Below are 57671 nucleotides of genomic sequence, written 5' to 3'. Positions count from 1 at the left end.
GCAGTTATCAGGCTGTAAGTTCTTTCGTAGCCTTATCCATTCAACCCGCCTTCTATGTGATTTCCGTTCGTCACAACGAAGTTTCGTTTCGTCTTCCTTCAGATTCCACTTCGCGATGGACACTCTTGCCTCCGACTAGATGTTTACCACTGCATGTCGCATTCGGGACTTGCACTCGTTAGAGTTTGCCCAGGTCGGGCAAACAAAAAAACAAAGAGTGTAGTGAGCCCCTAAATCCGGACATGAATTTAGGGGCTCACTACACTTGAAAGTCTTTTAGTTTTCTTTTAAAAAATAGCTGTTGCAACCTTTAGAATGCTTTCCAAAATAATCACCCTATTTATCGCTGGAAGTATAAAATATCTCACAGTAAATTAAAAAAGACCATAAATAAAATCTTCATGGTCTTAAATAAAAGAGTCACCTAACATTTCTGTTTCTTTTTCCTCAGGAACTTTTTCTAACTCTTTAGTTGCTTCATCGATGATAACTTGAATATTTTCTTCATAATCTTTAACATCAGCTTCAGTCAATGCATTATTTTTTTGTTTAATCAATTGCATCACGACGAATATTACTCAAGATAATTTTAGCATTTTCTTGTTCTTTACCTACTTGTTTGACTAATTCTTGGCGACGCTCCTGAGTTAATGAAGGAATCACTAAACGAATGACGCTACCATCATTTAAAGGGGTAATACCCACATCAGATTGTAACATCGCTTTTTCAATCTAGGTTAAAGATGATTTATCATAAGGTGAGAGTAATAACATTCTCGCTTCTGAAACGGTAATACTTGTTGATTGATTTCGATAAGCATCAATTGCTTTACTCATTTGTTGTTTTGTTTCCTTTAAAATGCCGGCTGCCATAAAGACTCCACCTATATTGACTCTTTTTTTATTGTTATAGAAAACTTTTTCATGAATTCCTATTCTAAGCAAAGTGTTAATGAAATAGTTTTGTGAAAATAAGGAGTAAATACTCGCCTCACTCAAGCATCCGAGCCTTTATTAACGCTATCTTAACGCAAGATTTCAACCACATTTTTTCTAGCAGCCGCTCTAGCCGGAAAGACACTGAAACTGATGCCTATTAGAACAGAAATCAAGACACTGACTAAGGCTGTCGGTACATCTATTAAGGCTTCAAATGGCAAGAAATTGCCCGCTACAATCGCAATTCCAACCCCAAAGAGATAACCAATTAGACCACCTAAAGTCGTGATTGAGATACCTTCCAATAAAAACTGCCATTGAATACTATTTTGCGTAGCACCCAATGAACGACGTATCCCAATTTCTTTAGTTCGTTCAGAGACAGAAATATACATCATATTCATTACACCGACCCCGGCAATAAATAATGAAATTCCCGCCACAGCACCAATAAAGTATGTAACCATTGAAACTTGTTGACCAATCGATTCCATCATTTCAGACATATCAAAGTATTCATAAGTTCCGTTATCTTTCTCAGAGCCATTTTCTTTTAAATAATCTGCGATTTTACGACTAATACCACTGACATTGGAATCGGGTACGTAAAATGCCGTAATACTAAAGTCCACATTCGCATTGGGATTTATTAATTTATTTGTTCCTCTAGGAATAATTACTTGCGGTGAATTAGAACCTCCAAAACCGTAATTTTGCATGTCTTCGAATTCTTGTTCAGTCAACTCCGATACATAAACTCCCACAATCGTATAACTGGTACCATCAATCTTAATGGATTGATGAATGGCTTTTTCTGGATTCTCAAAAATGTCGGTTGCAACGATGTCGTCAATAATGACATTACGTTTAGCTCCTCTGGAATCATAGTCATATAAATTTCGTCCATATAATATTTGTTGATTGGTCATATCGAAATATTTTGTCGCATGAGTCTTTGATTCTTTATTGGCAAAATCCAAGGTCGAATAATCAATAGAGTCCTCATCATCAGAAGATGGGGCGACTTCATCAACCCCAGGAATTTGACGGATGTCGTCTAAAGTATTAGCATCAAATGGATCTAATTTTGACCAGTCTGAGTCTATATTTGATGCATTAAAATAAAACATTTGACTAGGACGTCCTTTGGCATCCTGGGCTAGTTCATCCAAAGTTTTCTTACGAAAACCATTCCCTAGACTTAATATCGTAATAACCGCTGCAATCCCAATTATAATACCAATCATCGTTAAAAACGTTCGTCGACCATTCATTTTCAAGGTTGATAACGACGATTTAAAAATTTCATTCATCCTCATTCTTTAACACCTCATCAAAAACTAATGGTTTTTTACTTAATTCATAAGTGGATTCACTCACTTCATTGGAATGGATTTGCCCATCGACAATACGTACTTTTCTAGTCGCATAAGCTTGTAAATTAGGATCGTGGGTTACCAATACTACTGTTACCCCTTTTTCACGATGTAAACGAGCTAAGATATCCATAATCACTTTTGATGTTTTAGTATCCAATGCGCCCGTCGGTTCATCAGCGATAATAAAACGTGGTTGGTTAATTAACGCCCTTGCTATTGCAATCCGTTGCTTTTGACCCCCGGATAATTCATGTGGACGACTATTAAACTTACTAACTAAACCGACACCCTCTAGAGCTTGTTGCACTTTTTCTTTGGTTTTTCTAGCTGGCATGCCTTTATACAGCAATGGTAAACGAATATTTTCATTGACCGTCATGCTTGGAATTAAATTAAAATCTTGAAAAACGAAACCAACCATTTCATTACGTAAAACAGAAATTTGTTTATCCGTTCTTGCTTCTACCGATTCGCCACCAAAATTATAATGGCCTTCAAACTTATTATCTAAAAAACCTAAAACATTAATTAAAGTGGATTTCCCAGACCCTGATGGTCCCATAATGGTCACGAACTCATTGTGATAAATTGATAAATCAATATCGCGCAACACTTGTAATCGATGCTCACCCACTTGATAATATTTATTTATTTTTTTCATTTCAATGAGTGGTTGTTGTTGCATTTCGCTTGTCATATTATTGCACATCCCCATCTATTAGGTCTTCTGATGGAGGCATCGCCATCGGATCAACAACCGATACTTCTTGACCATCTGTTAAGTCATAAGGATACATGATTAATTGATCACCCTCATTCAATCCTTTTAAGACTACTTTTTGTAGACCTTGAGTTATCAATTCAATTTTTGTTTTTACCGCTTTACCATCTAAATATAAAAATACATAATTGTCTTCTTCATCAACAATCGCATCAGAAGGTACAGCAAAACCAGGTAACGTTATATTCACAATTGCAGAAAAACCGGCTTGTAAGGGGGCATCTGGTTGTACAACAAAATTAAAATGGCTCGCGTTGCTTCCACCGCTTGTATTTGAAGCAGATAGACCATCGGTTGAATCATTTTGGCCATTGGTTCCGCTATAAGAAGGTATCTTATCATAGTCAACAATTTTACCGGTTACGGTACGATCCTCTGCTGGAATATAAATATTTACGGCGCGATCTTCTGCTAAAGCATAAAAATCGTATTCGGAAACACTACCCACAACTGAACTTTCTTCAGAAACAATACGCACTACGGGGACATTGGGATTATCTATGGCATCTGGATTGACCATCGCAATCCCATCTGTCTTGGCTATTACTTTATTATTTTGTTGTTCCTGTTGGCGAATTAATTTAATTTCTAATTCTTCAATTTGGTCATTCACTTGACGGATTTGCTCTTTAATGCCCTCAGTAGGATCTGATGCCGACTCCATTGCTGGCGTTCCCATGCCTCCGGTATCAAACGCACCTTCGGGACCATCTTGAGAGAGTGAACTGTCGGTGTTGGTATTAGCCGGATCGCTCATTGAAGGCAAGGTTGATTTACCAATTTCTTCGACTATATAATAGCCTTGTTTGCCTTCATTTCCCCAATAATACGCAATTTGGTCTCCTTGATAGTTAAATTCTCCGCCTGTATATTCACTTAATTGTTTAATTAATGCTTGGCGGGTATTATATAATTTAGTTTGTTCGCGATATAAATCCTCAAGTGCATATTGGTTTTCTTTTGAGGCTTGCTTGTAATTATATAAGGTAGTTCCTTTAGTTACTTTTTGCCCGTCTTTAACTAAAAGTGCTTCAATTTGTCCTAAATCCGCTTGATAAAAATACGCGGTATCGGTCTTTAATTTAACACTCGCATCCACAGTAACGGGATCTTGTCTGAATAAATTATATAAATTATAGGCCATCTCCCCTTCAACCGCCATGCCATTTGGTCCCATCTCCATATTTGCGCTACCCATCATCTCATCTTGATGCGTTGGGAAAATCAGATTTTTCGCAAAGAAAAAAATTCCAATTAAAGCAACGAGACCACTAATAATTCCTAAAATTAATTTACGTTTTATATCCATATGCCACATCCTACTATTATTTTTGTACTTTATATTTTCGTTATTATAACATTTTTAAAGTAAGAAAAAACAGAACCTCTAACTTTTTTTTTAATATCATCTATTAATCAGTAAATCAAATGTTTTTCTATGTGGAAAATTGTGAGATTAACTTCGAAAAAAATATAAAAACTCATACCAGTTTCGTGTAAAATGTTAATATCGACAAAAACACTAGCACGGAGGACTGTTATGAGCTATACACTTTTTACCATAGAAGAACGATCAAAAAATAGAGGTACCTTTATCTAGAAGGATATAAACCCTCTATAATCGCAAATACTGCTAAAAGCCATCGTCAAAATAAGGGAAGAAAACTAAAGTATACGTCAGATTTAATTGATGATATTAAGAAAAAACTAGAGGAAACTTGGTCCCATGAACTAATTGGTGGACGTGACATTAAAGGGAAATTATCTCTTAAAACCATCTATCATTGGATTTGCAAGGGGATTATCAACGTTTCTTTAAAAGTACTTTGTTAAAAAGGTAAGCGTCGCTTGCCAAAAGAAACACGTGGCAAATTTTACATTGGGACTTCTATTTCCCTATGACCTAAATCAGTTAAACTCCGGTAAGTGTTTGACCATTGGAAATTAGATACCTTCGTTTCCTCTAGAAATAAAAGCAAAGGTTGTCTCGCTACTTTTACAGAAAAAAAAAGCCGAATTTATGTCGCCTGATTAATGCCTGATCGTTCAAAAGAAGCAATGAAGATGGAGATATAATAACTCACCAACACTTTACCGCAAGCTGCTTTCAAAACCTTTCAGATAGAGGTAAAGAATTCGCTTGCTATGATGATGTTGAAGACCAAAGCATCGATTTTTTATTTCGCAGATGCCTATAGCGCTCGGCCAGAGGCTTTTTTCGCTAACCCTATTGGCAATCCAATAACGAATAATAGCTCGATCTGATTAAAAACTGTCCAACCGCCCGATTCAATAATCGACCAAATATTTCGCCATAATGTTCCTTCTGCTGCTAGAGAACCAATAATCATTTCATTTTGAAATAAAATAGCCAACGAAAGAATAATTCCGGCGAATGAAAATATTAATACAGGAACGAACATCGCTCCACCGAATCGCTGTACCTTTTACATCAACTTTACTCACTCCTCTTTAATAATTTATATTAATAGTACGAGAGAATTAACTTATTAGCAACCGTTTACAACAACCTTGGGACGAGTTCCTGATAGAGTTTATAGTTCCAGTGTGTGGAAATTGTTGCAGGGTCAGTATGAAAAAAGACAATTAATTTCACTCACTTCTTTAGCAATTTTTGTATATTTCTTTTATCTTTACAACGAATCACTTAGAATTTTGATTATACTATGCCACTTTGCAATTGCTTCGTGCTATTATATGAGGATCTTTTTGTAACGCGATTTGACTACTAATAAAAGTTTGCAAATATTATCGATGAATAACAAAAATGCCATATCTACACTGGTGATAAAGTGAAGATATGACATTTTAATTATCTTGCTTATATTTTCTATACAGATTTTTTATGCGCTTCAGCTTCTTCTCCCGGAACCTTTAAAATAGCTCCCGTTGCACTTCGTTTAAAGAGGTATATGTTTTAAACTTTCCTTCTATCCCATCTAGGCTTGTCTCTCCCTCCGGCACAAAACAAACCGTTAGTCCGGCTGCTAAAGCTGACTGTAAGCCCGAAGAAGAATCTTCAACAGCCATACTTCTATTGACACTTACACCAGCTTGTTCTAATACTTTTTTATAAATTTCTGGATGAGGTTTAGCATGATTTACTTCATCTCCAAACACCATATAGTCAAAATATTTTGCTAAGTCAAAACGCTTCAATGTTGCCAGACCGCGCTTTTTATATGACGAGGTAGCTACACCTATCTTTAAGCCGTTGTGATAAGCGGCAAGAATCATCTCACGCGCTCCGTTTTTAGGGCGACTGTATCTTTTTCTAAAGCATCATAGTAATATGCTTCACGTAAATCTCTAGCTTCTTGCACTAATTGATCGCTGCCTAAGTAATTTTTTATAATCTGATTATTATGTTTAGTGCTTTGTCCACGCATCACTTCAAAAACAGATTCATCCACCTCATGTCCGTAACCTTTAAGGACTTCAACCCAACCTCGACGATAGACTTGTTCACTATCAACTAAGGTTCCATCTAAATCAAATATAATTAATTCTAGCTGCTTGATATTCATCTTAATCCCACCACAGCTTAACAATTGCTTGTGTTCCTTCATCTGCATGACCTATTTCTGCTAATTGTGTATACAATTTATGTGCCAATTGTGTCATCGGCAAGTCTAAAGACATCTTCTCTGCTTCATCGCCAAATACTTGATAGGTGAAATACTTTAAAAGACCGAATTGATCTAAGGTCGCCTTTCCTCTATCTCGATAAGAAGACGTTGCGACGGCTAAGGTAATCCCTTGTACAAGCGCTTCCTCGATTAATTCTAAGGCCCCTGGCATAAGCTGAACCTCGTTGTTGTTTAAAGCGTTGAAGTAATATTCTTCACGTAAGTTTCTTGCTTCTTGGACGAGGATATCGGTCCCTAAGTAAGATTTGATATATTGATTATTATGGTGTCTACCTTTACCGCGCATGAGTTCAAAATCTGCTACTTCTACGTTATGTCCAAAATCTTTAAGAACCGTCGCCCAACCCATTTGGTACACGGATTCACTATCAACTAAAGTTCCATCCAAATCAAATATAATTAACTCTGTCTTAGCCATTGAATTCTCCGTCCCACCATAACTTCACAATGGCTTGAGTTCCTTCATCTGAATGACCTGCCTCAGCAAGTTGCGTATATAATTTATGCGCTAATTCAGTCATCGGTAACTCCAGTTCCATTTTCTTAGATTCATCTAAAGCGATTTTTAGATCTTTAACAAAATGTTTGACGAAAAAGCCGGGTGTGTAGTCATCTTGAATAATTCTTGGCCCATAGTTATCTAAAGAACGGTTACTTGCCGCACCAGAACCAATGGTTTTCACTATTTTATCTAGTGGTAATTCGGCTGTTTTTGCGTAAGTCATCATCTCTGCTAGACCTAACATCGTTCCCGCAACCATAATTTGATTGACCGCTTTCGCGTGTTGGCCCGCTCCATGCTCACCAAAATGCGTCACATTCGTAGCAAAGGTATCAATCACTGTTTTTGCTTTTTCAAGGTCTGCTTCATGACCACCAACTAATACAGCTAGACGACCTTCGCGGGCCCCAACATCTCCACCTGTCACAGGTGCATCTAAGACACCAACATTCAACTCTTTCCCTTTGTCTGCCAATTGAACAGCGAGAGATGGTGTACTTGTTGTCATATCAATGAATAAACTCCCTGAATGTGCTCCCGCAAACAACCCAGTCTCACCATAATAAACTTCTTCAATGTCTTTTGGATAACCAACAATTGTAATAACAAGCTCAGCAGCTTCCGCTACTTCTTTTGGTGTGTCTAACCATGTTGCTCCTTGTTCAACTAAATTATTGGCTTTTGACTTTGTTCGATTAAAGACAAATAATTCATGACCTGCTTCTAGAATATGTCCAGCCATACTTTGCCCCATGACACCTAAACCGATAAATCCAACTTTCATGTTATGCCTCCTTGTGATGTATAAAGCGTCCTGAGATTATTATAACATTGGGGGTGAAGAAAGATAAATTATAGGTATTACTGATCTCTAAGTTCTGATAAGTATCAATGTATATTTTATAACTTCTTCTTGTATTTGTTGATTAAATAAGCTAAATTTGATACATCACAATAATGGAGGCGCTTACTGAATATGGATTATACTATTAAAAAATATGGATCATACAACGGCAAAGAGTATGATTTAATTCAAATTACAAACAATGATGTTATTATTACTTTCACCAATCTAGGAGCTCGAATCAACCAATGGAAGATTGGCTCAGATAACTTAATACTGGGTTTTGATAACCCTCAAGAAGCCGAAAAAGGAAAAGGCTATTATTACGGAGCAACAATCGGCCGAATTGCGGGAAGAATAAGCAAGGGACAATTTTCAAATGATGGAAACGACTATCAACTCCCTCTAAATGAGGGTGATAACCACTTACACGGTGGACCTAATGGCTTTGATTTGAGGTATTGGGAATACGACATTATACAAACAGACTCAGAAATTAGTATTACATTCTCCTTGACTGATCAAGATGGTGAGAATGGATTCCCCGGCACATTAGAAGCTCAAGTTATCCATACTTATACGGTCGATAATGAATGGAAAATCACTTATAAAGCTACTTCGGATGCAGACACACTATTCAACCCGACCAATCATGTCTACTTTAACTTAAATGGAACACATACAGTGCCTATTCTTAATCACCAACTAAAGATCGAAGCGGATAAGTATGTACCCGTTAAAGCAGAAGGAACACCCGTTGGTGAATTATCAAGCGTAGAGGGTACAGCTTTTGACGTACGTGAAGGTAAACAGATTGGAGATCAGTTCAAATTAAATGACGCTCAAGTTGAGTTGAAAAATGGATTTGACCACCCCTTTGTTATACAAGCAGATGCTTCAGATACTCCTATTGTCTTATCGGTCCCTGTCTTGAATCGTTCCATCGAAGTATCTACAGACTGTGAATCAGTTGTCGTTTACACACATAGTGTCGTAGATCCTCCAATGGAAATTTGGGGTGAGGAACTACATCAATACGCTGGAGTTACACTTGAGACTCAGACAATACCTGATGCGGTTAATCATGGTGCTTTTGGGAATGATATCTTACGAAAAGGAACACAGTTCGAAAGTGCAACAACATATAAATTAGTTTATTAACTCAAAAAAACCTTGTAGCTAGTGTAGCCACAAGGTTTTTGATATTTTAATTAGCATACCCCTCAGGATTAGCTTCATGCCAGTTCCAAGCAGTCTGAATAATACCCTCAATCGTTTCATAGGCCGGCTTCCATCCTAATATCTCACGCGCTTTTTCGCTCGCGGCTACTAATTTTGCTGGATCTCCAGCTCGTCGTTCACCGATTTTTACTGGGATTTCTTTTCCAGTTACTTTACGTGACGCTTCAACAATTTCTTTCACTGAATAGCCAGTACTACTACCCAAGTTAAATATCTGACTTTCAGTGTTCGTATTTAAACCTAAATTTCAAGTTTAAGTTAGCCACTTAAAAATATTTATTTATGTGAATTTCACAAAGTTATATTGAACGCTATCTTACAGCTTTTTTCTTGGTATAGGGATGGCCCAAAACCAAGCGAAAGATTAAGTCGCAAGATCTAAATCTAGTTTCCTTAATTCTTGAACAAAGGTCTGATGCGGCGTTTTATAGTCAAGAATTCTTCTTGGATAATCGTTCATCCATTGTTGAATCCGTTGGATTTGATTCTCTTTCACTTCTTTAAGCGAATGGTGCTTCGGTAAAAAACGGCGGATAATTTTATGTTGATTCTCACTCGTTCCACGTTCAAATGACGCATAGGGATGGCAAAAGTAGACCTCTGTTTCCTCTGACAAGTTGGATAGGTTTGCGAACTCACTCCCATTATCTGAGGTGACAGATTTAAAGATTTCTGCTTCTAATCCATTCAGTGACTCAATGAATATTTTAAGGGTTTGATCAACATCGTCCGCTCTTTGACCCGCAATTTTGAAGATTTTTTCAAAGCGTGTCTTTCGCTCTACAAGCGTTAATAAGACAGGTTCAGCGGCATTGATATTGCCGACAACCGTATCGATTTCCCAATGACCAAACTCTTGGCGTTCCTCAACAGACTCCGGTCGTTCTTCGATTGAGGTCCCCAGGATCTTTACATTACGACGCGCTTTATTTTTAGTTGTGCGTTGTTTGCGACCAACCTTCTCAAGTAAATCGATATTCTTCGTACGCATAATCCCACTATCAATCCAATTGTAGAGTGTGGAAGTACTTGGAATAATCGAATCATGGAATAACTCTTTGGCTTTTTGAACGACAATGTCTGGAGACCACTTGTCTTCAAGCATTTTCTGGTCTGCCCATTCAATGAATTCATCTGTCTCTACCCATTTAGGACGTCGTCCACACTGTGAACGATTTTTCAGATACGTTTCAAAATGCGTATCCGCTGAATAGATTTCGTAGTATTGAACGTAGACTTTACCATTCTGTTTCTGTTGACGTCTTTGTTTGGTCGTCCCGTTATGGATCGCATTGTTGATGGTTTGTGGACTTTTTTCAAGTTGTTTTGCGATTTTACGATTAGAAAGGTCAAGTTTCTTATACGCTTCAATCTGCTTCATATCACCATATGTCAGGTGTTTGCCTTTGCGTGATTCTGTGTTACTATTTACTTGGGTCATGTGAATTCTCCTTATATTGGTTGGTGGTACATTCAATATAACATGAAATTCACATGGCTTTTTTTATTTTAAGTGGCTAAGTTGATTATAAAATCTTCCGTTCGTATTTAAATACTCTAGAGCCAGAATATGTGCGTCAATCAAGTCTTCAACGTGCACATAATCTCGGATACATGTTCCGTCTGGCGTATTATAATCATCACCAAAGATCGTCATTGCATCACGTTGACCTAAAGCCGTTTGTAATACGATTGGGATTAAATGCGTTTCTGGGTCATGATCTTCACCAATTTCACCCGTACTTAATGCGCCAGCGACGTTAAAGTAACGCAATGATACAAACTTAATCCCGTGTGCTAAATCACACCACTTAATCATATTCTCCATCATCAACTTGCTTTCACCATACGGACTCGTTGGAGCTTTGGGCTCATCTTCTGTGATTAATGATGCTTGGACATCCCCATACACTGCAGCAGTTGATGAGAAGATAATTTTCTTCACATTATTTTCTTGCATGGCTTCGAGTAGTACTTCCATCCCAACAACGTTATTATTGAAGTATTTCAACGGTTTCTCAACCGATTCGCCCACTAATGAACTGGCTGCAAAATGAAAGATAGCCTCAATTTGTTCCTCTTGAATAATTTGATTCAACATCGCCTTGTCTCTAATATCACCCAAATAAAAAGTAGCCGCTTCATCTACCGCACCGCGGTGACCCGTCACTAAATTATCTAAGACGCTAACGTTGTAGTCTTTTTTTATCAACTTATTAACAGCATGTGAGCCAACATAGCCGGCTCCACCTATAACTAATACATTCATCTATTCACATCCTTTACACTTGATTCAATGCATCGATAAAGCGAATAAACCCTGCTCTACCTTCATCTGTCTGCTTAAATACACCAGCATCTTCCAAGACGCGAGCAAATTTTAATGACATATTCTCTTCAATCACTGATTGGATTGTCGCTTCAGTAATTGCTTCCGTATTGCTTGCCATCTCCACAGCCCATTCTTGATGAACAGGTGTCACTTCTTCTATAGTTCCTTTTCCTAATAGATACGCTTTAACCGTCTCTAATTCAGTCACTAATCTTGGTGGCAATACCGCTAAGCCCATCACTTCAATGAGACCGATATTTTCTTTCTTAATATGATGCACATCTTGATGCGGATGGAAGATTCCATCCGGATATTCTTCACTCGCTCGGTTGTTACGCAGAACTAAGTCCATCTCAAACTTACCATCTTTAAACCGAGCAATAGGCGTAATGGTATTATGGCGCTCTTCATTGGTATAAGCGATAATGTCTAGGTCCTCATCTGAATATGCCATCCATTGATCCAAGATAAACGTTGATGCTTCAACTAAATCTTCTGCTTTATTACTTCTTAAACGAATCACAGACATCGGCCAATAAACTAATTCAGCTTCAACCTGATCAAATTTATTTAATTGTACCGTCTTAAAGCCTTTAGCTTTTTCCATCGGAAATACGTGACGCCCACCTTGATAGTGGTCATGTGCTAGGATTGACCCACCTACACGTGGTAAATCAGCATTTGAACCCACAAAGTAATGTGGTAATACTTTCACAATTTCTAAGATATTATTAAAACATTTACGGTCAACCGCCATTGGCATATGGGTTTCATTTAAAAAAATTGAATGCTCGTTATAGTAAACATACGGTGAATATTGGAAACCATACGTTTCTTCAGGTAAGTCAATACGAATAATCCGGTGGTTTTGACGCGCAGCATGATTCGCATGCCCTTCATACCCTTCATTCTCCATACAAAGCACACACTTAGGATAGTCCACACTTTCTTGAGTTAATGCTTTCGTGATTTCCTTCGGATCTTTTTCCGGTTTTGACAAATTGATTGTCACTTCCAAATCCCCATACTCACTTTGTCCTGTAAAGATAATATTTTTCGCAATATTACGTGTTTTAATATAATCATTTTGTTGTGATAATTCGTAAAAATAGTCCGTCGCTTGTTCTGGATTCGCTTGATATTTGTCCCAAAACTTCTGATTCAAGCTCGATGGGAGTGGTGTTATTAAATCCATGATTCTCGCTTCCAGCATCTCAGTCTCTGATTGCGTCACATCAATAATTCGCTTGTCTTTTGCATATTGAACTAACTTGTCCATGTATTCCAATAAACTAACATCTGTTTGAGCCGCTTCAGGTAAACCTGCTTCTTTGAGATTTAAAATAGCCAGCAAGCGATTGACTGTATAATGACGGTCTAACGGATCCAGTACTTTTAATTGGACCGCTTTGTCCACGAACTGATGAATTGTTTTTTGAATGTTTAAACTCACAAAATTCCTCCTATCAATAGTCAGCTTTATAATTTCTTCGCGCCGTCGCCAACTTCAGCGACATAAAAACTCGCATCATAACCGATTTGGTCTTTGTATCGTTGTCCTATTTGATTAATTGCTTCTTCCACTGCTTCTTTGTTTACTAAGGCAATAGCACAACCACCCATACCGGCACCCGTCATACGTGCACCAAGAACGCCTTTTTGATCCCAAGCTGCTTCAACTAAAGCATCTAATTCAGCACCAGTCACTTCATAATCATCTCGAAGACTAATATGTGATTGATTCAACAGCTGGCCAAACTCTTCAAGTTGATTTGCTTTCAATAATTCAACTGCTTCTTGTGTTCGAGTATTTTCGTATACTGCATGTCGAGAACGCTTTAAATAAGTTTCATTACTAAGCAGTCCAGTATTAGCATCAAATGCTTCGTTCGATAAATCGCCTAAAGTCTGAATATTTAATTCTGTTTGAAGCTCCTCTAGCGCTGCCTCACACTCAGAACGTCTTTGGTTATACTTAGAATCAGCCAACTCGCGGCGTTTATTTGTATTCATAATCAAGATGACGTTATCACCAAATTCTGCCGGCACTAACGTATAATCAAGCGTATTTACATCTAGATAGATGGCATGATCTTTTTTCCCCATACCAATGGCGAATTGATCCATTATACCCGTGTTTAAACCAATAAAATCATTCTCAACTCTTTGCCCAATTTTCACTAAATCTAATCGCTCTAAGTCTAAATTAAACTCTGATTCTAATATGACTCCGATTAATAATTCTAAAGATGCAGATGACGAAAGCCCCGCTCCGTTAGGGATGTCTCCATAAATGAGTAAGTCAAACCCCTGGTCCACTGTGTGCCCCGCTTCTCGAACAAACTTAATCATTCCTTTAACATAATTCGTCCAATTATCTTGTTTATCAAAGATCAACTCTTGGTCTAAATCAAACGAAATAACACCCAATTCATCAAAGTTATCTGATATACAATTGACCGTCATATCATCACGCAACCTCACTAGCCCCATTGTTCCCTGGGTAATGGCGCAAGGAAGTACGTGACCTCCATTGTAATCAACATGTTCCCCGATGAGGTTTACACGTCCTGGTGAGAAGTATTGGGTTGTTGAGGAGCTTTGAAATACCTCTTTAAACCGTGCTTCTAAATTATTTATCATTTTTTCTTTCATAACATACCTCCGTAATAAAATGGCATCATTTTTTTATTTGATGAATTGTAAAATTAAGTGCGACAAATAAAGAAACCCATAACAGGTTCGTGTAAAATGTTAGTAACGACAAAAACATACACACGGAGGTCTGTTATGAGCTACACACATCTTACCATAGAGGAACGTTCAAAAATAGAAATACTCTATCAAGAAGGTTATAAAATTAATCGCATTGCCCAATTAATCGGGCGCCATCGGTCAACGATTTATAGAGAACTTAAACGATGCCCTTCAGATCAATACCAAGCTCAGGATACCCATGAAGGTGCCAATCAACGTGCACGTCTTAAGGGTAGAAATCCTAAGTACACGGTCGAGCTACTTAAAGACATTCAAGATAAATTAGAACGTACATGGTCACCGGAACAAATTGTTGGACGAGATTATCAGGGAAAACTTTCCTTTAAATCCATCTATAACTGGATTTACCAAGATATCTTAAAGGTACCCCTAACTGTCTTAAGACACAAAGGGAAAAGTCGAGAGCCTCAAGAAACGCGAGGAAAGTTTAATATCGGCACTCCCATCTCAAAACGCCCCAAATCTGTGAAGAATCGAAAAGAGTTCGGGCATTGGGAACTCGACACAGTTGTTTCTTCTCGAGGTAAGAGTAAAGGTTGTTTTGCGAGCTTTGCAGAACGAAAAAGCCGTATATATATTGCTTTACCCATGCCAAATCGCTCTAAAGTTGCTATGCAAACTGCGATTGAAGATTTGAGAGAAAACTTACCTAAGGAAGCTTTAAAGTCCTTTACCTCAGATCGAGGAAAAGAATTTGCTTGTTATCCTGAGGTCGAAGCAGCAGGGATTGATTTTTATTTTGCCGATGCTTATAGTGCCTGGCAAAGAGGAACCAATGAGAACTCTAACGGTTTACTGCGTGAGTTTTTTCCTAAGAAAACAGACCTCGCTAGAGTGATTTCCCAAGAACTCAACCAAGCTTTGTGGTTAATGAATAATCGTCCTAGGAAATGCTTAGATTACCAAACACCTTTGGAAGTATTTTTACACGAACTCTTATTAATTGAGTAAATAAAAAATTGTCGCAATAATTATTGCAATTCAACAAATAAAAAAGTGTTGGCAATTATCATAACCAACACTTCATTTAATTTATTAATCATTTAATAACGATGATGTTTCTTTACGAGATAAATATTTTGTTCGTTTAGGAATAATTAGTTTTGGATTACTACGAGCCATAATTAAGATCACTAAGCCAATAATTAACCAAACCACAACTAAACTTAACCAAAATTCCCAACCATTAATTTGTAGTAAACTAATCTCATCTAAGGCTAAAGGTGTTAACCAGAATTTGATAAACATATAACTCGCTGTCGAAAGTAAGGCACCGGTAAATATGTTTAAGTAAGTAGATGAGTATCGACGGTTATTAAGGGTTTTTTGTGTATATTTTGCGAATAATCCAGCAAAACCAACAGATAACAATGGTAAGACTTCTTCAAGGAGGATTGATAACCAATCCGTAAATCCTTGTCGTGTAAAGCCAACAATTAATCCTGTCAGTAAAGCAGAAATTATAGCAAGTGGTGAACCATAACGGAGCGCTAACCATATTAATGGAAGCATCGCTAAACCTGAATAATCACCTGGTATGAATGAGCTAACATATTGTGCAGCAACGGCTAAAATTAAGCCCAGAACAATCGCATATAAACTATCCAATAGCATACTTCTTGTACGTTGATTCATTCTATACCTCCCCTATTTTTCTTCTTTATTAGGTTGATAATTTGAAGCTTCCATAATAATTGGTAAGACGACCGGACGACGTTGAGTCTCTTTATAAAGGTATTTACCAATTTTCTCACGAAGATCCCCTTTTAGTTCACTCCAGTCAAAATTATCACCATTTAAATGTTCATCTAAAATATCTAAGGTCATATCTGAACAAGCTTCAATTAAATCAATACTTGTCTTCATATACACGAAACCTCTAGAAGTAATTTGTGGTCCGACTAGAACGCGACCTAAACGGCGCGAAATCGTAGCGACAACTACAAAGATTCCATCTTCACTTAAGATACGGCGATCACGTAGAACGACGTTACCGATATCCCCGACCCCAATACCATCAATAAGGACATTTCCAGCAAGTACTTGGGCTGTCATCGTCATCTTACCTTTATTGTACTCGATAACATCTCCGATGTAAGGAAGGAAAATTTGATTATCTTCATAGCCTACTTCATTAGCTAAACGCGCATGCGCGGCTAACATTCTTGATTCCCCATTAACAGGGATAACATATTTAGGTTTGATAAAGTTCATCATTAATTTTAAATCTGACTGATTCGCGTGACCAGATGTTTTAAAGTTATCTGTTACAGACTTAACTGTTCCGCCAGCTTTGTGAATCATATCCTTTGTTTTGGCAATGACTGTTTCCATCGCAATTGAAGGTGTTGTAGCTAAATAAACCAAATCACCATCTTTAATATTGATTAATGAATGACGATTTGTCGCCATTAATTGAACATTCTTAATTGGTTCGCCAACGTCACCTGTTTCTAACACAATGACTTCGTTATCAGGCGTGTTATTTAGATCTTTCACTTGTCCGATGATGTCTTTACTTGGAATTTTAATCTGATTTAATTGAATCGCAATATCGACAATTTTGTATAATTGGTCATCTGCTAAGAAAATTGTTCTACCTGAATTTTTAGCAGCATAAAATAATTGCTGAATACGTGAGATATTACTTCCAATTGAAGCAACGATGACACGTCCGTCTTCATTCCGGAAGACTTCAGTCATGTCTTCAGTAATCTTCATATCGCTCACAGAGGGATTCGCATTCTCCGCATCGGCAGAATCACATAGTAAAGCTAAAACGCCTGCTTCACCGATATCAGTTAAACGACCATAATTTGTACTGTATTGTTCAGACGCGCTTGGATCAAATTTAAAGTCTCCTGTATAAACGATTGACCCCTCATCCGTTGAGACAACAATACCAACGGAACCTGGAATTGTATGTGTTGTTCTGAAGAAACTCACAGTCGCATCTTCAAATTCAATCTCAACATCTTCATCAATCTTGAAGAAGTTCTCTATATGTTGATGCAATCCTTGTGATTTAGCTGAAATCGTTGCTAATTCAATTGTTAATTCAGTTCCGAATACTGGTGCATCAATCTTTTCTAATAGATATGGCAATGCACCCATCGCATCATCATGACCATGTGTCAGGAATATCCCAACGATTTGATCTTTCTTTTCAACTAAGTATGTAAAATCTGGGATGACTGCATCGATACCAAGTAATTCTTCTTCTGGAAAGACTAGTCCGCAATCCAAAACAAAGATTGACTCATTCACTTCTACCACGTAAAGATTTTTACCTTCTTCACGCACCCCACCTAACGGGATTATTTTTATTTTACTCATTTGACACCTCTTTATTTAGTTAGTTTCATTTTGATAATATACTTATCACATTATAGCACAGTTAGGAATAAAATAAAAAATTGCTTCTCCAATATTTCAAATTGATTCGTTATCATAAATCAATACCGCAGTTATTTAGAAAAACAAAAAAGACAAGTTCCCTTTTGTGAAACTTGCCTCTTAATAGTATGTGTTATTCTTTGTCGATTAAAGCTTTACGAGATAGGTTAATCCGTCCTTTATCGTCAATTTCTTGAACGCGAACTTTAACTTTATCATTCAATGCTATAACATCTTCAACTTTCCCTACACGGTGATGCTCTAATTCAGATATATGAACTAAACCATCTTTACCTGGTAAAATCTCAACAAAAGCACCGAATTTCTCAATTCGTTTAACGGTACCTTCGTAAATTTCTCCCGCTTTAACTTCATGTGTTAATTGTTCGATAATTTCTTTAGCACGGTTAATCATTGCTTGATCAGTAGAGGCAATACTTACATTACCTTCATCATCAATATCAATTTTAACGCCTGTTTCATCAATAATCTTATTGATTGTATCTCCACCACGACCGATAACAACTTTAATCTTATCTGGTTTGATTTGAATCATTTCAATCTTAGGAGCGTAAGGGCTTAACTCTGTTCTTGGTTCAGAAATTGTCGAAGTTAATTCTTCTAGAATTGCTAATCGAGCTTGACGTGCTTGAACTAACGCTTCATTTAAAATTTGCTCTGTAATTCCTTCGATTTTAATATCCATTTGTAAAGCAGTGATTCCTTTTTCAGTTCCCGCTACTTTGAAGTCCATATCTCCTAGAGCATCTTCTAGACCTTGGATATCAGTTAGAATTGTATAGTTGTCGCCATCCATAACTAATCCCATTGCGATACCTGCGACTGGTGCTTTAATAGGTACACCTGCGTCCATTAATGCTAATGTTCCAGCACAAATACTTGCTTGTGAAGATGAACCGTTAGATTCTAATACTTCTGATACTAAACGAATCGTATATGGGAATACATCTTCATCTGGAATAATTTGTGCAAGCGCACGTTCACCTAAGGCACCGTGTCCTACTTCACGACGTCCCGCGCTACCCATACGTCCAGTTTCACCTACTGAATATGGTGGGAAGTTATAGTGGTGAATAAAGCGTTTAGACTCTTCAATACCTAAGCCATCAATAATTTGATGCTCTCCTAGAGGTGCTAATGTCGCTACTGTTAATGCTTGAGTTTGTCCACGTGTGAATAAACCAGATCCGTGAGTACGTGGTAATAAGCCTACACGAGAAGCTAATGGACGAATTTGGTCCACTTTACGGCCATCAGGACGGATACGATCCGCTGTAATTAAATGACGCACAACTTCTTTTTCTAGGGCTTGTAATGCAGCGTTAACAGCTGAAAGAACTTCATCTTTTTCTGGGTTTTCAGCATGTAATTCTTCATAATATGTTACAGCACCTTGCATAACTAAAGCAATCGCATCTTCACGCGCTTTTTTCTCCTCTGTTTTAATTGCTTCAATCATGGCTTCACGATAACGTCCAGAAATTTCTTCCATGATTTCTTCATCATTTTGTACAATTGTTAATTCGAATTTCTCTTTACCGATTTGTTCAATAATATTCGCTTGGAATTCGTTAATTTCTTTAATTGCACGGTGACCGAATAATAATGCTTCAAGCATCTCATCTTCTGGTACTTCTTCCGCACTTGACTCAACCATGTTAATTGCTTGACTAGTACCTGCAACTGTTAAGTGGATATCAGACAGGGTGCTTTGTTCAGTCGTTGGGTTAATTACTAGTTCTCCCTCTACACGACCAACATTAACACCTGCAATAGGTCCGTTAAACGGAATATCTGATACACCTAGGGCTAATGATGAACCTAACATTGCTGACATTTCTGGTGAGCAATCTTGGTCTACAGATAATACAGTATTGACGATTTGAATTTCGTTTCGTACCCCATCTGGGAACATTGGACGAATTGGGCGGTCAATTAGACGTGCAGTTAATGTCGCATTCTCTGACGGGCGACCTTCACGTTTAATAAATCCACCGGGGATTTTACCTACTGAATATTTTTTCTCTTCGTAGTTCACAGTTAACGGGAAGAAGTTTCCGTCTACAGGTCTACTTGAAGCTACTGCTGTAGATAATACAACGGTATCTCCGTATCTTACTAGGACTGCTCCATTCGCTTGTCGAGCAAATTCGCCAATTTCAACTGACAGTGGGCGTCCACCAATAGTTGTTTCAAAAACATGTTTTTCGAACATGGTATCTCTCCTTTGATTAATAAATTGTGTGTTTTGGAGAACTACTAAACAAATATCAACTCATGACGCGTCTCGTCACAAACTCATACTTGTATAGTAGATCTACCAATATTGATAATTACCAAAACACACACTAATTAGTTTAGCATATTCTCTATATAATTGCGCTCATAAAAGGCAATATATTATAATTATCTACAAAAAAACTTCCATTTCATCACTGAAACGGAAGTTAATATCATATTAACGACGTAATCCTAAACGTTGGATTAATTCGCGGTAACGTGCTACGTCTTTGTTACGTAGGTACGCTAATAAGTTACGACGGTGACCAATTTTTTTCATTAGTCCACGGTATGAATGGAAATCTTTTTTATGCTCGCGGATATGCTCGTTTAATGAGTTAATATCTGCAGTTAACACAGCGATTTGTACTTCTGGAGAACCAGTGTCCCCTTCGTGAGTAGCAAATTCTGTCATGATTTCTGTTTTACGTTCTTTTGTTAAAGCCATCTCATTTCACCTCTTTCTTTTTTTATCCCTGATGCCAAGAAAAGCGTTGGTGATTCGCTGAACTGAGCATAGGTACTATATAGTATTCCATGCACTTTTACAATGCTAGATTACCACTTGATATAATTTACACTATATGTCATGTAAATGCAAGAATTTTTATTCAATTTCCTCAATTGTTTCCTCTGGTAAATGTTCAAACATCGTTTGAGTGACAATCACAGCAAAGTGTTCCATTCCTTTTGGTGTGTGATGGACTTCATCTTCTGTATACCAGTCAGGATTCCCTTGTTGATAGCTATACCAATCAACTTCATAGGCATTTGGATATTTCTCAGCTGTGTCTTTAATTGTGTCATTCACGTTTTGAATGTGCATCACTCGTGAGTTTGTATTTACAAAGAATACATTACGCTTTTCTCCCGCAATGGACATCAATTCATCCATTCCTTCTTGATCCAATCCTGCGTTCGTTCCTAGGACAACTACTAAATTCTCTTGAACTTCGCCATCACGAACCATGTCACGTAAGTTGTCATTTGCATCCCACAATTGCAAGCTTCCTTGACCATAGATATTTCCATTCCAGAAAATTTCGTCTACTTTCGGTGTAAAGTGTAAAGCGATGGAATCTCCAAAGAAAGTTACTGGCACTTCAGTGGCAAATAATAATTCTTGTGGCGTCAACTCATCGAATACAATTGGATTTAAATCTTCAAATTCATCAAACACTTCTTGGTTCTCAGCAATGAGTTCTTGAAGTTCCGCTGACAATGTTTCTTGTTCAAAATAAATATTTTGTAATGTTTCTACAGGATCTTCAACTTCCAACTCGTTAACGAAGACCGTCTCAAATGTATCATCCACTTGGTCTAAATCTTCATCAACTTGGATAATTGGCTGACTTAATGGATACGCCGTATTCAATAAGTTTGGTTTTGTCTGAAAAGCTTGATATTCTAATTCGAATAAAGACACACGTTTATTATCAGCTGAATAGATAAGTCCTCGAACAAATAAAACCATCAAGGCGACGTAAGCAATAAAGATAAATAACTTAGGCTGGAGGAATTTTCTCTGATCAATCATATGACCGATATCTTCCGCATCTTCTTTAAAGTGGAGTGAAGAACCAAACCAAATTCTAACGCCCCCGCTTTCAATAATACGGTAAAAAATCTCCCCAACAATTGCTAATGTAATAATTGATAGAACATTGTCAACAGTGATATTCTCTCCTAGTTCACGGTAAAATGCTAAGTAAAAGACAATAATTGGGTAATACCAAAGATAATAAGAGTATGATCTTTTACCAATAAGATGTAATGGCTTTAAGCTTAGCCAACTTGTTACCGTCGGTGCTCCTACAGTAATTGAAAATACGAGTAACATACTCAACACATTAAATACTGACATCCACAGTAGATACGTCGCTTCGTTTTGATCCGATTGAGTGAACACAATCCAAATCATTCCCCCTGCAGACAATATTGCTATTAAATTGTATACAAACAGTTTGATTCTAGATTTATAAAATAAATTTAAAATGGTTGGTGTGATGTAAGCTGCAGCTACACCAATTGCAAATGATGCAAAGCGGGTTTCAATACCATAATAAACACGCGTTGGATCCTCGCCTGGTGTATATAAGAATAAGATGGCTACATGACTGAGTAATACAATAAAAAGCCAAATAATTCCTTTAGAAGGAATCGATAGTTTTAATCTTTGTAATAGTAAGATGATACCGGTTGCGATTAGAACTGATTGTAAGTGAATCGCATTATACCAAAGATGAGTAAAAGGCGATGCATCTGACATTTGTACAAAATAAGATTGATCCGTCACTATTTGATAAATATTATTTACAAAAAACAACCCAGAAAATATATCACTCTGAATATGTCGTAATTCTGTTGGATAGATCAAATATAAGCCGACAACGATAATTATTAAGAGCCACAAGAGTGGTATAAAGAGCCTCTCTATCGTATGTAGTAGATACTTTCCGATCGCTTTCCATTGAATTGATGCTTTAACCGGCTGAACTTTCTCAATATTTCTTGCAAAAAAGAACCCTCCAATAACAAGAAATGTATTCACCATGAAAAAACCGCCTGGTATTATGGAAGGGAATAAATGATAAGCAACGACGGCCATAATCGCTAAACCTTTTAAGCCATCAAAACTTTGCACTCTCTTCTGTTGTCGCATTATATTACCTCCTGATTAAGAATGACCTCAATAAATTATTATATAGGAAGCATTATTATTATAAAAGGCTAAATCTACTTTTATCTTAATTAATTCAAATTTTATCTAATGAGTAAATTTGAATTAAAAAGTTTCAAAATATAAAAAAGAACAAAACACTTCAAACTATTAAGTAGTCAAAAGTATTTTGTCCTAAATTTAATTATTTTCTTTTAAAGAAAGTCGCTTTAAGTTCCATAACTATATCTCTTAAATCAGCTGCCGCTTCAAAGTTTAAATCTTTAGCGTATTGACGCATCTCCATCTCAAGTCGCTCAAGCTCTTCTTCACGTTGAAGACGAGACAATTGTTTGAATTGAGCTAAGATATTCTCTTCTTGTTCTTCACCTTCAACTTCATGCGTAATTCGAATAAGGTCACGAACTTCTTTCTTAATCGTTTTGGGTGTAATGCCATGTTCTTTATTATAAGCGATTTGAATCTCACGACGACGCTCAGTTTCTTCAATAGCTTTTGTCATTGAGTCCGTCATTTTATCTGCATACATAATAACATGCCCATTCTCGTTACGAGCCGCACGCCCAATCGTTTGGATTAATGCACGCTCACCTCGTAAGAACCCTTCCTTATCCGCATCTAAGATGGCGACTAATGACACTTCTGGTACGTCAATCCCCTCTCTTAGTAAGTTAATACCAATAAGGACATCAAAGATCCCTAACCTTAAATCACGAATAATCTCCGTTCTTTCTAAAGTTTTAATATCACTATGTAAGTATTTGACTTTAATATCGACTTCTTTAAGATAGTCCGTTAAGTCTTCAGACATTTTTTTCGTCAAGGTCGTAATAAACACACGTTCATCACGCTCAGTTCGTTTCGTAATTTCTTGAATTAAATCATCAATCTGACCCTTAATTGGTCGGACTTCAACAACTGGATCTAATAAACCAGTTGGACGTATAATTTGCTCAACATATTCGTCATCAGTATGTTCTAATTCATATGGACCTGGTGTAGCTGAAATATAGATGATTTGGTTGACATGCTTTTCAAACTCTTCTAACCTAAGTGGTCTATTGTCTAAAGCACTTGGTAATCTGAAGCCATAATCAATTAATTGTTGCTTCCGAGCTCTGTCCCCATTATACATCCCTCGAATTTGTGGCATCGTCATATGTGACTCATCCACTACAATCAAGAAATCATCTGGGAAGAAGTCAATTAACGTATAAGGTTGCTCTCCAGGCGCACGCCCGTCCATATGTCTTGAATAGTTCTCAATCCCATTACAATACCCCATCTCAAGGAGCATTTCTAAATCATAGGTCGTCCGTTGCTCTAAACGTTGTGCTTCTAAGAGTTTATTCTCAGAACGCAATTCTTCTAATCTCTCTTCTAACTCCGCTTTAATCGTAGTAACAGCTTGTAATGTTTGATCTTGGTCAGCCACGAAGTGAGTTGCGGGATAGATAGGATAATGATCGACGTCATTTTTAATCTCGCCTGTCATTACATCTACTTCGCGAATTCTATCAATTTCGTCACCGAAAAATTCAATTCGAATCACTTCACTATCACGCGAAGCTAAGAACACTTCAACCACATCTCCACGGACTCTAAAAGTTCCCCGCTGAAAGTCAATGTCATTTCTAACAAACTGCATGTCAATTAGCTGACGCAATACTTCTTCGCGCGATACTTCTTGCCCTTTTCTAATTGATAAAACTTGATTACGATACATCTCTGGATCCACTAACCCGTAAATACAAGAAACTGATGCGACAACAATAACATCTCGCCGCTCCAATAATGCGGATGAAGCGGAATGTCGTAGCTTATCAATTTCATCATTGACCATTGCTTCTTTTTCAATATATGAATCCGATGATGGAACATAAGCCTCAGGTTGATAGTAATCATAGTAAGACACAAAGTATTCGATTGAATTCTCTGGGAAAAACTCTAATAATTCACTATACAGTTGACCTGCTAAAGTTTTATTATGAGCTAAAACTAAAGTAGGTTTATTTACTTCTTTAATTACATTGGCAATCGTAAACGTCTTTCCTGTACCAGTTGCACCTAATAGCACTTGTTCTTTTTCACCATTATTTAATCCATTAACTAACTCTTTAATTGCTTGAGGTTGATCACCGTTTGGCTCATACTGAGATATTAATTTAAATTTATCCATTTACTGCCTCCTCATTAACCGAACATTTATTCGCTTAAACCATAATACTCTATAATGATATAAAATTCTACTTCTTTGTTTCAATATGTTTATATAAGTGTTTAAGCAATCTTCTCTTATAATTTCAGTTTAAAACAAACAAAAAAAGATTGCATCACTCTTCTATTTTATTGTATAATAATTTTTGTTGACTAAGTTAGCAAATGCTTATATACTAGACAAATGAAATCAGTAAGAAAGAGGTGACACCAATGGCAAACTCTAAATCAGCTATTAAACGTGCTCGTCAATCAAGTGTAAAAGAACAACGTAATACTGCACAAGTTTCGAAAATGCGTTCATTAATCAAAGATTTTCGTAATGCAGTAGAAACTGGTGAAGGTGACGTGAATGAATTATTCGCTAAAGCTTCTAAACAAATTGACCGTACTGCAGGTAAAGGATTAATCCACGCAAACAAAGCAGCACGTAACAAATCTACATTAGCAAACTTAATGAATAAATAATTAAGATACTTTATCTTGATTACAAAAAAACGAAAATGAACTTTAAAAAGTTCATTTTCGTTTTTTTTTATAAAGAAGTTAACTTTGATAATAAGATATAAAAGTGAGTCTCTTTATCCCCGACACCTGTCTTCATTCTAAAATCTACTTCTGCCATCTCAACATAAAAATTAAGTAATTCTGATAATTGCAAGGATCTTCCTGATGTTAGTGCAAGCTTCACTCGATATGGATGAATGCCTAACTGTTTCGCAATGTCGGCTTGATTCATTCCTTGTCTACCCAAAATCATTGACTGGACAATCACTCTAAATTGAGAAACCATTAATGCGTGTAAAGCAATTGGTTCATGACGCATTAATAATAAGTCTTGGTAAATTTGAATGGCTTGTATAATATTTTTATTCGCTACGGCATTGGTTAATTGGAATACGTCTGATTCAAGCGTACGTGGAACAAGTGATTGGACAGAATCGAGTGTGATTCTACCTTCAGTTTGTCCAAATATTTCCAGTTTATTCACTTCTGTCATTGCATTAGTTAGTTGATAGTTTACCCTAATTAACAATTCCTCAACAGCCTCACGTGTAAATGAAATATCTAAATTATTAATATAAGATTGAACATACCGCCCTACTTGACCTTCATCGAGCTCTGATATATCGACCATTTTCGTTTGTTTATTAAAACTTTTAGTCAGTTTCTTTCGCTTATCTAAGGATGGATTTTCAACATTAAAGATTAAAATAGTTGCTTGGTTCGGATTTTCTAAATAACCCAGTAATCGTTTTTGTTCAGAATCACTTAATTTATTCTTACTTTGTGAATTTAAAAACGTTGCATTCGACACAACGAGCACTCGATAATCAGAGAAAAAAGAAAACATCTCTGCTTCATCCAAAACGTCATTCATCGTCACTTCTTGTAAGTCAATTCGTGAGATATCTAAAACATCGATCCCGCCTAATTGTTGAAATAAGCCTTCCATAAACTGGTTTTTGAGGTAATTCTCAGATCCGACAACCGTATAGATTGGATCAATTTGTTTCTTATTGATTTGTTGCATGACTTGTTGGAACTCCATCTTTTCCCTCCTTCATATAAAATAAAACGAACATCACCAAAGTTTAATACATCAAGGTAATATCCGTTTTATTATCATAATCTTTTACTTTTGAATTTTTACTACCCAGTTATTTGCCGTATCTGAAGAATTAAGTAAAGATGGTGTATCTTCTGCTTTCTCATTACGTTCAATAAGTTTTCCTTGAATAGGTGATGGTATTTCAATCGCAGCTTTAGAAGCTTCAACATTAATAATTGTATCATCAACATCAATGTTTCCTAATGAAGCGATATTTGCATATGAAATATCTCCTGCTTCATCTTGCAATTCAGGCGTTAAACCAATCGTTACAATATTCTCTTCTTCAGTCATCCATAAATTCTTATTTAATAATTCCAATATTAATCACCCTTCTAAATTTAATAACTAAAATCATCTTCCATACCAAACATATAGCTTCGGTGATGATATTTCATTGATAGAACTAAACCAATCCCAATCATGTTTCCTAGTAAAGCCGAACCACCTTGAGAAACAAATGGCAGTGGAACCCCCGTGATTGGTAATAAACCAATCGCCATTCCGATATTCTCTAGAACGTGGAATAAAATCATTGATATAACACCTGCAGCAATATATGAATAAAACTCATTACGTGTTTTAAAGCAGATTTGTACGATTTGATAAATTAAAATGAAATAAACAAAGAGTAAAACTGAGCTTCCTAAGAATCCGAAGTTTTCAGCGATAGTCGTAAAGATAAAGTCAGATTCACGAACCGGTACGGTAACTTGTGAAACCCCAAAGCCTTTACCACTCAATTGACCCGATCCAACAGCTTTAATACTTTGAGCTAACTGATACCCACTCCCTTGTGTGTTTTCAAAGGGTCGTAACCAGTCTAAGATACGGTTAATTTGATATTCTTGAACAAGATTATTATCTATTAGAAATTCCGGGAATTTCTCAACGACAATAATAATTCCTCCCGCAACAACAATAACGGTTGTTGCAATTGGTGCAAGAATTTTCCAGCTGATTCCTGACATGAGAATAATTCCAGCAGTAATCGACATGATAACTAAGTTTGTTCCTAAGTCGTTTTGTAACTGAATTAAAATCATCGGTGGTGCAGCGAACATCAATATTTTTCCTAATTGCATAAAGTCTGATTTTATCGTACGGTTAGGGTATTTATTATTATGCTCAGTGACAACACGTGCCATAAATACTATATAAGCAGGTTTGAAAAGCTCTGAAGGTTGAACCGATAGCGAACCGATTCTTAACCAACTTGTCGCCCCTGTATCGGCTAATTCTCTATCATAGAAGAACAGTACTAATAATAATAGTAGTAAACCGAATCCGTATAAATAATTGGAAAGCTTCCAATATTGTTCACTATCTAATTGCATCGCCGCAATAACAGCAATCGTACCTACCCCATACCATAAGGCGTGGAATAAAGTTGGAACGAGGTCTCCCCCTTCAATGAGTGTTGTTGTTGAGTATACACTTAACAATCCGATGATTGCTAAGACCATAACATTTAAGATAATGCCGTAATCGATGCGGTTCTCATTATCTCGACGTATTTGTCTAATAGATGTCATTCATTTCACCTTTCTTTATTACTTGTTTGTAAAATTCTTATATATCTTATTGGTCAATTCAAACTGATTTGAATTTGCTTGTCTAAAGTTATCACTATATGAGACAAATGATTGGTACTTACTAGTTTCTTCAACCAATTGCCAATAACTTTTCTCTTTAAAATCATGATAAAAGACATTGATGTAAGCTCCTATGGAAATAACCATCGCATTTAAATATAACCAAATGATCGCAACCATGAATACTCCAATCGTGCCCCCACCAACATTACCTCCAGCAAATCTCATATAAACATTGAATAACTGAGATACTAAGATAAAGCCTAGTAAGGCAAATACTGTACCAGGTATTGCATATTTGATCGGCCATTTAACATTTGGCATAAATTGGTAAATTCCAATTAATAGAATAAAAATACCTAGCAAACCTAAAATCCAGCCCTGATTCACAAAAAAATCCAATAAGAAAAATTGAATACCAAATACTTCCTGAATATAGTCAATAATTGTCTCGCCGAATACAAGTGCAAATGTAAACGTAACCAACGCAATGACGATGAGTAAAGTAAATACATATGCAAATAATCGTGCGATAAAAAAGTTTTTTCTAGGTACAGTTTTATATATTGTATTTAGAACACGTTGCATGGTATTAAATACATTCGAAGCTGGCCATAATGAAATGATTAAACTTAGCGAGAACAAACCTGAACTTGTACCTGTTAAGTAAGTCTCCAATAAGGGAATAATCGCTACCTCGACTTCATCTGGTAATGCTAATTGAATTGTGTCAATAATTTGTGCTTCTGAAAAAGGAAGTATAGCAATAATATTTGATAATGCAAGCATTAACGGCACTAACGCCCAAATAACATAAAATGATAATTCAGCAGCATAACTTCCAAAAGCCAACTGTTGATTATTAATTTGGAACGTCTTCATTAGCTTATTAAATACCGAAGGTTGATCCATCTCTATCAGACCTTTCAATTCATTTTTATAACTACATAAGATTATCACATATTATATCATTTTGCACTTTAAGAATCTGTAATAATCTAGACTTTTTATATTTTCCTTTAATTTCTTAGACACACGTGTTTTCTATAGTATAATGGATTCAGAACAATTAGGAGGTAAGGCATGAGTAAAGGAGTAACATTTTATTTTGTACGCCACGGTGAAACATATTTCAATTTCTATGGTCGAATGCAAGGATGGTCTAATGCATTATTAACCGAAGAAGGAATTAAAAATGTTCATCGCAGTGGTAGAGGTCTAGCCGATATTGAATTTGATGCTGTATATACGAGTGATTTAAAACGAACAATTGATACAGCTTCAATTATTTTAGAAGAAAATCATAATAATGAGCACTTAGAAATCGAACAAATGCCAGAATTTCGTGAAGTTCACTTTGGGTCTTTTGAAGGCCTTTCTGCTGCTGAAGTTTGGCCAGAAGTTGAGCAAAGGGTAAACATCAAACACGGGTTGCCTGAAGGAACTGAGAATCAAATTCAAGATATTATGAATATGTTCAAAGAAGCAGATCCATATCACTTTGCAGAAAACTATACTGAATTTTGGAATCGTGTTGAATCTGGTTTACTAAAATTATTAAACCGCCACGCTGGAACGGACCAAAACATTTTAGTTGTGTGTCACGGTATGACAATTCGTAATTTATTGCATGGTTTAGTTGCTGATTTCGATGAAACTGAACCATTACAAAATGCATCCGTATCTATTGTTAAATATCAAAATGGACATTTCGAGATGCTAGCATATAATCAGGTTGACCACTTTAAAGATGTTGCTGATGAAGCAGCAAATGACTAGTCAAACTATTGTAAACAATTAAAAGCGCAGGACTTGGGAGTTGATTCCCTTGTCCTGCGTTATTTTTATGCCATACTTCCTTGCATTTGATACATTTGCGTATATGTGCCTCCCAGATCAAGTAACTCTCTGTGAGTGCCCCTCTCTTGGATATGTCCGTTGTCCATGACGATGATTTGATCTGCATCTTTAATGGTTGAAAGTCGGTGCGCTACAATAAAGGTCGTACGTCCTTCTTTTACAACTTTCATCGCATGTTGAATAATTTCCTCAGTTTCAGTGTCAATATGTGAAGTTGCTTCGTCAAGTATCAATATTTTTGGATTATTGGCTAAGGTACGAGCAAAGGATATCAATTGTCTCTCCCCTGAAGAAAAAGCTTGTCCTTTTTCCACAACTTCCGAATGAATTCCTTTTTCTAATTTATCAATTAATGGTTGTGCTCCAACTTTGATAAGTGCATCGAGGACCATTTCATCGGTTATCTCTGGATTATTCATACTGATATTTGTCGCAATCGTACCAGAAAATAAATACGGTTCTTGCAAGACAATCCCCATTTTTTCTCGAATGCTTTCTCGATTATATTCTTCAATATTTTGACCATCTATGATTACTTGGCCTTCTTGTGGATCGTAAAAGCGAAATAGTAAGTTAATAATCGAACTTTTACCGGACCCTGTGTGTCCGACTAAACCGATGGTCTCACCTGCATTAACATGGAAATTTAATTGATGCAATACATTATTGCCTTCTTTATATGCAAAGGTCACATCATTAAACTCAACATTTCCTTGAGTAACTATTAATTGTTTGTTGGAATCTTTCTCTACCGGAGTATCTATTAACTCGAACACTCGTATTCCTGCGGATAAAGCTTGTTGCAATATTGTAATCAAACGAACAATCATAGTAATAGGATCAAATAATCGTTCAACATAATTGATAACAATATATAAGGTTCCAATCGATATTGATAATATGCCATTTGTGAACTGCGTTCCTATATACAACATCACAAGTAAGGTCACAATACTCTTAAAGAGTCCGGACAAATTCCAAGCAAAAAACGCTTCGTACTTTAAGGATTCTTTTCTAGTATTTAGCCAAGTTTGATTGACTTGCTCAAACTCTTCAGCCATATGCTCTTGTTGATTGAACACTTGAACAATCGACACACCTTGAACAATTTCAGCGATTTTACTATTCAGTTCACTGACCGATTCTCTCCATAAAGTATTGATTGGTTGAATTTTTTTAGAGAAAGCCATTTGCCAAACGACGATTATTGGTATGAGTAGTAATAACCAACTTGCTATCGTCGGGCTGACAGCAAACATACCAATATATACACCTAGAATGGTCATTGTATTAATGAGTATTTGAGTCGTAAAATTTGCAAAAAAGTTCTCTCTTAAAACCTCTGTGTCATTGACGATTCGAGCAGATATCTTTCCAGCTGGAATATCATCAAAATAACTAACCGGTAACTTTTGCATATGCTCGTGAGCTTCATCTCGAATTACTTTACTTAGCCGATTCGATCCATTCGCTAAAAGCAAATATCCCACATAACCAAGAATCGCTGAGATAAATGTAATAATAAGATAAAAGCCAAATTGTTCCGTAATAAAGGTAATATTAACAGTCTCTTCGTTCGCAACGGATAGGGACACATAATCAATCATTTTACTTGCAATAATTGGTGTATATATTGAAAGTCCTGTAGAGAAAATCAACAGAATGAACCCTGATAACAAGAGTTTCCATTCATAACGTAAGTAACCAAGTAGTCTAGTGAATGTTTTCATTCTCAGCGCCCCCTTCTGATTGTTGTTTGTTGAATTGTTCATAATACCAACCTTCGTTCGCTAATAATTCTTTCGGTGAGCCGTATTCAACGATGCGTCCATCGTCTACAACTATAATCATGTCCGCTTGATTTACCGCAGAAAGCCTATGTGTGACAATAATGTTTGTCTTATCCCCACGGATACTTTGAACATTTGTAATGATGGCTCTTTCAGTCTTTGCATCAACCGCTGAAAGTGAATCATCTAATATTAATAACTCTGGTTCTTTAATTAGCGCTCTGGCAATCGATACCCTTTGTTTTTGTCCTCCAGATATCGACACACCTTTTTCTCCAATTAACGTTTTAAGCCCTTCTGACATACGCTCTAAATCTTTTGTAAAGGCCGCATTTTCAATCGCTTGGGCCAATTGATCTTCCTCATTAGCTTCACTATTTCCAAACATTATATTATATTTTACAGTTTGAGAAAAAAGTATGTGTTCCTGTGGCACATAGCCAATCATCGCTTCTAAACTTTCCCGTTGATATTCATGAATATCTCGACCATTGAGTTTGATTATTCCAGATCCGCTAATTGGATACTGTCTTAATAATTGTCGAATAATCGTCGTTTTCCCGCTCCCGGTCTTACCGACAATTCCCAACGTTTCTCCTCGTTGAAGCGTAAAATTGAGATTTTTAATTGTCTCTTTAACATCCTCTTTATATTTAAAGGAATAATCTTGAAACTCAATGCTTTCAATCGAATCAAGCGTCAGATGACCGTCTGCTTCCATGAGATCATTCGCTTTGATTAAATCATTGAGCTTCTCAAATGAAACTTTACCTTGTTGGTAAATAACAACTATTTCTGTCATTCCCCAAATCGTTCCATTTAACATAGCTAAATATAATTGGAAAGAAACTAATTTACCCACTGATAATTGACCTAAATTCACTAAATAACTACAATACATGAGTCCGATGGCGATACTTAACCCACCAAAGGCTTTAGCAATTTGACCAAATAAGCCGTTCACCATCGCCAAATGATTCGCCTTATCGACAACTTTCTGTGTTTTTTCTTGAAATCTCTTTTGTTCCAAATCTTTCCGTCCATACGCTCGCATCACACGAACGCCATCAACCACTTCTAACACTTCATTACTCAATTCAGCTACAGAATCTCTAATAGCATCATAACGCTTATCCACTTCTTTACTAAGGAAATAAATAATAACACCAAAGATCAGTAGAGGAATCAAACTAACTAAAGTGACTTGCCAAGAAATCGTAAAAATCATAACTGCAAGGAAACTTAGTAATAACGCTCCGTCTCCCAATACAATCATTAAACCATAACCTAGTAACATTCCTATCGTATCGATATCTGACGTCATTCGTGTCATCAAATCGCCGGAACGAAAAGCTTCATAAAAAGAAGCACGAAAGCCAAGTAAACTTTTAAAACCAGTTTGTCTTAATTCTTTCTGGAATTGATATGACTCTCCGAATAAAACTCTAAACCAAGTCACATCCCCCGCATAAATTAATATCATTAATATAAATAAAAAGAATAAATATCGCACTAAGACAGCTTGAGTTAATTGATTTGTTACAATATCATCGATAAAGAGTTGAATAATATAATTTGGGAAAATATATAATATACTGGTAAGAACTGCTGTCATACCACCAAATATATATTTTCCAGGGTGTTTCTTAATGTAATACCACATTGACTGAAGCATAGTTTCCCAACTTTCCTATTAAAATTTGCACAAAAAAAAGATATTTTATCACCACAATTAAGGGCTCATAAAATATCAGCTGTAGAATTACATACTTAGACATCCTTGATCTAATTGTCTAGATGAAAACTCTAATATTATGAACGATTAAAGGTGATGTCATTTTAAATAAATTCGAACTTACTTGAACTGCTTGTTTCATCTGACATCCTCCTTTCATGTTTTCTAAAAATAAGATTACACGATTTTTAACTAAAAGTAAAGCAGTTTCTAATCTGGATTTAATATTTTTTTGGATATGTATGTGCTTGTGTCCTTGAGATAGTCTCCAGGATATGATATCACGAATAATGTCCCTGACATTGTCTCTAGGATATGTAAAATCAAAATATAAAACAAAAAACTCAGCAATGATGGCAAATCTAGCCACAATCACTGAGTCGTTAGTTTTTAATTTCTCAAAATCCATAAAATACTTAAAATATATCATTCATTGAATAAATACCAGGGTCGGCTTGATTAATTAAAAATTCTGCCCCTGCCATAGCCCCTCTGGCGAATAACTCTTTTGATCCAGCACGATGAGTAATTTCAAGCATTTCTTGATTATTTGCAAAAATAATCGTGTGTTCACCTACAATATCGCCACCACGAATCGCATGTAAGCCAACTTCTTGGTGTTCTCTTGCTTCGCCAATACCTTCACGTCCATATACTTTTGTTGCACTTTCTGACATACCTTCTTCAACTGAATCTAGTAACATCTTAGCTGTACCACTTGGTGCATCTTTTTTGTAACGATGGTGTTTTTCAATAATTTCAATATCATAACCTAAGGGATACAATACTTTACTTAGATGCTTACTCACTTCCTGCATCACATTGACACCAATACTAGTATTATGAGTATCTAAGATAGCAACGGATTTACTCGCCTCTTGAATTGCTTTTGCTTGTTCTTCATTTTGCCCTGTAGTTGCAAGCATAAGTGGCAGTTTTTGCGCCACTGCAAACGCCAGTAATTCTTCCGTTAATTGAGGTGTTGAAAAATCAATCATCACTTCTGGTTTAAGATCAAGCCCTTCAACCACTTGTGTTAAATCATCAAAATTTGTCGCGATTGGAAAAGGTTGTTCTGTTTCTTCAGTTGATTGTAATCCTGCGATCACTTGATGACCTAACTCTTTCGAGATCTCAGTAACAACTTTTCCCATCGCGCCATCGGATCCAATTAGTATAATATTCACTTTATCAATCCTCTATTCTTTATATTGTGTATTTTTCAATTAACCCTAAGTACGTGTCTAATAATTCAGCACTTTCCTCACTTGGTGGTACCATAGGTAAACGATATGATAAAGCACAGCGGTTCATTTTGTGAACTAAGTATTTCACTGGGATTGGGTTCACTTCATCAAATAAATTACGATTAATATCTTCAAGTTTATAATTTAATTGTTGAGCTTCTTCCGTTTGTCCATCTAAAGCGAGACGACATAAATCATGAACTTCTTTTGGGAGAATATTTGCAGTTACAGAGATAGCACCCTTACCACCTAAAGCGATAATATCGTAATTTAAATCGTCGTTCCCTGAGTATACAGCGAAATCATCTGGCACAATATCAAGCACTGCACGAGTGTAATCTAAATTACCTACCGCATCTTTTAATGCCACAATATTTGGATGTTCAGCTAAAATACTCACCTGTTCTGGTGTTAATGATGTACCCGTTCTAGAAGGAACATCATAAAGAATAATTGGAATGTTAACTGAATCAGCAATCGCTCGGAAGTGAGCTAACATACCATTATAAGAAGCTTTATTGTAATATGGGGTGACGATAAGTAATGCATCTGCTCCCACATGCTCAGCTTGTTGACTTAATTTGATTGCGTGACGTGTATCGTTAATACCTGTTCCTGCAATGATTGGAAGTTTACCTTCGACATGTTTCACGGCAAATTTAATCAATTCGATTTGCTCTTCATCAGATAAAGTAGAACTCTCACCGGTTGTTCCAGTAATGACTAATGCGTCTGTGCTATTCTCTAATTGAAAGTCTAATAGGCTTTCAAACGCGCGCCAATCAATTTCCTTTGTGTTCTCGATAAATGGGGTAATCAATGCAACTGCTGAACCTTCATAAACACTCATTATAAATATCCTCCTATAAAATATTATTTGCTATGATATCTTCAAAAGACTGCCGTTTGACTGTTAAGTAACTTTTTTCTCCATCAATATGCACCATGGCTGGAATTGGGATATGATTATAATTGCTTGCCATAGAATAATTATATGAACCCGTACCATTTACTAATAATAAATCGCCTGTTTCAACTTGAGGAAGATCAATATTATTAATCACAACATCCCCACTCTCACACGCTTTACCAGCTATGGTGTACGTTTCTTTGACCGGTTCATTAATTTTATTTGGTAGGGCTGCTTCATATTCAGCCTGATATAAAGCTGGACGGATATTATCTGTCATCCCACCATCGATAAAGGCATATTTCTTACCACCTACTGTCTTCTTAATATCACCAATCGTGTACAAAGTACTACCAGAATTGTTAACTAATGATCTACCAGGTTCAATTGTAACCTTCTCTAATTGTATCCCATATTCAGTAGACTTTTCATGAACATGCTCGATAAAATTTGGCAGAAATTCGGCAATGTCAAAAGGTTTATCCTCTTCAGTGTAGTAAACACCAAAACCGCCACCGAAATTTATTTCACGAATCGAAATATTTAAGTTCGTTTGAATGCGTTGAGCAAAGTGTAACATTTCATCCGCTGCTTTAATAAATGATTCTGAATCAAATATTTGACTACCAATGTGACAATGTAAACCTGCTAATTCAATATTATCATAGTTATGGATGCTTTCTATAATGTCCTCAATCTTCTCATCGAAGACACTCTCTCCAAATTTTGAATCTAAGTTAGCTGTTTTAATGTATTCATGAGTATGCGCCTCAACTCCAGGATTTAAGCGTAATAGTGCGCGTTGCTTTTTCCCTTTTTGCTCTAAAATATTATTGAGTCTATCAGCTTCCATTCGGTTATCAATGACAATTGTTCCCACTTCTTGATCGACCGCAAAAGCTAATTCCTCATCTAATTTGTTATTTCCGTGAAAGTACATCTTCGATGGCTGAACGCCACCTTTCTTCCCAGTAAAAATCTCCCCAGCACTAACAACATCTTGTCCTATTCCATACTCTGAAATCAATTTTGCAATCGCAAGTGTCAAAACAGACTTGGATGCAAATAATAACTCTGTCTCAAAGTAAGGATTCTCTAAAGCATTTTTGAAATTATAAACGCGTTCTCTAAAACTCTCTTCATCGAATATATAAAGCGGCGTTCCATATTGCTGAGCTAAATCTGAATATTTATGTTGTGAATGAACCAGCTCGTTATTCACCTTCGTTTGATACGTTTCTAATTGCATTCTTCCACTCCTTAAATAAAAGTAAACAAAAAGCGACTACGAACAAAAGGTTCGTGGTCGCTTTCACTAATCAATCCAACTTGATTTGAGTTGACGTATCCTTTTGCCCGGTAATTGATTGCACCTTATTATCACTTTGGCTCTTTGATAATAACAGTGACCAACCTCTTAAAGTCAGCCCCCAACGAAAGTCGTTTCGGCGATATCCCCTTTCCACATGTGTGTGTACTTTTGTCAACCGCGCCTCGCACAATACCTCTTTAACTTAAATATACTATATCAATGGTAAATTACAATGTCAATAGGATTAAGTTAGGATTAAAATTTTACTGACGATTATTAAATTCCATCACTTTTAACTTGACATTTTATGTGATAATGCTTAAGTTAAATAGGTATAAATTGAACATTAACATACAATATTGAAAGGAGCCAATTATGAGTAAAAAATATCATGTTGCCGTTGTAGGTGCATCGGGCGTAGTTGGTCGTAAAGTTATACAAGTATTAGAAGAACGTCAATTCCCAGTAAGTGAATTAAGTTTATTTGCTTCAAGTCGATCTGCAGGTCAAAAAATCCCCTTCAATGGTGAAGAGATTACCATCCAAGAACTGACAGAGGATGCTTTAACAGCGCCAATTCAAATCGCAATCTTTTCTGCAGGTGGAGAAACATCAAAACACTTTGCACCGATTGCTTCAAGTAATGGCATTACTGTCATCGATAATAGTTCAGCGTGGAGAATGGATAAAAATATTCCATTAGTTGTCCCTGAGGTGAATGCTGGGGTCTTATCTAAAGATGGTAAACTCATCGCAAACCCTAACTGTTCAACCATCCAATCCGTTGTACCATTGAAACCACTACAAGTAAATTACGGTATCAAACGTGTAGTTTATAGTACATATCAAGCAGTATCAGGGGCCGGACGTAAAGGAATTGAAGATTTAGAGCAAGGTACAACAAGTACTTTCCCTTACGAAATTAATAAAACAGTGATTCCACAAATCGATGTCTTCTTAGATAATGGTAATACAAAAGAAGAACAAAAGATGATTGATGAAACACGTAAAATCTTAGGTGTTGAGAATTTACCTGTCTCTGCAACAGCTGTACGTGTTCCAATCAAAACATCTCATGGTGTATCTATCAATATTGAATTAGAAAAAGAATTTGATATTAAGAAAATTCGTGAAGAAATTGGAAACATCGACGGAGTCATTCTTGCCGATAATCCTGAAGCCTTAGATTACCCATTGCAATCAGTCGCTGAAGATACTGATAACGTATATGTTGGTCGTATTCGGAGAGACGAATCCGTAGAAAATGGTATAAACTTATTTGTTGTAGCGGATAACCTTCGTAAAGGTGCTGCTACAAACTCAGTACAAATTGCTGAGTCATTAATTGCTCGTGGTATCATCTAATTAAAGCAAATAGACGGCAAGAGATCCAATTATGGATCTCTTGCCGTCTATTTTATGTCTATAAATGTTCAACTTTACGATTGAAGAAACTCAGTCAACTGATCTTCATATGTAATAAATAGATTTTTCATAGCTCTAGAACTTGCTGTATACAGAATTCGCTTATCACGTTGTGAATGATAATGTTCGTTTGAAGCATTATGAATTAAGACATTATCAAATTCCAATCCTTTGGATAAACTAATTGGAATGATGGTTAGATTTAATCGATCCAATAGTTCTTGGCCAAAAGATTGTTCCAGTTCTTCAGCCTCAACCATTGTTTTAGTGATCAATGTTAATGCTTTTCCATCTAACTCTTGATTTACCGCTTCTAATAGCTTCAAATAGTCAGCTTGATTATTAACTTTAATAATTTTAGGTTCATTTCCAGCCGGTCGAATCGGAATAATTTCCCATTCATCGTTATTGGTTGCGAGCCGATTGAATAAGCGTGTGATTGATCCACTTGACCGGTAACTATTCACTAATTGATATAACTCAACTTTTTCTGAGCGGGCTGAGAAATTATTGATAATATCTTGGAATTTGATATTGGCGTTAAATATCGCTTGATTCTCATCCCCTACCATGGTAAATGCTGATTTAGGGAATAAGCTCACTAATAATCGAATTTGTGCTTCTGTATAGTCTTGTACTTCGTCTACTAGAACAAATCGCATATTTGTAAGTGATAATTTTTCAATGAAGCGATTATAAATGTAAATAAATGCAACCGCTTCATCTATGCTTAATATGCCATCTGGATTGAATTGATATACTTCTTGTGAGTATGCAAAATAAATTTTTTCAAAAATCCCTTGTAAATTAAACCAAGCTAAACCACGAATATCACGGGTTACTTGACTGTATTGAATTTGGACATATCTTTTGGCATATTTATTAATCGTTTGAGGTGAATCATCCGAAATCAGTTCATTAAAGAACTTTTGTTGTAAGGTTTCAGGTAATGACATCACTCGATCAATCACTTTAGGTTTTTGAGCTAATTTAGTCATTCGTCTCTCCCAATTACTTGATAATAATTGTCGCGTTGCTTGAATACGAGCAATTAAGGGAGAACTATCAGGCGTCTGTTCAAAAGCTTTAATGATTTTTTCAGTCGAAACAATTTCTTTGTCTTTACGTAAGACTGGATTAAAGAAATCCATATGTTGTAATATTAACTCTTCTGAGTCATTAATAAAATCAATAAAAGAAGTACTTCGAATAATCTCTGTTTGCTTCGGAACCTTGTGAATACTAATACGGTTAAAATACGTTTGTTCATCCTCTAATTCCATTGACAAGTGTCTCCCTACAAATTGTAAAAGCGTCATATTCAATGGCGTTTTCTCACCGAGTGATGGGAGCACATTAGATATATACGATACAAAATGCTCATTCGGAGACAATATTAGAATATTATCTGAGGTAATTTCTTTACGGTATGAATAGAGTAAATACGCAATTCTTTGCATAATCGTTGAAGTTTTTCCACTCCCAGCCACTCCATTGACTAAAATAATCGGATGTCTCGTATCTCGAATTATCACATTCTGCTCACTTTGAATGGTAGATGTAATATCTTGCATTAAACTCGAGCTATCTTGTTCTAGGGCTTCTAGTAATACATCATCTTGGATCGATACCGATGTGTCGAAGAACTTCAATAAAGTATCTTTGTCGATAACGAATTGTCTACGTTTATCAATTTCCACTTCAATTGTATTGCCATTCACTTCATATGCAGATTCTCCTGTTGTATTATTGTAGAATAACTCTGCGATTGGAGAACGCCAGTCATAGACAAACTTTGCGTAATTATCATCATCAAAACTATTAATACCTATGTAGAAAGATTCTGCTTCTTCATCATCTAGAAAATCAACGTCCACTTTACCAAAATATGGAGCATCTAATGATCGTTTGACATTTTCTAATAATTTTTCTGCGGAGATAATGCGTGAATTCATTTGGTCAATCTCGCGGTTCTTCATCTCAATTGTTGAAAAAGTGTCCATATTATCAGAAAAACTACTAAAATCTACCCGAACATCTTCGGACATCTTTTGTACAAAAGTAAGCCCCTCTTCACGAGCTTCTTTAACAAATGCATCGAGACTCTCTCTACTTTTTAACATTTTCTTATATACAAAGTCTAAATATTCCGCTTCTTTAGCAAATTCTTTCTCGTAATCATGCGAATTGTTCTGAGTCATAAACTGCATTCCCCTTTTCTTTACTACATCTTATTGAAAAAAATGCCGAATAGCTATCTTATACCGACTAAACGTATAATGCAACAACAAAATAGCTACCATTAGCAATTTTGTTGCTAACAATAGCTATAAATTTTATTTAATAGTTTGCACCTAATTTAAATCCACACCGTCTTTACGGTAAATATATTTTGGTTCATGTAATTCATCATTAAAAGAAACTATTAAGTCATGTTCTTTAAAGAACCACTCATCGTCTTTTTCAATAAAGAATAATAAGCCATTATCAGAAGTAAATGTAACAATTGGAGAATGCGGCTCTGTAGGTTCAACTTGTAATGCGAATGAATCTTGTACTGGACTACTTCCGTAGATCATAGTTTTAAAGCGAATTCCTGCACCTTCAGCTCTTCCAACTTCTTCTTCAAACCATTTGACTGCTTTATCTTCAACAATTAATTCCATATATATGTGCGTGGCATAATTAGCCACTTCCTCCTTTTATTATCACTACGCTTTGAGTATAAATGATTTTTATTATAATAACCAGTATTCTGCTTGAATAAATTGAATTGCTTATACGAGTTCATGCTGATAAGCATAGATAGTTGCTTGTGTGCGGTCATTTACTTCAAGTTTAGATAAGATATTCGAAACATGTGTTTTTACTGTTTTTAGCGTGATGAATAGCTCATCTGCAATTTCTTGATTGGTATACCCTTTTGAAACTAATAATAATACTTCTAATTCACGATTGGTTAAATCATCGTGTGCTTGTTTTTGTCTGGATTTATCTTCATATTCTAACAACTTACTTGTTACTTCAGGTCCCATCACCGTGTCGCCTTCGTAAGTCGCACGGATAGCATCCGCAATTTCACTGGCAGAAGATGTTTTTAATAAATAACTCTTAGCGCCGGCTTCAATCGCAGGATAGACTTTTTCGTCATCGATGAAAGATGTCACAATAATAATTTTGGCTTCTGGCCACTCTTCCATAATTTTTTGAGTCGCTTCTACTCCATCCATGACTTCCATCACCAAATCCATCAAGATGATGTCTGGTTTATCTTCTAATGCTTTGTGATAACCCATAAGACCATTTTCAGCCTCACCGATCACTTCGATGTCGGGTTGGACATCCAAGTAGGATGACACCCCTAAACGTACCATTTCATGATCATCGACTAGTAATACTTTAATCATACATTTACCTCTCTTCTCGAAATGGGAATTTGAATATCGATGGATGTTCCTTTACCAATTGAACTAATTATATTCAATATTCCGCCTAAACTCTTCACACGCTCTTCCATATTACGAAGCCCGTAATTACCTTTTTGTTTAGCTGTGCTCACATCAAACCCTTGCCCATCATCAATAATTTTTAATTGAATTGAATGTTTATCTTGAGTTAAATAAATTTCAACTTTATTCGCTTTCGCATGCCGCATCGTATTAGATATAGCTTCTTGTACGATTCGGAATAAGTGATCTTCAATCCCACTATCAACTTTTACGGGTGCAAGATTCCAATGAATTTCCATCGGGATCTTAGTATCTAATTCTTCTAATAAGTGTTTAATACCTTGATCGAGACGTTGATCCATTAAGTCAATCGGTCTTAAGTGAAGGAGTAAAGCCCGCATCTCAGTTTGGGCGTTTCCAATAATCTCTTCAACTTTTTTTACAGAGTTTGTTACCGACAACTCTTCTCTCTCAGCAACTTCACTAATAGCTGAAATCATCATCGTCGCAGCGAATAATTGCTGACTGACAGAATCATGCAACTCACGTGCAATCCGATTACGTTCATTCTCAATAATTTCTTCTTTAGTATCTTCACCTACAAACACTGGCGCTGCCGTATATTCTTGAAGATCAGCCGAAAGATCAACAATCTTATCCCGTAGTCGATTGATATCTTTCGCCGTTTGTCTTGAAGCATCAAACCAATTTCCGCCTTGTAATTCTTTGCGGAATATTTCATTTTGATACTTTCCTAATAGTAACCAATTAATTCGTGCTCTAATTTGTTCAAAAGGTGAACTCAGAGCAACTGTTAGTATAATTGCTAACACGATACTCAAAGTTAAGATAAAAGCGATAATAATCAAATACACTGGAATATTAAAAAACTCAACGGTAAACACCTCTGACAGTGTCATCACATTTAATTCAAAAATTAGAATTCCAAAAATAATGACGACAATGGCTGAAAAACTAACGAATTGAAAGATGAATAAATGAGTCCATAAACGAAAATTCATAAAATAATCACCTCAAGATCTCCAAATGTCACTGATACAATGACATTCACTTTTCGATTTGAGTCCCCATAATCTGGACTCATCCAACGGAAATTATCAGCTGTCAATGAATAACGTTGGGATTCAAATACGACCCCTCCTGAAATTGTACTGATATTTAACTTCACACCAATATCATTAGGAATAATTAATCGCGTTCGACCGAACAACTTTCTGATGATAATCGTCGTCTCTCCTTGAGGTAAGATTGTATTACCAAAATCCAAGATATGATTACCTCCGAACAGAACAATATTCACATCATCCCATTCAAATTCAACTTTCTTCTCTCTGTATGAATCAAAAATCGATTCTTGATCCAGAATCGTTCGCTGTTCACTTTGGGGTTCAATCAGTTTTACCCCTAAGTAATTACTTTCAGACTTCTTAGGTAAGATTAACGCATTTTTAAAATGAATTAACTCATTGCCATCTTTACTTCTGAATAAAATTAAAAACAAGATGATCACTAATAATAATACCCAAACTGATTGAATCATAAGCAAACTTAAGATAAGTAAAAATAAAGCTGCGACAAAAATTATTAAACGAAGGATACGATTTCCAATAAATAATCCGACGATAAATAGTATAAAAGATACTCCGATAAGACCTATAATTTTCCAGTCTAAAAAGATGTCAAATAATATAAGCACCAGACTAACCGCAAATACAATAAAAATGTTTTGTCTTAAAAAATTTTGCATATAACACCTCTGTTCCATAAAATTAGTATAACAGATTCTGAAGTAGAAAATGAATATCGCTTCCTATTTTCCGATAAAAAATAAGTCTGCCTTATAAAAAGACAGACTTATTAATACTTAACTATTCAAGACTATTCATCAGCTGCTTCAATTTTGATGATTTTAACATCAAAAGATCCGCCTGGCGTTTGAATCGAAACAACATCATTTAATTTTTTACCTAAAATTGCTTGGGCAATCGGTGAGTCATTAGAAATTTTATATTCTAATGGGTCAGCTTCTGCACTACCAACAATTGTATACGTTTCTTCGTCGCCATCTGGTACTTCAACAAAAGTAACTTTACGACCTAATGAAACTTCATCTTTAGCAACGTCTTTATCATCAATAATTTCTGCGAAACGAATCATATTTTCAATACTTGAAATACGACCTTCCACAAAAGCTTGCTCATCTTTAGCTGATTCATACTCAGAGTTCTCTGATAAATCCCCAAAACTTCTTGCGATTTTAATACGTTCAATAATTTCTTTACGTTTATTGACTTTTAAATCTTCTAATTCTTGTTCTAATTTTTCTTTACCTGATAAAGTCATTGGATAGACTTTTTGATCCATGTTATTCTCTCCTTCTTGAAACGATAGAAATAAGATAGCACGTTATTTACTATTTTTCAATCTAAATTTTTATTTTTTATATAAAAGAATAATAAACAATCGTAGTTTACCGCTAATCACGATCGTTTATGTAATTATTTTTGATTCAAGATTGTTGCAATCTTCGTTGTTAATAAGTCAATCGCAACTTGATTGTAGCCACCTTCTGGTACGATGATATCAGCATAACGTTTCGTAGGTTCGATGAATTGGTGGAACATCGGTTTCACGACCTCTACGTATTGTTTAATCACTGACTCAACCGTTCTACCTCGTTCATTAATATCACGAAGTATTCGTCTAGCTAAGCGAATGTCGTCGTCAGTATCTACATACACTTTAATATCCATTAAGTCTCGGATGCGTTTATCATCTAATATTAAAATCCCTTCAACGATAATAACATCACGGGAAACTTCATATTCCGTTTCATTACTTCGTGTATGATTTGTAAAATCATAAATTGGTTTCTCAATTGAACCACCTTCAATTAATGTCACCAGATGATTGTAAAATAAATCATTATCAAACGCTAATGGATGATCATAATTTGTCTTCAATCTCTCTTCTAGTGGAAGGTCACTTTGATTTTTATAATAATAATCTTGTTGTAACAACATTACTGATAGTCCTTCGAAAGTTTCTAATATTCGACTACTTACACTCGATTTTCCACTTCCTGAACCACCGGAAACGCCAATTACTACTGGTTTCGTCCCCATAAACAATCTCGCTTTCTATGTTTAATAATAACTGTAAAATTGAGTATCAATCTTACTCAACCGATTCGTCAACAATTTCCTCAGCTTCCTCATCTGTTGTAGTTTCATCTTCGCCAGCTTCTGCTTCAATGGAAGCTTGTCGACTATTTACAAATTCTTCAACTAACGCGTCGTGTTCTTCAATTGTGCTTGAATAATATATTTCCTGCGTATCGATATCAGCCACGAAGTAATAATAATCATTCCATGTAGGATAGATTGCAGCAACAATCGCTTGGTAACTCGGTGTTCCAATCGGACCAGGTGTTAATCCGTCATACATGTATAAGTTATACGGCGAATCTACTTCTAAATCTGTATAAGTTACAAATTCTCGATGCTCACCTAATGCATATAAGACCGTTACATCCGATTGAAGTGGCATACCTACTTCTAGACGATTATAGAACACACCTGAAACAAGACCACGATCTTCTTCTGTAATTGCTTCGCGTTCAATAATTGAGGCAAGTGATAATACTTCATGATAAGAAAGGTACGTATTCGTTAAATCATCCACTAATCGTTGATAATTTAAATTCGCGGCACTGACCATTTCTGTAATTAATTCTTGCGCCGTCATTCCAGCAAAGTAATCATAAGTTGCTGGGAATAAGTAACCCTCTAAAGTATATTTTAAGCCTTCTAATTGCGTCACTTCTTCTAAAAGTGATGGGAATTGGCTTTGAAGATTTGTTATGAATTCCTCATCTTGAACAGTATCCATAAACTCTTCTTCTGTAATCGCTGTATTCTTGTTAACCAGGGTAGTAATTTCGTCAATAGTTGCCCCTTCAATCACTGTGATGGTTGTATCTGCATCAACAAAGATTGGTTCCCCACCCGCTTGAAGTGTTGTTAGAACTTGTTGTGCATCCATCGATGGTGAAAATTGATAATGACCCGCTTGAAGTGCTTCTTCATTATTGGCCTTCATATAAATTCCAAAGATATCCGCATGACGGACAATCTCATTCTCTTCAAGTATATTCGCAACATCATCTGAAGTACTATCAAAGGGTATCGTCACTTCTACTAGTTGATCATTATTCGAATTAACAGGACTCAATGCTTTCGTTACATAGAAATAACCAAATATAGCCGTACCCACTACAATTAATATAATTAGTAAGATAATAATGCGAACGATTCGGTTGGTCCACAATCGCTCTTTCACTCGTTCGGTCTCGGTTTCCTTGGCACGTTGTTTAATATCTTCCCAAGATTCTTTTGACATAGTTTCTCCTTTATGTAGAACTTTTTACTGAAAGATTATAACAGAGAAGTAGTACTATTACCATAATACTTCTATTACAAAAACATCACACATCTACCGATAGGTAAAAGTGTGACGTATTGTAAATCATTCTGTTATCTTAAACTACTCATCTTCATCTAACAAGAATGTATTAAGTACTTCCTCAACCATGTCCCATTCTTCTTCAGTTTGGATAGGTTGTAACGCTCCTGTTGTTCCATCTTCAGCTTCAGTGTATGAAAATGCTTGTAATTCAACATCTTCTTCTTCATTTGTTCCAGCTGGATAAACTAAAACATAGCTTTTTTGGAAATCTTCTGAATCAAAAGTAAACAAAATTTCGTGTAGCGTTTCATTTCCCTCTTCGTCAAAGATTGTAATATATTCATGTTCGTTGTGGTGTTCATGATTGTGTTCGTTTTCCATATTAAGTAATCTCCTTAAATCATAGTTGTGGTTTTGAATCTAAATAGTTTTGTAAAATGATGACAGCTGCGACTTTATCGATAACTTTTTTGCGTTTCTTACGGGAAACATTCCCCTCGTTAATTAACATCTTTTCTGCTTGAGAAGTTGTTAATCGCTCATCTTGATACACGACCTCTACGTCTGGATGATGCTCTTTAATAAGATCACCATATCTCATGGAAGCCTCTGCTCTTGGACCAATGGAGTTATTCATATTCTTTGGAAATCCAATGACAACTGTATTGACATTCTCTGATTTTATAATTTCACTCAGACGTTCAATCCCAAATTCGTTCGCATCTTCATCAATTCTAATCGTCTCTAACCCTTGGGCAGTCCAGCCAAGTAAATCACTGAGTGCGACTCCGACTGTCTTTGAACCAACATCTAGACCCATAACTCTTTGATATTTGCTCATTAACTCTCTTCTTGTGTTAGATAGAATTCTACTAACTTCTCCAGAATTTCATCTCGTTCATGACGACGTATTAAGTTACGTGCATCGCGGTGACGAGGGATATATGCAGGATCTCCTGAAAGTAAATAACCAACTATTTGATTAATTGGATCATACCCTTTTTCTTCAAGTGCGCTATAGACTATCTCCAATGTTTCTCTTACTGTGCGTTTATTAATATCGTCCAGTTTGAATAGTATTGTTTCATCTAATGATTGCATCGCTTTCACCAAACCTTTCATATCTGTAAAGCCATCGATTTTAGATCTTTTGCGATGTACTTCGAGTTAACAACATTCTAACATACTTTGCGTATAATTACTTAGTAAATTCCTTCGCAAGCTATAATTTGTAATGGAATTGTCACAATCAATGCTAAAAAGCACAATGAAAGAACAGATAGAGTTGGAAGCGGTTTATTCAATCCAATCTGTCTGTCCTCTCTCAAATAAACTTATGCTTCTTTAATTGTTGCTTTTATTGCCTCAGGGATTGCATTAATCATATCTTGAATTCCTGCAGGTTTTTTCCCTCCAGCTTGAGCCATTTGTGGTCGTCCACCACCGCCACCGCCAATTAATTTAGCTAATGGTTTAATAATATCTCCCGCTTTTGTTCCTTTTGCGACAGTTTCATCATCAACAAAGACTAATAAAGTCGCTTTATCATCTTGGTTAGATACGGCTACTAGGATATTTGATGCCTGTTTTTCACGCCAAACATCTCCTAATTGACGTAAGCCATCTGTTGATTGATTTTCTTGAACGACACTTACAAAAGTGATGCCTTCAACTTCTTCAGTCTCATTGAATAAATTACCAGACTCTTCTTGTAATAATTTTGCAGATAGAGATTCAACTTTAGAGTGCGCTTCTTTCAATTCTTCTTGTAATTGGTGAATACGAGGTAGAAGCTGTTGCGTTTGTTGGACTTTTAATTCAGCTTGAACAGCTTGTAATATTGCTTCTTTCTCTTGATAATATTCAATCGCAGCTTGCCCTGTAAGAGCTTCGATTCGGCGAATTCCCGCACCAATCCCTGACTCACTCACTAATTTGAAGGTACCAATATCATTAGTATTCGATACGTGTGTTCCCCCACAAAGTTCAATCGACTCATTCCCAATGTTTACAACACGAACGATATCACCATATTTCTCACCGAACAATGCCATTGCGCCTAATGCTTTCGCTTCATCAATTGGCATTTCGTTAATATCAACGTTCACCGCATTTTGAATAAAGTCATTTACATATTGTTCAATCTGTTTTAACTCTTCGTCTGTCACTTTACCAAAGTGCGAGAAGTCAAAGCGTAAGCGATCTGGCCCAACATAAGAACCTGATTGATTCGCATGCTCACCTAAGATTGTCTTAAGACCTTGGTGTAATAAGTGAGTTGCTGTATGATTTTGGTTTGTCTTCAGGCGAGTTTTCCCATTTACGACTAGCGTATATGATTGACCTTCGTTTAGACGCATGCTTAACGGTTTTACTTTATGCATATATTGGCCGTTAGGTGCTTTTTGGACATCATTAACTTCTGCGATTAATTCACTACCGTCGTAAATTCCACCTGAATCCGCTACTTGACCACCCATTTCAGCATAGAATGGACTGCGATTGAAGAATACCCACGCTTCTTCATTAATTGGAAGATGGTCTAAACTCTCTTCATCTTTAATGATCGCTTTAATTGTCGCATTGCTTGATAATTGGCTGTGTCCGACGAACTCAAATTCAGATGTGACAGCTTGTAATGCTTCTGATTGTACTGACATACTTTCTTCATTCGATCTTGCAGCTCTCGCACGCTCACGTTGTTTTTCCATCTCAACTTCGAAGCCGTCATTATCTACAGTAAAGTTGTTTTCTAATGCCATCTCTTCAGTTAATTCTAATGGGAATCCAAATGTGTCGTATAATTGGAAAGCTTGCTCTCCAGATACAACGGTCTTTCCTTCCTCTTTTAATTGGGCCAAGATGTTTTCTAATTGCAACTCTCCATCGCCAATTGTTTCATGGAATCGTTCTTCTTCGTTTTTAATAATTGATTGAACGAAATCTAATTTCTCATTAAGTTCAGCGTAGTAGTCACCCATGATTTCAGTGATTGTTGGAACTAAATCACTTAAGAATAAAGTTGTAATTCCCAAACGACGACCATGCATTACACTTCGACGGATTAAACGACGAATAATATATCCACGACCTTCATTCGATGGTAAAGCACCATCACTAATCGCAAATGCAACGGCACGAATATGGTCAGCAATAACTTTGAAGCTGACTTTCCCTTCATTACTTTTGCTATATTTAATGCCATCCGTTAGCGTTTCAATTTTTTCAATAATTGGCATAAATAAATCCGTTTCAAAGTTCGTTGGTGTATCTTGAATAACTGATACTAAACGCTCTAAGCCCATCCCTGTATCGACGTTTTTATGTGGAAGAGGTACATAAGTATCATCTGGCATATGGTTAAATTCAGAAAACACTAAGTTCCAAATTTCTAGCCAACGCTCATTTTCCCCACCAGGATAGTTTTCTGGATCATCTTCGGCAAGATTATTATACGATTCACCGCGGTCATAGAAAATTTCTGTGTCCGGCCCACAAGGTCCAGCACCAATATCCCAAAAGTTATCTTCAACTGGTACTAGGTGTGAGTTATCAAAGTTTGGAATAGCCTCCCATAACTCTTTTGTTTCAGTGTCCTCTGGATAATAAGTGACAAATAATTTTTCTGGATCGAATCCTAACCATTTTTCCCCAGTTAAGAATTCCCAAGCCCATTCAATCGCTTCTTCTTTGAAATAATCTCCGATTGAAAAGTTTCCTAACATCTCAAATAAAGTATGATGTCTTGCTGTGACACCTACGTTTTCAATGTCATTTGTACGAATACTCTTTTGTGAATTTGTAATTCTCGGATTTTCTGGCGTTTCCGTTCCATCAAAATATTTCTTAAGCGTTGCAACACCTGAGTTAATCCATAGTAAAGTTGGATCATTAATTGGTATTAGCGATGCACTCGGACGGATGTCATGACCTTTACCTTTATAAAATGTTAAAAATAAATCTCTAATTTCTGCACTTGTTAATTGTTTCATCCAAACACCCCTTTAAAATAATAAAAGAGCCGTTATATGCAAGGGCGAAAATCGCGGTACCACCTCGCTTATAACAACTCAAGTTCTTATATCTCAATTGCCGTTAACGCCGACTTACGCTAAATTTTCACTTAGTTATACATGAGGAGCATCATTCTTGTCGTTTCTTTCACCTACTGAAACGTCTCTGTTATTAAGTCTGATATGGTCTCAAATCATTAATATTATACATAATTAGCCTGTTTAATGTCAACTATAAATAGCCAGTATAGATTCATTCTTAATAAAAATATTTGTCTAGAACTTGAACAACACCATCTTCATCATTTGTTCCCGTCACATCATCTGCAATGCCTTTCAGATAATCAGAAGCATTCCCCATCGCGACACCTACTCCTGCTACTTCGATCATTGGCGCATCATTATTCCCATCACCAACCGCCACAACTTCACTGATATCTATACCGATATGATCACATAGCCTTTGTAAACTCAGACCTTTAGAAACATCTCGGTGCATAAATTCTAGGAAGTAGTCTTTTGACGTCGCTGCATTTGTTGCTTTACCAAATTTTCCTTGGAGTTCTTCATTATGTTTTGCGACAATCTCTGGATCACCAACCGCGATAAATTTTAATTCTTCTGATTCTAAGTTATTCGCATAGTCACTGTCATAAATTGTTTCTAGCCCAGTTAATTCACCTTCAACATGACTGTAATCATTCTCACGACTTAGATAAACTTCATTATCACCATAAGCAATTAATGCTAAGCCTGTATCATGAATATATTGAACCAATTCTTTTTGTTCGTCGAAGTTCATTCGTTGGCTAAATAGCTCTTGCGCATTCTCCATACTTGTAACGACAGCTCCGTTAAAAGAAATCGTATGTGATTTATGGTGATCCAGCAATAATTCTTCGGCTTTTTGAACCGCTGATTTCGTTGGGCGTCCAGTTGCTAACACCAAGATAAAGCCATCCTCTTGGAATTGTATTAATCTTTCTTTAGTCACCGAACTAATTTCGTGATTACTATTTAATAAAGTATCATCAATATCCAAAACAAGCATTTTGTAAGACATATATACACTCCTTAATTTTTCAATATTTAGTCCGCTATATTGTATCATATTTTATGAGAAACTATGAGAATAGAATCACTTTTTTCATTTAACTCTTATTAAAAACCTATTGTCAAATCCTTAACAAAATATAACAATAGAAGTAATTCTTTATTAAATATATAAATTTGAGTATAATTGGTCTTAGTGTTTAAACTCAAATTGATAAAGAAATTACGAGGTGCTTTATGACAAATCGCGTACATATAATATGTCATCCTGAAGCGGGTAGCGGAGATGGAAACACCATCTTAAAAAAAGTTCATAGTGAATTGGACAGTTTCCAAATGGAATACATTACTTACTTAACTGACTATTCGACCCATGCTGAAGTTTTGACTGAACAGCTAGTTAACCGTGGTCACAAAAAATATCTGGATTATTTAGTGGTTGTTGGTGGGGATGGTACATTACATGAAGTGGTTCAAACTTTACACAAGAACCAAGCTGATATCCCAGTTACTTATGTTCCTGCTGGAACTGGAAATGATTTTTATCGAAGCTGGCAAAATGGCTTATCTGTCAGAGGTATCATTGAAATAATGTTATTCTCAGAAAAGCCCGTTTCAATTCCAATATTCACTTACAATAACCACATTACTAAACGACAAGGTGTCGTCTTAAATAATATGGGCTTTGGCTTCGATGCTGAGGTCAATTTTCGAGCTCAAAATCTTATTAAAAATTCTTTTTTATCAAAAATGGGTCTTGGAAAACTTTCGTACTTATTGGCTGTACTGCTTAGTTTAAATAGCGTGCGTCATTTTGCCGTATCGGGAAGTATTGATAATCATCAGTTTCACTATGATGATGTAAGTTTAGCTGGAATATTAAATTCCCCTACTTTAGGTGGTGGAATTAATATAGACCAATTAACAAGACCAAAAAATAATGAAATTGCCCTTGTCATCTACCGCGATATAAAATTATCGGTAATTTTCGATTTATTAATAAAAGTGTTAATTACAAAAAAACAAACGAATCTGATAATATAGATCGATATACGGGTCAAAAATTACAGTTAAAAATCACTGATCCGATTAGAGGTCAGGTTGATGGAGAAGACATACCTAAAAAGCCAGTAAACATTGATTTGGCTTTATCAACTTATCCATTTTATTTACCTAATTAGAAGGAGTTGCGTTTTAAAGTTATGAATGAAATTTTACATAAAGAATACTTAGAAACTGATTTATTCAAAAAAATCCAATTAGCCCAACCGGTTTTTTGGGAGAATAATTTAAAAATATCGTTTGATGAAGCAACCGAGAAAGTTCCTTATTCAAAAAATGATGTCGATGATGCAGAGGAAAGGTTAAAACGCTTTGCACCTTTTATTATCAAGGCTTTCCCTGAATCAGCTGTCAATGATGGCTTAATTGAATCTGAATTTACTGAAATTAATACAATGAAAGAATATCTAGAAGATACATATCAAACAACAATTTCTGGAAAACTTTTATTAAAACGTGATGATACCCTACCCATTGCTGGAACAATCAAAGCTCGGGGTGCAATCTACGAAGTATTAAAACATGCTGAAACACTTGCTTTAGAAAATGGTTTACTTGAATCAATTGAAGATAATTATGAAAAATTCTTAAACGACGAATTCAATGAATTCTTCGCTCAACATAAAATCATGGTTGGAACAACTGGTAATTTAGGCATTAGTGTTGGCGTGATGGGAGCTAAATTAGGCTTTAATGTCACAGTTCATATGTCAACTGAAGCGAAACAATGGAAAAAAGATTTATTGCGTTCAAGAGGAGTAAATGTCGTTGAGCATCAAACAAATTTTACGGAAGCTGTTAACCAAGGAAGAGCGGAATCTTTAAGCGATCCAACGTCTTACTTTGTTGATGATGAGCATTCGATTGAATTGTTTTTCGGTTATACAGTTGCTGCCAATCGTTTAGCAAGACAATTAGAAGAAGCCAACATCAAAGTTGATGCTGAACATCCTTTATTTGTCTACTTACCTTGTGGTATCGGTGGAAGTCCGGGTGGAATTAGTTTTGGTTTAAAACAAATTTATGGTGACCATGTTCATTGTATCTTTGCTGAACCAACTCAGATGCCTTCAATGCTTTTAGGCTTAGCTACAAAAGAATTTGACGGTGTCACAGTAGATGATTTCGGGATAGAATCTCGTACAATTATGGATGGTTTAGCTGTGCCACGCACATCTGGTCTTATTTCACGCATCATTCAATATTACTTCGATGCTGGCTACACCCTTACAGAGGACGAATCAATGCGCCTTCTAGGCAAAATGATTGATTTAGAGGCTATTTCACTTGAACCTGCTGCCCTAGCTGGTGTAGTAGGTGTGGTTCGCATGCTAACAACCGATTCAGGTCAAGATTTCTTAGCAAATCATCACCTTCAATCGAAACTAGATAAAGCCACTCATATCGCTTGGGCGACAGGTGGTAGTATGGTTCCTGAAGAAGATATGCAAGCATTTTACTTACAAGGAAAAGCAGTCGCTAAAGACTAAATAAAAAAAGAGAGAGTCAACGTATTCGTTCATGAACGAGCACGTTGACTCTCTTTTGTATTTTAATATGTTGAAGACATAAAATCATAAGGTGTGACACCGTCCATATTAATCATTGGATCAATTTGATTGATTGTCGCTTCCTTCAGTTCTAAAGGTTCTTCAATTTGTTCTTCTAATTCCATTTGAATCGATTCTGGTTCAGGGTTTTGCTGACTGGCTTCGTCTTCTTTGAAGTTTTCTTCCGTTTCATCTTCCTCATTTTCAGATGCTTCTTTGTCAAATTGAACCATCAATAATTCCCTTAAGAAGGTCTTACGAGGTTCTTTTTCACTTGTCACAGCTTTGTAGAAGCTATCAGGATTTCCAAGCATAATTAAGCTAGATTGGGCCCGTGTAATAGCTGTATATAAGATATCCTTTTGAAGTAATCGAGAGTACATATCGACCAAGGGCAGTATAACGAGAGGGTACTCACTCCCCTGCGCCTTATGAATCGAAGTACAATACGCTAATGTAAGTTGATCTAAATCAGATTTCTTATAAATAAGCTCAACATTATCAAATGACACGATGATCTCTTCAACTTTTGAAGCCGTCTCTTTCTTAAAGTGTATTGCCTCAATGCGTCCAATATCTCCGTTATAAACTCCATCTTCCGAATTATTTACTAGTTGCAATACTTTATCTCCAACTCTGAACACAGAATCAAAATGATTTATTTCCCGTTTTCTCGGTTTAGGTGGATTTAACAATTCTTGTAATAAAGTATTGAGAGCGTTAATACCTGCCGGTCCTTTATACATGGGAGCTAGTACTTGTAAGTTTGTCGCATCAAAGCCTTTTTTCTTAGCCGCTACAATAATTTGTTGTAACACATGACTAATTTGTTGTGCCGGAGCTTGAATAAATGACCGATCGTGTTGCTTCATTAAGAAATCTTCTGGTAAAAAACCTTGTCGAATCTTATGTGCCAAATCAATTATGGTACTATTTTGTGCTTGACGGTAGATTTTTTCTAAACGAAGTACGGGTAAAACATCAGATTCAATCAAGTCACTAAAGACTTTTCCTGGACCTACTGAAGGCAACTGGTCCTTATCCCCTACTAATACTACTTGTAAATGATACGGAATTGCTTGGACAAGCCAATTCATCAACCAAGTATCGACCATCGACATTTCATCGACAATTAGCAGTGAACCATCTAATTCGGCCGCATAAAATTCATCAACCTGAGAATCACGATTAAAGCCAATCAATCGATGAATGGTAGAGGCTGGTAAGCCGGTTGTTTCCTCCATTCGTTTAGCTGCTCGCCCTGTAGGTGCTGCAAGTAACACAGGATTTTCATCCACTTTTTTTGTTGCTTGTTCTAAATCATAGTCATGTAAGATTGAATGCAACAAGATAATCCCTTTAATTAAAGTCGTTTTCCCAGTTCCAGGTCCACCAGTTATCACTGAAATTGGAGATTGAATGGATGTTTTCAGAGCTTGTCGTTGACTCTCATCATAATTAATTCCACTGATTTTAACGACCTCATCAATCGCCTCATCGATTTCATCTTCTTCAAAGCGTTCAATTTGTTCATACTGAAAGTAATTATCGATTTTCTTAACGATGTTTAATTCAGCATAATATAAGCTTGGTATCATTAGATTATCAACTAAACGCATTAACTGTTCGTTTTGTACGGCTAATTCTACTGCTCGCTCCAATAATTCATCAGAAATCAAGTATCTTCGACTCGACTCTAATAATTTCCGTCCATTTTTCTTAGCCACTTCCTCAGGAACATATGTATCGCCATCGCTATTTGATAACTCTAATACGGATACATAAATCCCTGCGACAATCCGGTTAATATCTTCAGCATCAAAATCTAATTGTTCTGCTAACTGGTCTGCTTTATTAAAGCCGATACCATCAACATCTTCAATTAATTTATAAGGATTCTCTTTAATTAAAGTAATCGTTTCGCTTTCATATGCTCGGTATATTTTATCTGATAAGGCTGGACCAAAGCCCCATTCGCTTAATTGCATAAATATACGCTCAGTCCCTTGATGGCGTAGTAGCCCTTCGCGTAAGTCTTCGGCTTTTGCTTTTGATAAACCAGTGACGCCTTTCAAGGCATTCGAGTCCGATATAATCGTATCGATAGCATCCTGGCCTAATTCATCAACAATGCGTTCCGCTAATACTTTCCCGATACCTTTAAAACGGCTACTTGATAAATAGTCAACGAGCCCTTCGTAAGATGTCGGCGCTTTTTGTTGATACCTTGTTACAGCAAACTGTTCTCCATATTTGGGATGATTCGTTAATTTTCCAAAAAATTGATATTCCGTATCGAGATGAAGTGAAGCAAACATACCCGTAATGACTAATTCTTCATCTAACAATAAGTCTGTTTCATCTTGATCAACGCTAATGCGGACAACTTTATAGAAGTTCGACGGATTCTCAAAAAAAATCGCTTCTACGACACCGACAACTAACTCTTCTCCTTGAGACATTTACTTCACCTCCTTATAATTTTTCTAACTCATGTATCATATCATAATCCGTACATGATTTTAAATCTGATCATGGTGTGGAAGATGGAATTCTGTGAGGGAATTGGTGGTTAACTGGAGGTATTTTTTAGATTTTTCTAGTTAACGTATGACTAAAGATGCAATAGTGATGGTGTCTCAGTACATTGCACATATCCAAACCATTACCTCTAGAGCGACTGATCCGATGGAAGCAACTGTTTTAAATGTCGGTAAAGTAGAGGCTGGTGAGCCTTTTAACATCATTGCCGAGAAAGCTAAGCTTGAAGGTACCGTACGAACCTTTGATGCTAAAACTCGTGATATCGTAGAAACAGAAATGAAGCGCTATGCTGAAAGAGCCGCAGAGATGTATGGTGGTACAGTTAAATTTGAGTATCATCGATTATTAGATTCCGTAATTAATGAAACACAAAGCGCTCAGTTAGTTCAATCGATTGCGATAAATTCATTCGGTGAAGATTCAGTCGGAGACTTTCCACCAACAATGGGAGGCAAAGATTTTGGTGAGTACACGAACTATATTAATAGTGCCTTTGCGACAGTCGGAACACGCAACATCTCTAAAGGCTCAGACTGCCCTCACTACCATGCTTGTTTAAATGTGGTCGAGGAATCTTTAAAAGTTAGCGCAGAATTGTATGTCCAATATGCCATATCATATATATATCAAGATGAATTTTAATTAAAGAATAGTAAAAAAAACTCAAAGTTGTTCTCACACGAACTTCTTTGATTGCTATTTGTCTTATAAAGGTTGTGTTCACTTAATTATTTTGAGCATGTGATTCGAAATAATTTGAATGCCGGCGATGAAATTCTTGTTAACACTCTTTTCGAATAAAATAAAAACTGCTTAACCTTTAATAGTCGAATATATTGGTTCATGAATTTTTGATGTTGGTGGACCGAGGAGCCAGGTGACGCAGTCACCTTGGCTCTTTTTTTATTCCTATGTTTAAGTGTCTCTCTATGCAACGATAGTTTGTGTTGTGTTCTCATCTTTA

The 57671-nt window shown here is 36.2% G+C and carries 51 protein-coding genes, 3 pseudogenes and 1 riboswitch; of the genes and pseudogenes, 8 read left to right on the top strand and 46 right to left on the bottom strand.

What is annotated here, in order from left to right:
• Positions 1-407: 407 nt before the first annotated feature.
• The 11 genes and pseudogenes from ACEN4N_RS03535 to ACEN4N_RS03485 form a co-directional block, all read right to left on the bottom strand.
• On the bottom strand, positions 408-557 hold the full coding sequence (locus tag ACEN4N_RS03535) for a hypothetical protein (RefSeq protein WP_407093715.1): 150 nt from the start codon (positions 555-557) through the stop codon (positions 408-410).
• A complete protein-coding gene (locus ACEN4N_RS03530) occupies positions 550-720 on the bottom strand; it encodes a ribosome recycling factor (protein ID WP_407093714.1) in 171 nt (56 codons plus the stop codon). Before ACEN4N_RS03530 ends, ACEN4N_RS03535 begins: the two co-directional genes overlap by 8 nt.
• Before the next feature lie 12 nt (positions 721-732).
• A complete protein-coding gene (locus ACEN4N_RS03525; RefSeq protein WP_407093713.1) occupies positions 733-873 on the bottom strand; it encodes a hypothetical protein in 141 nt (46 codons plus the stop codon).
• A 152-nt stretch (positions 874-1025) separates the two neighbouring features.
• Positions 1026-2258, bottom strand: a complete 1233-nt coding sequence (locus ACEN4N_RS03520; RefSeq protein ID WP_407093712.1) for an ABC transporter permease — start codon at positions 2256-2258, stop codon at positions 1026-1028.
• Complete coding sequence (locus ACEN4N_RS03515; RefSeq protein ID WP_407093711.1) at positions 2245-3015, bottom strand: ABC transporter ATP-binding protein; 771 nt, start codon at positions 3013-3015, stop codon at positions 2245-2247. Before ACEN4N_RS03515 ends, ACEN4N_RS03520 begins: the two co-directional genes overlap by 14 nt.
• 1 nt (position 3016) lies before the next feature.
• The gene (locus ACEN4N_RS03510) at positions 3017-4408 is read right to left on the bottom strand and encodes a hypothetical protein (protein ID WP_407093710.1); all 1392 of its coding nucleotides are present in this window, start codon (positions 4406-4408) and stop codon (positions 3017-3019) included.
• 889 nt (positions 4409-5297) lie between these two features.
• Positions 5298-5522, bottom strand: a pseudogene (locus tag ACEN4N_RS03505) (PTS alpha-glucoside transporter subunit IIBC); the annotation flags it as partial.
• A gap of 472 nt (positions 5523-5994) precedes the next feature.
• Positions 5995-6357: an HAD family phosphatase gene (locus tag ACEN4N_RS03500; RefSeq protein WP_138405256.1), complete on the bottom strand. Its 363-nt coding sequence runs from the start codon at positions 6355-6357 to the stop codon at positions 5995-5997.
• Positions 6354-6647 (bottom strand): HAD family hydrolase, encoded by a 294-nt coding sequence (locus tag ACEN4N_RS03495; RefSeq protein WP_171031362.1) that lies wholly within the window; start codon positions 6645-6647, stop codon positions 6354-6356. Before ACEN4N_RS03495 ends, ACEN4N_RS03500 begins: the two co-directional genes overlap by 4 nt.
• 1 nt (position 6648) lies before the next feature.
• Positions 6649-7188 (bottom strand): HAD family phosphatase, encoded by a 540-nt coding sequence (locus ACEN4N_RS03490; RefSeq protein WP_138405254.1) that lies wholly within the window; start codon positions 7186-7188, stop codon positions 6649-6651.
• On the bottom strand, positions 7181-8056 hold the full coding sequence (locus ACEN4N_RS03485; RefSeq protein WP_407093709.1) for an NAD(P)-dependent oxidoreductase: 876 nt from the start codon (positions 8054-8056) through the stop codon (positions 7181-7183). The genes ACEN4N_RS03490 and ACEN4N_RS03485 overlap by 8 nt, the downstream gene beginning before the upstream one ends.
• Before the next feature lie 192 nt (positions 8057-8248).
• On the opposite strand from ACEN4N_RS03485, the gene ACEN4N_RS03480 reads away from it, so the two are divergent.
• A complete protein-coding gene (locus tag ACEN4N_RS03480) occupies positions 8249-9277 on the top strand; it encodes an aldose epimerase family protein (RefSeq protein WP_407093708.1) in 1029 nt (342 codons plus the stop codon).
• Between the two features lie 46 nt (positions 9278-9323).
• On the opposite strand, the pseudogene ACEN4N_RS03475 reads toward ACEN4N_RS03480, so the two are convergent.
• The 5 genes and pseudogenes from ACEN4N_RS03475 to ACEN4N_RS03455 all read right to left on the bottom strand — a co-directional run.
• A pseudogene (locus ACEN4N_RS03475) lies at positions 9324-9596 on the bottom strand (UDP-glucose 4-epimerase GalE); the annotation flags it as partial.
• A 126-nt stretch (positions 9597-9722) separates the two neighbouring features.
• Positions 9723-10799, bottom strand: coding sequence for an IS30 family transposase (locus tag ACEN4N_RS03470; RefSeq protein WP_407093707.1), 1077 nt, complete (start codon positions 10797-10799; stop codon positions 9723-9725).
• An 84-nt stretch (positions 10800-10883) separates the two neighbouring features.
• A pseudogene (galE, locus tag ACEN4N_RS03465) lies at positions 10884-11627 on the bottom strand (UDP-glucose 4-epimerase GalE); the annotation flags it as partial.
• 13 nt (positions 11628-11640) lie between these two features.
• Positions 11641-13143: a UDP-glucose--hexose-1-phosphate uridylyltransferase gene (gene galT, locus ACEN4N_RS03460; protein WP_407093706.1), complete on the bottom strand. Its 1503-nt coding sequence runs from the start codon at positions 13141-13143 to the stop codon at positions 11641-11643.
• Positions 13144-13169: 26 nt separating this feature from the next.
• Positions 13170-14345, bottom strand: coding sequence for a galactokinase (locus ACEN4N_RS03455; protein ID WP_407093705.1), 1176 nt, complete (start codon positions 14343-14345; stop codon positions 13170-13172).
• 135 nt (positions 14346-14480) lie between these two features.
• Here ACEN4N_RS03455 and ACEN4N_RS03450 point away from each other — a divergent pair, with 135 nt between their 5' ends.
• A complete protein-coding gene (locus ACEN4N_RS03450) occupies positions 14481-15419 on the top strand; it encodes an IS30 family transposase (RefSeq protein WP_407093704.1) in 939 nt (312 codons plus the stop codon).
• 84 nt (positions 15420-15503) lie between these two features.
• On the opposite strand, the gene ACEN4N_RS03445 is transcribed toward ACEN4N_RS03450, so the two are convergent.
• From ACEN4N_RS03445 to uvrB, 6 genes are all read right to left on the bottom strand, one after another.
• Entirely contained in the window at positions 15504-16103 is a 600-nt protein-coding gene (locus tag ACEN4N_RS03445) for an energy-coupled thiamine transporter ThiT (protein WP_407093703.1), read from the bottom strand.
• 12 nt (positions 16104-16115) lie between these two features.
• Complete coding sequence (locus ACEN4N_RS03440; protein WP_407093702.1) at positions 16116-17804, bottom strand: ribonuclease J; 1689 nt, start codon at positions 17802-17804, stop codon at positions 16116-16118.
• A 193-nt stretch (positions 17805-17997) separates the two neighbouring features.
• Positions 17998-20100 (bottom strand): polyribonucleotide nucleotidyltransferase, encoded by a 2103-nt coding sequence (pnp, locus tag ACEN4N_RS03435; protein ID WP_407093701.1) that lies wholly within the window; start codon positions 20098-20100, stop codon positions 17998-18000.
• 243 nt (positions 20101-20343) lie between these two features.
• Complete coding sequence (gene rpsO / locus ACEN4N_RS03430) at positions 20344-20613, bottom strand: 30S ribosomal protein S15 (protein ID WP_138405310.1); 270 nt, start codon at positions 20611-20613, stop codon at positions 20344-20346.
• Positions 20614-20772: 159 nt separating this feature from the next.
• Positions 20773-22827: an acyltransferase family protein gene (locus tag ACEN4N_RS03425; RefSeq protein ID WP_407093700.1), complete on the bottom strand. Its 2055-nt coding sequence runs from the start codon at positions 22825-22827 to the stop codon at positions 20773-20775.
• Positions 22828-23029: 202 nt separating this feature from the next.
• Positions 23030-25024 (bottom strand): excinuclease ABC subunit UvrB, encoded by a 1995-nt coding sequence (gene uvrB / locus ACEN4N_RS03420; RefSeq protein WP_407093699.1) that lies wholly within the window; start codon positions 25022-25024, stop codon positions 23030-23032.
• Positions 25025-25275: 251 nt separating this feature from the next.
• Between uvrB and rpsT the strand changes: the two genes are divergently transcribed.
• Entirely contained in the window at positions 25276-25530 is a 255-nt protein-coding gene (gene rpsT / locus ACEN4N_RS03415; protein ID WP_138405307.1) for a 30S ribosomal protein S20, read from the top strand.
• A 67-nt stretch (positions 25531-25597) separates the two neighbouring features.
• On the opposite strand, the gene holA is transcribed toward rpsT, so the two are convergent.
• The 4 genes from holA to ACEN4N_RS03395 all read right to left on the bottom strand — a co-directional run bounded on the left by holA (position 25598) and on the right by ACEN4N_RS03395 (position 29181).
• Positions 25598-26614, bottom strand: a complete 1017-nt coding sequence (gene holA / locus ACEN4N_RS03410; protein WP_407090067.1) for a DNA polymerase III subunit delta — start codon at positions 26612-26614, stop codon at positions 25598-25600.
• Positions 26615-26698: 84 nt separating this feature from the next.
• Entirely contained in the window at positions 26699-26995 is a 297-nt protein-coding gene (locus tag ACEN4N_RS03405; protein WP_407090065.1) for a glycine cleavage system protein H, read from the bottom strand.
• A gap of 20 nt (positions 26996-27015) precedes the next feature.
• Positions 27016-28209: an FtsW/RodA/SpoVE family cell cycle protein gene (locus ACEN4N_RS03400; protein ID WP_407090064.1), complete on the bottom strand. Its 1194-nt coding sequence runs from the start codon at positions 28207-28209 to the stop codon at positions 27016-27018.
• Positions 28210-28227: 18 nt separating this feature from the next.
• Positions 28228-29181 carry a YihY/virulence factor BrkB family protein gene (locus tag ACEN4N_RS03395; RefSeq protein ID WP_407090062.1) on the bottom strand — a complete coding sequence of 318 codons (954 nt, stop codon included), beginning with the start codon at positions 29179-29181 and terminating at the stop codon, positions 28228-28230.
• Positions 29182-29352: 171 nt separating this feature from the next.
• On the opposite strand from ACEN4N_RS03395, the gene ACEN4N_RS03390 reads away from it, so the two are divergent.
• The gene (locus ACEN4N_RS03390; RefSeq protein ID WP_407090061.1) at positions 29353-30048 is read left to right on the top strand and encodes a histidine phosphatase family protein; all 696 of its coding nucleotides are present in this window, start codon (positions 29353-29355) and stop codon (positions 30046-30048) included.
• A gap of 65 nt (positions 30049-30113) precedes the next feature.
• Here the strand turns inward: ACEN4N_RS03390 and ACEN4N_RS03385 are convergent, their stop codons facing one another.
• From ACEN4N_RS03385 to lysA, 6 genes are all read right to left on the bottom strand, one after another.
• A complete protein-coding gene (locus ACEN4N_RS03385; RefSeq protein ID WP_407090060.1) occupies positions 30114-31859 on the bottom strand; it encodes an ABC transporter ATP-binding protein in 1746 nt (581 codons plus the stop codon).
• Entirely contained in the window at positions 31843-33594 is a 1752-nt protein-coding gene (locus tag ACEN4N_RS03380) for an ABC transporter ATP-binding protein (protein ID WP_407090058.1), read from the bottom strand. The genes ACEN4N_RS03385 and ACEN4N_RS03380 overlap by 17 nt, the downstream gene beginning before the upstream one ends.
• 118 nt (positions 33595-33712) lie before the next feature.
• A complete protein-coding gene (locus tag ACEN4N_RS03375) occupies positions 33713-34063 on the bottom strand; it encodes a hypothetical protein (RefSeq protein ID WP_407090057.1) in 351 nt (116 codons plus the stop codon).
• 7 nt (positions 34064-34070) lie between these two features.
• Positions 34071-34841, bottom strand: a complete 771-nt coding sequence (gene dapB / locus ACEN4N_RS03370; protein WP_407090056.1) for a 4-hydroxy-tetrahydrodipicolinate reductase — start codon at positions 34839-34841, stop codon at positions 34071-34073.
• 19 nt (positions 34842-34860) lie between these two features.
• Complete coding sequence (dapA, locus tag ACEN4N_RS03365; protein WP_407090055.1) at positions 34861-35751, bottom strand: 4-hydroxy-tetrahydrodipicolinate synthase; 891 nt, start codon at positions 35749-35751, stop codon at positions 34861-34863.
• Between the two features lie 13 nt (positions 35752-35764).
• Positions 35765-37060 carry a diaminopimelate decarboxylase gene (gene lysA / locus ACEN4N_RS03360; RefSeq protein ID WP_407090053.1) on the bottom strand — a complete coding sequence of 432 codons (1296 nt, stop codon included), beginning with the start codon at positions 37058-37060 and terminating at the stop codon, positions 35765-35767.
• Between the two features lie 110 nt (positions 37061-37170).
• Positions 37171-37317: riboswitch (Lysine riboswitch) on the bottom strand.
• A gap of 181 nt (positions 37318-37498) precedes the next feature.
• On the opposite strand from lysA, the gene ACEN4N_RS03355 reads away from it, so the two are divergent.
• Positions 37499-38488: an aspartate-semialdehyde dehydrogenase gene (locus ACEN4N_RS03355; protein ID WP_407093697.1), complete on the top strand. Its 990-nt coding sequence runs from the start codon at positions 37499-37501 to the stop codon at positions 38486-38488.
• Between the two features lie 74 nt (positions 38489-38562).
• Here the strand turns inward: ACEN4N_RS03355 and helD are convergent, their stop codons facing one another.
• The 13 genes from helD to ACEN4N_RS03290 all read right to left on the bottom strand — a co-directional run bounded on the left by helD (position 38563) and on the right by ACEN4N_RS03290 (position 51561).
• Entirely contained in the window at positions 38563-40749 is a 2187-nt protein-coding gene (helD, locus tag ACEN4N_RS03350) for an RNA polymerase recycling motor HelD (protein WP_407093695.1), read from the bottom strand.
• Between the two features lie 153 nt (positions 40750-40902).
• Positions 40903-41214: a HesB/YadR/YfhF family protein gene (locus ACEN4N_RS03345; RefSeq protein ID WP_407093693.1), complete on the bottom strand. Its 312-nt coding sequence runs from the start codon at positions 41212-41214 to the stop codon at positions 40903-40905.
• A 111-nt stretch (positions 41215-41325) separates the two neighbouring features.
• A complete protein-coding gene (locus ACEN4N_RS03340) occupies positions 41326-41955 on the bottom strand; it encodes a response regulator transcription factor (protein WP_138404651.1) in 630 nt (209 codons plus the stop codon).
• Positions 41952-43019 (bottom strand): sensor histidine kinase, encoded by a 1068-nt coding sequence (locus tag ACEN4N_RS03335; RefSeq protein ID WP_407090940.1) that lies wholly within the window; start codon positions 43017-43019, stop codon positions 41952-41954. The genes ACEN4N_RS03340 and ACEN4N_RS03335 overlap by 4 nt, the downstream gene beginning before the upstream one ends.
• On the bottom strand, positions 43016-43765 hold the full coding sequence (gene liaF, locus ACEN4N_RS03330; protein WP_407093691.1) for a cell wall-active antibiotics response protein LiaF: 750 nt from the start codon (positions 43763-43765) through the stop codon (positions 43016-43018). The genes ACEN4N_RS03335 and liaF overlap by 4 nt, the downstream gene beginning before the upstream one ends.
• 131 nt (positions 43766-43896) lie before the next feature.
• Positions 43897-44382, bottom strand: coding sequence for a transcription elongation factor GreA (gene greA, locus ACEN4N_RS03325; RefSeq protein WP_138404648.1), 486 nt, complete (start codon positions 44380-44382; stop codon positions 43897-43899).
• A 134-nt stretch (positions 44383-44516) separates the two neighbouring features.
• A complete protein-coding gene (gene udk / locus ACEN4N_RS03320; protein WP_407090292.1) occupies positions 44517-45143 on the bottom strand; it encodes a uridine kinase in 627 nt (208 codons plus the stop codon).
• A 52-nt stretch (positions 45144-45195) separates the two neighbouring features.
• Complete coding sequence (gene mltG, locus ACEN4N_RS03315; RefSeq protein ID WP_407090291.1) at positions 45196-46419, bottom strand: endolytic transglycosylase MltG; 1224 nt, start codon at positions 46417-46419, stop codon at positions 45196-45198.
• Between the two features lie 144 nt (positions 46420-46563).
• Positions 46564-46866, bottom strand: coding sequence for a DUF1292 domain-containing protein (locus ACEN4N_RS03310; RefSeq protein ID WP_218930794.1), 303 nt, complete (start codon positions 46864-46866; stop codon positions 46564-46566).
• A gap of 19 nt (positions 46867-46885) precedes the next feature.
• Positions 46886-47326: a Holliday junction resolvase RuvX gene (ruvX, locus tag ACEN4N_RS03305; RefSeq protein WP_407090290.1), complete on the bottom strand. Its 441-nt coding sequence runs from the start codon at positions 47324-47326 to the stop codon at positions 46886-46888.
• Positions 47326-47586 carry an IreB family regulatory phosphoprotein gene (locus ACEN4N_RS03300; RefSeq protein WP_338489244.1) on the bottom strand — a complete coding sequence of 87 codons (261 nt, stop codon included), beginning with the start codon at positions 47584-47586 and terminating at the stop codon, positions 47326-47328. The genes ruvX and ACEN4N_RS03300 overlap by 1 nt, the downstream gene beginning before the upstream one ends.
• A gap of 233 nt (positions 47587-47819) precedes the next feature.
• Positions 47820-50477, bottom strand: a complete 2658-nt coding sequence (gene alaS / locus ACEN4N_RS03295) for an alanine--tRNA ligase (protein ID WP_407090289.1) — start codon at positions 50475-50477, stop codon at positions 47820-47822.
• Positions 50478-50757: 280 nt separating this feature from the next.
• A complete protein-coding gene (locus ACEN4N_RS03290; RefSeq protein ID WP_407090288.1) occupies positions 50758-51561 on the bottom strand; it encodes a Cof-type HAD-IIB family hydrolase in 804 nt (267 codons plus the stop codon).
• A 227-nt stretch (positions 51562-51788) separates the two neighbouring features.
• Here ACEN4N_RS03290 and ACEN4N_RS03285 point away from each other — a divergent pair, with 227 nt between their 5' ends.
• On the top strand, positions 51789-52595 hold the full coding sequence (locus tag ACEN4N_RS03285; RefSeq protein ID WP_407090287.1) for a diacylglycerol/lipid kinase family protein: 807 nt from the start codon (positions 51789-51791) through the stop codon (positions 52593-52595).
• 158 nt (positions 52596-52753) lie between these two features.
• Positions 52754-54103, top strand: coding sequence for a D-serine ammonia-lyase (locus ACEN4N_RS03280; protein ID WP_407090286.1), 1350 nt, complete (start codon positions 52754-52756; stop codon positions 54101-54103).
• 62 nt (positions 54104-54165) lie between these two features.
• Here ACEN4N_RS03280 and ACEN4N_RS03275 read toward each other — a convergent pair whose 3' ends face one another.
• The gene (locus ACEN4N_RS03275; RefSeq protein WP_407093690.1) at positions 54166-56625 is read right to left on the bottom strand and encodes an ATP-dependent RecD-like DNA helicase; all 2460 of its coding nucleotides are present in this window, start codon (positions 56623-56625) and stop codon (positions 54166-54168) included.
• A 148-nt stretch (positions 56626-56773) separates the two neighbouring features.
• Between ACEN4N_RS03275 and ACEN4N_RS03270 the strand changes: the two genes are divergently transcribed.
• Entirely contained in the window at positions 56774-57349 is a 576-nt protein-coding gene (locus ACEN4N_RS03270) for a peptidase dimerization domain-containing protein (RefSeq protein ID WP_407090284.1), read from the top strand.
• Positions 57350-57671 lie beyond the last annotated feature (322 nt).

It is taken from the genome of Ruoffia sp. FAM 20857, assembly GCF_045528645.1.
Lineage (GTDB): Bacteria > Bacillota > Bacilli > Lactobacillales > Aerococcaceae > Ruoffia > Ruoffia halotolerans.
The sequence above is the reverse complement of the archived record's forward strand: the minus strand, read 5'-3'. Positions and strand labels throughout refer to the sequence as shown.

Excerpts from the sequence above, each read along its gene's own strand:
- ACEN4N_RS03340 (WP_138404651.1), bottom strand. The coding sequence starts at position 41,955 with ATGATTAAAGTATTACTAGTCGATGATCATGAAATGGTACGTTTAGGG.
- uvrB (WP_407093699.1), bottom strand. The coding sequence starts at position 25,024 with ATGGATAAATTTAAATTAATATCTCAGTATGAGCCAAACGGTGATCAA.
- ACEN4N_RS03520 (WP_407093712.1), bottom strand. The coding sequence starts at position 2,258 with ATGAGGATGAATGAAATTTTTAAATCGTCGTTATCAACCTTGAAAATG.
- helD (WP_407093695.1), bottom strand. The coding sequence starts at position 40,749 with ATGACTCAGAACAATTCGCATGATTACGAGAAAGAATTTGCTAAAGAA.
- ACEN4N_RS03355 (WP_407093697.1), top strand. The coding sequence starts at position 37,499 with ATGAGTAAAAAATATCATGTTGCCGTTGTAGGTGCATCGGGCGTAGTT.
- ACEN4N_RS03335 (WP_407090940.1), bottom strand. The coding sequence starts at position 43,019 with ATGAATTTTCGTTTATGGACTCATTTATTCATCTTTCAATTCGTTAGT.
- ruvX (WP_407090290.1), bottom strand. The coding sequence starts at position 47,326 with ATGAGCAAATATCAAAGAGTTATGGGTCTAGATGTTGGTTCAAAGACA.
- pnp (WP_407093701.1), bottom strand. The coding sequence starts at position 20,100 with ATGTTCGAAAAACATGTTTTTGAAACAACTATTGGTGGACGCCCACTG.
- ACEN4N_RS03275 (WP_407093690.1), bottom strand. The coding sequence starts at position 56,625 with ATGTCTCAAGGAGAAGAGTTAGTTGTCGGTGTCGTAGAAGCGATTTTT.
- ACEN4N_RS03515 (WP_407093711.1), bottom strand. The coding sequence starts at position 3,015 with ATGACAAGCGAAATGCAACAACAACCACTCATTGAAATGAAAAAAATA.
- alaS (WP_407090289.1), bottom strand. The coding sequence starts at position 50,477 with ATGAAACAATTAACAAGTGCAGAAATTAGAGATTTATTTTTAACATTT.
- ACEN4N_RS03530 (WP_407093714.1), bottom strand. The coding sequence starts at position 720 with ATGTTACAATCTGATGTGGGTATTACCCCTTTAAATGATGGTAGCGTC.
- ACEN4N_RS03345 (WP_407093693.1), bottom strand. The coding sequence starts at position 41,214 with ATGGAATTAATTGTTGAAGATAAAGCAGTCAAATGGTTTGAAGAAGAA.
- ACEN4N_RS03390 (WP_407090061.1), top strand. The coding sequence starts at position 29,353 with ATGAGTAAAGGAGTAACATTTTATTTTGTACGCCACGGTGAAACATAT.
- ACEN4N_RS03290 (WP_407090288.1), bottom strand. The coding sequence starts at position 51,561 with ATGTCTTACAAAATGCTTGTTTTGGATATTGATGATACTTTATTAAAT.
- rpsO (WP_138405310.1), bottom strand. The coding sequence starts at position 20,613 with ATGGCTTTAACAAAAGAACGTAAAACAGAAATCATGACAGAATTTGCT.
- ACEN4N_RS03440 (WP_407093702.1), bottom strand. The coding sequence starts at position 17,804 with ATGAGTAAAATAAAAATAATCCCGTTAGGTGGGGTGCGTGAAGAAGGT.
- ACEN4N_RS03270 (WP_407090284.1), top strand. The coding sequence starts at position 56,774 with ATGACTAAAGATGCAATAGTGATGGTGTCTCAGTACATTGCACATATC.
- rpsT (WP_138405307.1), top strand. The coding sequence starts at position 25,276 with ATGGCAAACTCTAAATCAGCTATTAAACGTGCTCGTCAATCAAGTGTA.
- ACEN4N_RS03455 (WP_407093705.1), bottom strand. The coding sequence starts at position 14,345 with ATGAAAGAAAAAATGATAAATAATTTAGAAGCACGGTTTAAAGAGGTA.
- ACEN4N_RS03425 (WP_407093700.1), bottom strand. The coding sequence starts at position 22,827 with ATGCGACAACAGAAGAGAGTGCAAAGTTTTGATGGCTTAAAAGGTTTA.
- udk (WP_407090292.1), bottom strand. The coding sequence starts at position 45,143 with ATGGGGACGAAACCAGTAGTAATTGGCGTTTCCGGTGGTTCAGGAAGT.
- ACEN4N_RS03500 (WP_138405256.1), bottom strand. The coding sequence starts at position 6,357 with ATGATTCTTGCCGCTTATCACAACGGCTTAAAGATAGGTGTAGCTACC.
- ACEN4N_RS03395 (WP_407090062.1), bottom strand. The coding sequence starts at position 29,181 with ATGGATCAACCTTCGGTATTTAATAAGCTAATGAAGACGTTCCAAATT.
- ACEN4N_RS03310 (WP_218930794.1), bottom strand. The coding sequence starts at position 46,866 with ATGGAAAACGAACACAATCATGAACACCACAACGAACATGAATATATT.
- ACEN4N_RS03300 (WP_338489244.1), bottom strand. The coding sequence starts at position 47,586 with ATGCAATCATTAGATGAAACAATACTATTCAAACTGGACGATATTAAT.
- ACEN4N_RS03485 (WP_407093709.1), bottom strand. The coding sequence starts at position 8,056 with ATGAAAGTTGGATTTATCGGTTTAGGTGTCATGGGGCAAAGTATGGCT.
- ACEN4N_RS03400 (WP_407090064.1), bottom strand. The coding sequence starts at position 28,209 with ATGACATCTATTAGACAAATACGTCGAGATAATGAGAACCGCATCGAT.
- ACEN4N_RS03385 (WP_407090060.1), bottom strand. The coding sequence starts at position 31,859 with ATGAAAACATTCACTAGACTACTTGGTTACTTACGTTATGAATGGAAA.
- ACEN4N_RS03490 (WP_138405254.1), bottom strand. The coding sequence starts at position 7,188 with ATGGCTAAGACAGAGTTAATTATATTTGATTTGGATGGAACTTTAGTT.
- lysA (WP_407090053.1), bottom strand. The coding sequence starts at position 37,060 with ATGCAATTAGAAACGTATCAAACGAAGGTGAATAACGAGCTGGTTCAT.
- ACEN4N_RS03375 (WP_407090057.1), bottom strand. The coding sequence starts at position 34,063 with ATGGATTTTGAGAAATTAAAAACTAACGACTCAGTGATTGTGGCTAGA.
- greA (WP_138404648.1), bottom strand. The coding sequence starts at position 44,382 with ATGGATCAAAAAGTCTATCCAATGACTTTATCAGGTAAAGAAAAATTA.
- liaF (WP_407093691.1), bottom strand. The coding sequence starts at position 43,765 with ATGCAAAATTTTTTAAGACAAAACATTTTTATTGTATTTGCGGTTAGT.
- mltG (WP_407090291.1), bottom strand. The coding sequence starts at position 46,419 with ATGTCAAAAGAATCTTGGGAAGATATTAAACAACGTGCCAAGGAAACC.
- dapA (WP_407090055.1), bottom strand. The coding sequence starts at position 35,751 with ATGAGTGTTTATGAAGGTTCAGCAGTTGCATTGATTACCCCATTTATC.
- ACEN4N_RS03285 (WP_407090287.1), top strand. The coding sequence starts at position 51,789 with ATGACAAATCGCGTACATATAATATGTCATCCTGAAGCGGGTAGCGGA.
- ACEN4N_RS03480 (WP_407093708.1), top strand. The coding sequence starts at position 8,249 with ATGGATTATACTATTAAAAAATATGGATCATACAACGGCAAAGAGTAT.
- ACEN4N_RS03445 (WP_407093703.1), bottom strand. The coding sequence starts at position 16,103 with ATGAATCAACGTACAAGAAGTATGCTATTGGATAGTTTATATGCGATT.
- ACEN4N_RS03510 (WP_407093710.1), bottom strand. The coding sequence starts at position 4,408 with ATGGATATAAAACGTAAATTAATTTTAGGAATTATTAGTGGTCTCGTT.
- ACEN4N_RS03450 (WP_407093704.1), top strand. The coding sequence starts at position 14,481 with ATGAGCTACACACATCTTACCATAGAGGAACGTTCAAAAATAGAAATA.
- ACEN4N_RS03470 (WP_407093707.1), bottom strand. The coding sequence starts at position 10,799 with ATGACCCAAGTAAATAGTAACACAGAATCACGCAAAGGCAAACACCTG.
- ACEN4N_RS03280 (WP_407090286.1), top strand. The coding sequence starts at position 52,754 with ATGAATGAAATTTTACATAAAGAATACTTAGAAACTGATTTATTCAAA.
- ACEN4N_RS03380 (WP_407090058.1), bottom strand. The coding sequence starts at position 33,594 with ATGCTTCAGTCAATGTGGTATTACATTAAGAAACACCCTGGAAAATAT.
- ACEN4N_RS03495 (WP_171031362.1), bottom strand. The coding sequence starts at position 6,647 with ATGAATATCAAGCAGCTAGAATTAATTATATTTGATTTAGATGGAACC.
- holA (WP_407090067.1), bottom strand. The coding sequence starts at position 26,614 with ATGGAGTTCCAACAAGTCATGCAACAAATCAATAAGAAACAAATTGAT.
- ACEN4N_RS03525 (WP_407093713.1), bottom strand. The coding sequence starts at position 873 with ATGGCAGCCGGCATTTTAAAGGAAACAAAACAACAAATGAGTAAAGCA.